We start from the raw sequence: 57,671 nt of genomic DNA, 5'->3' as shown, positions 1-57,671 counted from the left end.
CTGGAAATGCTATCCCTGGCAGCGGCTGACAGTATGGCGAGTGCCAGCGTGATTTTTAGCCTGGCAGGGGTATATGCGCGACAGGAAAACTACCGGGAAAGCATACACTATTACGAACGAGGCATGGCGCAAAATGCCGTAGTGGCAGGCCCCGGCAACGCTAAAAATGTCAGTGGCAGCAGGCTGCTGGCACAAATTGGTAACGATACCACAAACGCTAAGGTACTCTACTGCCTGGCCCAGGCTGCGCAACGCAATGGCTACCACCAGGCGGCGGCAGGCATCTGGCAGTCGCTGCTCCGCTTGCAGCCCGCCAACGGCTTCGCTATGTTTATGCTCGGAAAAGCGTATATGGATATGGGTGAGGTAGCGCTCGGAGAGCAGCTGTGCAACCAGGCTACCGCCATGAAAAATCAAAACAACTAACGTAAAAGGTTACACGAAATATTCAACCACAGGATGAAGTAGTAAAAGCGGTGTCCGGGAAAGGCAAGCTCCCTGCATTGTGCTAAGGACTGTGGTATTTTCTTCAACAGCTGCAAGCTGTTAACGCTGCGAACCAAACCGGTTCGCAGCGTTTTTTATGAGATTACATACGCTCCGGTACACGGATACCGAGCAGCTGCATGCTTTTGGCAATTGTATTGGCAGTGAGCTGGATGATCTGCAGGCGGAGTTTCTTCTTGTCCTCGTCCGTAGCCCGGAGGATGGAATAGGTAGGCACGCCGTCCACTTTCTCCGCATAGAAGGAGTTGAACGTCTGCGCCAGCAGGAACGCATAGTTCGCAATCACCGCAGGGCTCATCTCTTTATGCGCATCAGCCAGGATGCCCGGGAATTGCTCGTTGAGGGAAATCAGCTCTTTTTCCAGCGGCAGCAACGCGCCCTGGTAGCTATAGTTCTCAAGGCCTTCCACAGGGCCTACTTCGCGGAGGATGGATTTGATACGCGCATGCGCATATTGGATAAACGGACCGGTAAAGCCATGCAGGTCAATGGACTCCTCGGGGTTAAAGATCATTTTCTTCTTAGGATCCACCCGCAGCAGGAAGAACTTCATCGCGCCGAGGCCGATGGTTTCGTACAATTCAGCAAGTTCGTTTTCAGAGAAATCAGCAAGCTTCTTACCGGCTTCCTGCGTTTTCGCAGCGGCGGTTTTGACCATTTCCTCGATCATGTCGTCCGCGTCAACCACGGTACCTTCACGGCTCTTCATACGCCCGTGCGGTAATTCCACCATGCCATAGCTGAGGTGGAAGATGCCCGGCGCGGCAGGCTCGCCCAGCTTTTCGAGGATGAGCTGCAATACCTTGAAGTGGTAGTTTTGTTCGTCCGCCACCACGTAGATGCTTTGATCCATGTGATAGTCGTCGTACTTCAGGCGGGCAGTGCCCAGGTCCTGCGTCATATATACGGAGGTGCCATCGCCGCGGAGCAGGAGTTTTTCATCCAGCCCGTCCGCAGTGAGGTCGATCCATACGGAGTTATCTTCTTTTTTGAACAGCACGCCTTTGCGCAGGCCGTCTTCCACCAGGTCCTTTCCAAGCAGGTAGGTCTGGCTTTCGTAGTACATCTTGTCGAAGTCGATACCCAGTTTTTTATACGTAATATCAAATCCTTCGTACACCCAGCCGTTCATCATGTTCCAGAGTTCGCGTACTTCCGGGTTGCCGGCTTCCCATTGCTGCAGCATGATCTTAGCCTGCAGCATGATCTCTGTTTTATTACGGGCAGCCTCTTTAATGTCGCCCATGATTTTGGCCACCTTGTCCTCATTCTCCTTCACTTCCGGCTTGTGCAGGGCGGTTACCAGCTTCTCCAGCTTCTCAGCTTCCGTTGCGTTAAAGTCGCGGAAGTCGCGCTCCAGGATGCGGTCAATAATCGGCTCGGCCTGTTCTTTCACCACGCTTTCAAATTTCACGTAGTAGTCGCCCACGAGGTGGTCGCCCTTGATGCCGGTAGAGGCGGGCGTATCGCCGTGCGCAAATTCCTGCCATGCCAGCATGGATTTACAGATATGAATACCGCGGTCGTTTACCAGGTTGGCTTTGATCACTTCGTAACCATTAGCTTTCAGGATCTCCGCAATCGAGTAACCGAGGAAGTTATTGCGGAGGTGACCAAGGTGAAGCGGCTTATTGGTGTTGGGGGAGGAGTACTCCACCATAATTTTTTTGCCATTGGCAGGCTGGATGCCAAAATTCCTGTTGGTGAAGGCCGTTTTCAGGAAATTGGACCAGTATTGTGCGTTGATGGTAAGGTTTAGGAAACCTTTCACCACATTGAATGCAGTAAAAAGCTCCGGGTTATTGGCTACCAGGTATTCCCCGATGCGTTGACCGGTTTCTTCTGGTTTTTGTCGGCTGAATTTCGTGAAAGGGAAGGTAACAATGGTGTATTCACCTTCGAACTCAGGTTTTGTAATATTTACAGAGATCTCCGTTTCTCCTACCTGCTGGTCGTAAAGTGATTTGATGGCGGCCACTGCGGCCGTTCTGATGGATTGTACAACACTCATGCTGAAAATGGTTAATGCGAACAGCAAAGATAATCGTTTCTGACTAAGTGCGCTATTCGCATTTTGGCGGGGTTTTTTAAGGGGTGGGGGGAAAGATTTAAGGTTACTCCGGTCGTGGCATCGTCGCTGCCGGCGCGCAAGCCCGGGCACTGCCAGCGCTAACCTGGCGCAAATAAGCAACAGGGTTGCTTTACCATTCCACGCCCAAATGCCGCGAAGCAGCTCAAACGGCCGCTGATCAAAAAGGCGGACCCTTGAATGGATCCGCCTTTTCAATAAATAATGCAATATTTTAGAAAGCGTAGAACAGGCCGATCTGCGCTACGGAGTTCTTGGAATCGATGTTCACGTCATCGTTATAAACATTCGTTAAGCCGAAGTTGTACCGGCCGGAGAGTCCGAGGCCGTTATCCAGTTTGAAACCGAATCCAACGCCCAGGCCGAAATCTGCGGTTGACATGATATCCTTGTAATCCTTATTGGTATTGGATCCCGCTTTTGTTTTAGCTGCCAGCAGGAAACCTACCTGCGGACCTGCTTCTACGTAAAAGCTCGGAGCGATCGAATATTGGAGCATCAGCGGGATGTTCAGGTAGTCCGTGGCAATGGTAACATCTTTCAACGGAATGCCGAAGAAGGTGCCGGATTCCAGTTTAGTACCCTGGCCGGAGTACAGCAATTCCGGTTGAAATGCCAGTTCTTTGGAGAAAGGGATGTTCCCAAATACACCTGCATTAAAGGAGGCACGTACTTTATTATTATCCCATTGTGTCATTTTTGCAAGGTTAAGACCACCTTTAACACCGAAGTTAACATGTTGTGCCTGCGCTGTCAGGAACGAGCCTAAGGCAATGATGCCGGACAGAATAAGTTTTTTCATGATATGTTTATTTTGAGGCAGGGAAGATGCAATAACTATGCCGGGTACACGAAAATATGAAAAAAAATTTTACTGTATTTGAAAGTGCCGGGAGTAAAGGCCGGGCTTCCCGGCCATAAAGGCAACTGAATAAAAAAGCGTTGGTGTCTCCGCATACAGGAAACACCAACGCTCTTTGTACAGGGAGGATTCGCCGGCATCGCTGCCATTGCAGCGGCGCCCCGCGCCGTCCCTTTATCTGCCAGGGTTTTAGTAGATATAGAACTCAACGCGCCTGTTACGCTGGCGGCCTTCTGCTGTTTTGTTGGAAGCAATCGGCTGGGACGGGCCATAGCCAAGGGCTTCAATTTTATTCGGCAGCACGCCTTTGGACACGAGGTAGTTTTTCACGGCCTCGGCTCTTTCGCGGGAGAGTTCCATGTTGCGTTTGAGGCTGCCCACGTTGTCAGTATGACCGGAGAGCTTCAGGTTGAGGTTTTTACGTTTCAGGAGATCTGCCACGCGGTCCAGTGCAGGATAGGATTTTTCCTTGATGGTCGCTTTAGCGAAATCAAATTCCAGGTTACGGATCGCCTCTTTGACGATGGTTTGGTCTTCTTCCGTGATCACCACCTTTTCTTCCACCACTTTCGGCGGTTCAGGCAGCGGGCAACCGGAACCGTCTACCTTTGTTTTGGCCGGCGTGTTCGGGCATTTATCGAAGTAGTCGGACACACCGTCGCCGTCGGAGTCGGCTGTCAGTTTATTCACGTCGTCAGCCAGCTTGGCATTGGCCGTGGTGGCAGCTGCCAGGGTTTTCTGCAGGTTCTTCTTTTCCTGCAGCAGCTCGTCATAACCTTGTTTGGCCGGGTTATGGAACTGCAGGTCAGGCTTGCCGGCCTTGCCCAGGGCAAACTCCAGGCCTACGCGGCCGTAGGAGAACTTATCCTTGTTCGGGCCGTACACATATCCGTCCAGGTTATCCCCGTCTGTATAATACATGATGTAAGCCAGGTCCAGGTTAACCCCTTCGGATAATTTGAATTTAATACCCGCGCCAACTGGAATAATAAGCTCCTTAATATCCCCGCTGGGCTTGTACTTGTACTCTGATCCCAACCTGTCGGTCAGTTTGGGGCTGTAGCCTGCCAAACCTCCACCTACAGTGGCATACAGGGTTGCTATGTTCTGTTTGGTAATCCAGTTAACGGTAGTGATGTTAAACACTGCGCTGAGGGTTCCCGCATATTTCAGCGTGGTTTTGTATTCCAGGTAGGGCCTGCCGGCAGCCATCGGATCCACCCCGTTGCCGAGGTTCTTCTTGTTGTCCGCCTTCAGGAAACCGCCCAGGTAATCCGCCCGGAGGCCGAAGAAGTGCAGGATCTGGTACTGGACATAGGCGCCGTAGCCTATGTTGGGCCTCCACCGGGTAAAGTCGTTGCTACCGCCGGTAGCTGCTACAGGGGCCAGGGCGCCCACGTTAAACCCTGCAAACCAGTGGTTGTAATGCTTACCGCCTTTAAACATAGGGGCTGTGGTTTGTTCAGGATCGCCTTCAACGGTTACATAGGCTTCTTGTGGGGGCGCCTGTTGCGCCTTACTTACCAATGGCATGAATGCCAAAGTGCCAAGGGCTGCGTTCAATAGCATGGTTTTTTTCATGGACGTCACGTTAATTGCTGATGAATTAATTGAAATAATAAAAAATGGTTGACGGGTCGGGGATAATAGAAACTGAACCAGGCGGGCAGAGGTTATGAACAATAAGGCCGGTGTATTTGTCTTCTAAAGACATCTTGGTTGAGGGGCCACCAGGCCGTTTGAGTAAAAATAATGATTTCTAATATAAATAATCATTTATCTCATAAATATCTTATAAAAAAAAACAGACTGACATATTTTCAGATTCATCCCGCTTGGCATAATCATTGACAAAATTCCGACAAACACGCATTTAACTTACAACTAAAGGAGAATCTTAATACTATGGGAAAAATAATAGGCATTGACTTAGGAACTACCAACTCATGCGTTGCCGTTATGGAAGGTAACGAACCGGTAGTTATTGCCAATGATGAGGGTAGAAGAACCACCCCATCTGTTGTGGCATTTTTGAAAAATGGAGAAAGAAAAGTGGGTGACCCTGCAAAACGCCAGGCTATTACCAACCCTGTGAACACTATTATGTCAGTAAAACGTTTCATGGGCCGTCATTTTGACGAAGTATCCAACGAACTGACACACGTTAGCTATAAAGTAGTAAGGGGAGATAATAATACCACCCGTATAGATATCGACGGCAGATTATATACACCGCAGGAAATCTCCGCGATGATCCTGCAGAAAATGAAAAAAACCGCAGAAGATTACCTGGGCCAGGAAGTATCCGAAGCCGTAATCACCGTTCCTGCATACTTTAACGATGCGCAGCGTCAGGCAACCAAAGAAGCAGGCGAAATCGCCGGTCTGACTGTTCGCCGTATCATCAACGAACCTACCGCAGCCGCACTGGCCTACGGTCTCGATAAAAAACACCAGGATAGCAAAATCGCTGTATTCGACCTCGGTGGCGGTACCTTCGATATCTCCATCCTCGAACTGGGCGATGGCGTATTTGAAGTGAAATCTACCAACGGTGATACCCACCTCGGTGGCGACGACTTCGATAAAGTGATCATGGACTGGCTGGCAGACGAATTCAAGAAAGATGAAGCGGTAGACCTGCACAAAGATCCAATGAGCTGGCAACGTCTGAAAGAAGCTGCCGAAAAAGCTAAAATCGAGCTGTCTTCTTCTGCTGAAACTGAAATCAACCTCCCTTATATCACCGCGGTGGACGGCGTGCCTAAACACCTGGTGAAAAAACTGACCCGCGCTAAATTCGAACAGCTGAGCGACAGCCTGGTGGAAAGAACACTGGAACCTTGCCGCGCTGCTCTGAAAGACGCCGGTATGACCGCTGCCGATATCGATGAAGTAATCCTCGTAGGTGGTTCTACCCGTATTCCTAAAATCCAGGAAGTGGTAGAAAAATTCTTCGGTAAAAAACCTAACCGTGGCGTTAACCCTGACGAAGTAGTAGCTATCGGTGCCGCTATCCAGGGTGGCGTACTCACCGGTGAAGTGAAAGACGTACTCCTGCTGGACGTTACGCCGCTTTCTCTCGGTATCGAAACAATGGGCGGTGTAATGACCAAACTGATCGAGTCTAACACCACCATCCCGACTAAAAAATCTGAAACCTTCTCTACCGCCGCTGATAACCAGCCAAGCGTAGAAATCCATGTACTGCAGGGTGAACGCCCGATGGCTAACCAGAACAGAACCCTGGGCCGCTTCATCCTCGGTGATATTCCTCCTGCGCCACGCGGCGTTCCGCAGATCGAAGTAACTTTCGATATCGACGCCAACGGTATCCTGCACGTAACCGCTAAAGATAAAGGTACTGGTAAAACCCAGAACATTAAGATCGAAGCTGGTAGCGGCTTGAGCAAAGAGGAAATCGAAAAAATGAAGGCAGAAGCCAAGGCAAACGAAGCGAGCGACAAAGAAGCCCGCGAAAAAATCGAGAAGCTGAACAAAGCAGACAGCCTCATCTTCCAGACTGAAAAACAACTGAAAGAGTACGGCGAAAAACTGTCTGCTGACAAGAAATCTGCGATCGAATCAGCCCTGAACAAACTGAAAGAAGCACACAAATCCCAGAACATCGCATCCCTGGATTCAGCTGAAGCTGAACTCACCGCTGCATGGACTGCCGCTTCCGAAGAAATGTACAAGGATACGCAGGGTCAGCCTGGCGCAGGTCCGCAGGACAACGGCGGCCAGCAAAGCCAGAACAACGCAGGCGACGGTGTAACCGACGCTGAGTTTGAAGAAGTAAAGTAAGTACAAAGCAAACATAATGCACCATAAAGGGTACCTCCTTCCAGAGGTACCCTTTATTTTTTTACCGTAAATCGGAAAACATTTTCCTAATTTGTACCGGTTTAGCAGGGTCGCCATGTATTACAGACTTAGGTTCTATCTTCACTATCATACCAGGTTCGGGCAGCACGTGTACCTGCTCGGCAACATCCCCCTACTGGGAAGCAACATCCCTTCCCGGGCCATCCCCATGCAATGGCGCGGCGATGGCTGGTGGTATGCTGAAGTCATGATACCGCAGGACGATATGCCGGAATTCCAGTACGCCTACTTTGTGCGGGAGCTGGAAGAAACTATAACGGAAGGGGCTGTACGAAAAGTTACCCTCCGCGCCGGCGCCCCGCTGGAACAACTCTTTGCCGATACCTGGAACAACGCTGCCGCTTACGAAAACAACTGGTCCACCGCGCCGTTTACCCGCGTGTTCTTCCCCCGGCAGCCGGTAAGCATCCCCGGTAGCCTGACGGCCACCCACCTGTTTAAAGTAAAAGCGCCCCTGCTGCCTCCCCACCATACCATCTGCCTGCTGGGCAGCTGCCCGCAGCTTGGCAATTGGGACAAGGAGCAGCCGCTGCTCCTGCAATACACTGCCGATGGCTGCTTTACGGCAGGCGCAAACCTCCGCGACGCTGCCTTTCCCGTCTATTACAAATACGGGGTGTACGACCTGGAACAACAACAATTGCTGCACTACGAAACCGGCGATAACAGGCAACTCCTCTTCGAAGCCCATCCCGGCGCGCAGGTAACCCTGCACGATGGTTTCGTCCGGAAAGAATATCATCTTTGGAAAGGTACAGGCGTTTCCATCCCCGTTTTCAGCCTGCGCTCTGCAAATGGCCTCGGCACGGGAGAATTTGCCGACATCCCCCTGCTGGCCGGATGGGCCGCGCAGAACGGCCTGCAGCTCATTCAGCTGCTGCCGGTAAACGATACTACCATCACCGGTAGCTGGACGGATTCCTATCCCTACGCCGCCATTTCCTCGTTTGCGCTGCATCCGCTATACATCCGGCTGGAAGCGGTAGGAACGCTGCCTCCCGCACACCCTCTGCAACAGCAATTGCCGGAATTACGGCAACGGCTAAACGAAAATGATACGGTCGACTACGAAGCAGTCATGCAGTTTAAACTGGCCTACCTGCGCGCCCTGTACGAACAGCAGGACGGTAAGCTGGAAAGCCGCCGGTACTGGCAGTGGTTTGCCGCCAACGAACATTGGCTGCTGCCATATGCCGCCTTCAGCTACCTGCGCGATCATTATAAAACAGCAGATTTTACACGCTGGGAGCATTATGCTGCCTTCCACCTCCAGGCAGTGAGCCAGCTGATAAGAGAGCAGCCACGGGCAGCCGAAGCGGTGAGGTTTTATTTCTTTCTCCAATATCACCTGCATTTGCAATTGACAGCCGCCGTGCAGGAATGCCGGCGTGCCGGCGTAGCGCTGAAAGGCGATATACCTATTGGGGTAGCCAGGCACAGCGTGGAAACATGGATGCATCCGGAACTCTTTCATATGGACATGCAGGCGGGCGCCCCGCCGGATGGCTTTACTGCAGCCGGGCAAAACTGGGGCTTCCCCACGTACAACTGGCCCCGCATGGCCGCCGATGGCTATGAATGGTGGCGGCAACGGCTGCAGCATATGTCCGCCTACTTCGATGCATTCCGCATTGATCACATCCTCGGGTTCTTCCGCATCTGGCAGATTCCCTGCTCCGCTGTACAGGGCATCCTGGGCTATTTTCATCCAGCCGTTCCCGTTAGCCGGGAAGAACTCCTGTTCCTGAACATCGGCTTCAATGAAGCGCGCTTCTGCGAACCCTATATCACGGACCAGCTGCTGGATGAACGTTTTGGCGTTTATGCGGACGTTATAAAGGATACCTACCTCGTAAAGCTGACAAACGGAAGGTATGCCATGCAATCCGCGTTTGACACGCAGCGGAAAGTGCAGCAGCAATTGCTGCCGGCAGGCATGAAAGCCGCGCTGTACCAGCTGCTGTCGGACGTGCTGTTCCTCCGCGAACAGAAAAACGGGACGACGGTGTACCATCCCCGGTTCGACCTTATGGCCACCGAATCCTTTGCGGCGCTGGACCCGGACGTGCAGGAAAAACTGCGCGCACTGTATCACCATTATTTCTACGTGAGGCAGGAAAACATCTGGCGTAAGGAAGCGCTGCGCAAATTGCCCGCTATCTGCAACGCCACGGACATGCTCATTTGCGGGGAGGACCTCGGCATGGTGCCGGCCTGCGTGCCAGGCGTCATGCAGCAACTGGGCATCCTCAGCCTGGAAATCCAGCGCATGCCCAAGCAAGCGGATAAACTGTTCCAGCCTTTGCATGCATTGCCTTACCAGGCCGTGCTTACGCCTTCCACGCACGATATGCCTACGTTGAGGGAATGGTGGGAAGAGGACGCAGCCACCACCCAACGGTATTGGGAACAGGTGCTGCACCGCCAGGGCAAAGCGCCGGCCAGTTGCAGCCCTGCCATCTTACAACAAATCATACAACAACATTTGCAATCTCCGGCAATGTGGCGTATATTTCAATTACAGGAATTACTGGCTATGAAAAGCCTGCAGCCCGCGATAGCGCCGGAAAAGGAACGAATCAACATTCCCGCGGTGGCCTCGCACTACTGGCGATATCGTATCGGCATCAACCTGGAAGATATACCTGTAAAAACCAAGGAAGCCAATGGAACTGCATCTATATCCATATGAGCTGAAGTTCAGACATACATTCACTATTTCCCGGAAATCCAAGGACGTGCAACCCATACTCGTAGCGGAGCTGATTGAAAACGGCATCAGCGGCCTGGGCGAAACGGTGGATAATTCCTACTACAACATGACGGTGCCCGCTTTAATGGATGCCATCAACGCGCACCGTAGTTTCATTGAAGAATACCAGTTTACAACGCCGGAGCAGTTCTGGTCCGACTGCTATCCACGCTTTGCCGGCAACATGTTTGCGCTCTGCGCGCTGGACATTGCCGCCTGGGATCTCTACGGCAAGCAGCGCGGATTGCCACTGTACCGGTTGTGGGGGCTGGACCCGTCTAAAAATCCTATGACGGATTATACCATCGGCATCGACACTGTCGAAAATATGGTGCGCAAACTGAAAGAATTTCCATGGCCTATCTATAAAATCAAACTGGGTACTAAAGAAGATATTGCCATCATCACCGAGCTGCGCAAGCATACGGATGCCGTTTTCCGGGTGGATGCCAATTGCGCCTGGGGAGTGGAGGAAACGATCCGCAACGCCACCGCGCTGAAAGCGCTGGGCGTGGAGTTCATCGAACAGCCTATGGCTGCTGCCGATACAGCGGGAATGAAGCAGGTGTATGAAAAATCTGCACTGCCGTTAATCGCTGATGAAAGCTGTATTGAAGCAACCGATGTAATCCGCTGCCATGGCTTGTTTCATGGTATCAACATCAAGCTGGTAAAATGCGGTGGCATTACGCCGGCACTGAATATGATCCGCGAAGCGCGTAGCCTGGGTATGAAGGTAATGACGGGCAGTATGAACGAAGATACCGTGGGCGCCTCTGCAGTGGCTCACCTGCTGCCATTGCTGGATTATGTGGATATGGATGGGCCGCTGTTACTCGCAGAGGATACGGCCACGGGCGTACGAATGGAGAATGGTAAAATCATTTATGCAGACCGGCCGGGGACGGGAGCGTTGTTGAAGCGTTAAGCGCCTTACGGCCGTACAAATCCCGGCCATAGTATCTCCTGGTAATTCCCCAGGGCTTTTAAAACAGCCGGTAATATTTTAGGGTGCCGGAGCCTGGCGCTGTCCCGCGTAACAATGATGCGATCGGCGTAGGCGGCCAGCAGTGCCGGATGCTGCCAGATGGCGTCAGGTATATAGGTGGTGGGTATTTTTATACCGGTAGAAGAAAAAGGCCATAGCGCCGCAGTTTCCCGTAACTGCGTTATTAATATATCCTCCGCGGCATTTCCTTTGCTCAAGCCCGTCAGATCGGGGAGGTATCGCAGGCACAAGTCTGCGCTATAGATGGTTTCCGCGTTTATATTACCAGGGTACGGCGTCAGCAGGCGGTGTACATCCGCTGCAGGCGGCGTGGCAATCGCACTTAGCTGCGCAGCGCGGTAGATATAGCAGGCGCTCCACAGCGCCGCATCCGGATGGAAGGCAGGCGCTTTTCCCGGCATTTCCTGCGCGTCGTTGTAATAATACGATTGAAGAATATGAGCTGTTTCCTGCAATACTCCGCCAGGAAACGGGGATAGGTCAGTGTCCACGGTTACTTTACCGTCCTGCAGGAGGGTGGTAATGAAAATAGCTAGATTCATAGGTAACAAAGCATGTTTGCTTACGCACAAATTAGTAAAATATGCGTAAGCTAAACAGAATCGTTCACTTCTTTCCAGGAGGTGACGAGGAAAACATAGTCCACGATGGTGCCTGTGGCGGTGATCACTTTACCGGCCATGGGCATGAGCGGGTTTTCCATGAAAGGGTTGCCGGCTGCCGGCCTGATGAGGTAGTCGCCATCATCCGTCACCAGGTACACGGCCAGGTGTTCGCTTTTGGAATGCATCCCGAAAATGCGCAGGGCAAGGCGGCCGCGCATGGTAACGTTACCCGGCTGTTTGTCTTTGTTGTTATCTGCTGACATATTCACGATAACCTAGGATTTGATTGTTTTTTTCTTTTACCACCAACACTTTAACTATTGGCGCTTCAGTAGCAGTCTCGGAAGTAGATTCCGAAAATACATGAAATTTTACAGATGGACCGTTTGTTTCACTATTCTTTTCATGTCGTTTATGATGCCGGTTGATGAATAGCTTTTTACCCGGCCTGGTAGTGAATTTGCGTTGTTGCAGGAGCGATTCCAGGGTTTCCTGCAGCTGGCCGTCCGCTTCCCCTTCCTCGTCCGTAGGCTCCGGCGGCGCGATGAAGTAGTCGAGCATTTTGCCCCGCGCTTCCAGGTTTTCCCGCCTGTTTTGAACGGAGTTGATAAAAGACTGGGAATCGTCCACGGAAGAATCTTTTTCGTTGATGACGGGCTGTATGGACGGATCGCCCAGGAGGTTGAACTGCGCTGCGGTTTTCAGTTCAAAGGGGTCCAGCGTGGGGCCCATTTCGTTGAGGAACTTCTGGCGCGCTTCCAGTAAAGCTCTGCCGGTGCTGGCGCCATGGAGTACGTTGATGACGAAGAACTGTGTGAGCAGGTCCGCCAGTCCCTGCCCGGTGGATGGGCCGTAAGCGATGTTGGTACTGCCCAAAAATGCGATGGCGTTATTTTTCAGGTAGCTGCTTGCCATGCTGATTTGCCGGAATACGTTTTTGGCGGGGTCGAAGAGTTGCGCGCCATAGCAGCATTCCGCGGCTACCACCGTGCCTTTGTTGATAAGGCCGTTGATGGTATCCGATTTCATGGCCAGCGGAAATTCGGTTTTCTTTTGGCCGTAGTAGCGCGGGTTGTTGATAGCGCCGTGGCAGTTGATGAAATGCGTTTTGGGCAGCAGCTGTTCCGCTGTCCAAAGTCCGTCCGTGGTAACGCTTTCGCTGGGTATGATGCGAAGCGCGCTGTTGTTGCCGAATATATTCAGGAGTGAACGTTGGGTGGAGTCCTGCCAGTCGAAGGTACTGAGCGAAAAATAGTTCTCATAGGCCTGCCTGGCTTCCGGCGTGTATTCCAGCACATTTTCGATCAACTGCAGGATGTACTGCGGATCTTTCCCGCCGGGGAGGTCCGGCAGGCGGCCCACTACGCGGGTGGGCGCAATGAAGCGGCCTGGATCCTTGTCGTACGGCGCGTCGCAGGCGTAGGGCAGATCGCTGGGTATCAGCGAGTCCGGATCGTTGCCGCCGGATACCAGGTTGGTGAGCCTTTGGAAAGGGATCACATCCTGTGCGCCGAGCAACATGATATAACCGGGTGTAAAGTGGTTATAGAGGGCATCTATCGCTGCTTTGTTCTGCTCATCGTCCGTTGGGATGGTCACTGCCGGCGCGTTGAAGCCGGCCATTTGTTCCGCATCGTCCAGGCAAATAATGATGGATTCGAGTCGCCGTGCCTTATCGGACACTACTAATTTATCGAGGGCCTGCAGTACAGTAAGGTGAGCGTCGCCATATTTCGATATCAGGGCGCTCTTGTTGGTAATAATGAGTTTTGTTGATTGCATATTGATAACCGGGGTTCCCATTGACATACGCGTTAATTCATCAAAAATATGTAATTAAAAATAATGCGCATGCATTCCCGTCCCGGTAAATTTAATGCAGGGTTGCGCAATGTACTTGCGTAGCGGGCAACTATCTATTATCTTGGCTGCACAATCGACGTTATGAGAAACATTTTATATTCCGTACTGCTGCTATCATCGATGGGGGCGCATGCCCAGGAATTGCGTTTAACGGTGAAGGCCGGCGAATATGACCGCAACAATACTCTGGTGAGTTACAAGCCGGATAAGGCGTTGCCAGCAGGCAAAGGCTGGCAGCTGGAAGAGGTGACCGGCGGCCAAAAGAAGCCGGTAGCGGTACAGCAGGACGATGCGGGGGTGCTAACCTGGGTTTTGGGAGGAACCACCGCTTCAGGAGAACAACGTCAATATCGGCTGTACGCGGGGAAAGTATTTGCCCGGGGACGTATGCATGCGGCCGTAAGCGGCACTGAAATTTCCCTAAAACAAAATCAAACACCTGTCTTACAATACAATACGGCCATTGTGGAGCCTCCGGCCGGCATTGACACCGTATATCGCCGGAGTGGCTTTATCCACCCTTTATGGGCGCCAAATGGAGCGGTGTTGACGGCAATTTTTCCAAAATCCGGCCATGCGCATCATATGGGCATTTGGAGCCCGTGGACGCACACGCGGTTTGAGGGGAAAGTGACGGATTTTTGGAACGTCCATAAAAAAGAGGGAAAAGTATTTTATGCCGGCACAAAGTCCGTTACCAGCGGGGATGTGTGGTGCGGTTTCAGCGTGAAGCAGCAGCAGGTGGCGTATCCTGCGCCGGGCAAGGCAACCGTGGCGATTGAGGAAACGTACACTGTGAAGGCTTATGCTGCTACGGACAATGGTACGCGCCGGTTATGGGAGATGCGGAATGATTTCAGTACTCCGGCAGACAGTGGTATTACTTTATTGCAATATCGCTATGGCGGTGGCTTTGCGTTGCGTGCTACACCGTATTTCACCAGCAAAACCAGCCAGGTGCTGACTTCGGAAGGTAAAACCCGCAAAGACGCAGACAGTACAAGGGCCAGATGGGTTATGATCACGGGAACCACGCCCCAGGGCGAGGCGGGGATGCTGATTATGAATGCGCCGGATAATTTTGACAGTCCGCAGGCTTTGCGGGTATGGCCGGAAGATATGGATGGCGGGGAGCTAATGTTAAATTATTCGCCCACAAAAATGAAAACCTGGCAGCTGGTTCACGGGAACGTATATACGCTGAAGTATCGTGTAATGGTGTACAGCGGGCGTTTGACGGCAGAGGAGGCGGAGGCGGCCTGGAGGGATTACGCCTTTCCGCCGGAAGTAGCCGTTTCCGGTCAATGAACAAAAAAAGGCTAAATTTTATTATTTTAGTATGCTGTTAGCCGCCTGTCGTCCCTGTATCATATTGTGAACGTTATCCTTAACCACAAAACTGCAATATGAACAGTCGTGTTAATTCCGATCCGGAGAAGCCCGAGAACCGCACTGAAGACGACCCTTCCTGGGGAGGAGTGATAGTCGGGTTAATGCTTGCAACAGCAGGAGGGGGGCTGATTTACAGCCGTTATCAACAGTTTCACGATTCAGATAGCGACCCCATCAGTCTTACCCGTATCGAAACGCTTATTTACAAAGTTTCAGGCGGTAACGAGTGGGTATTACTGGCGGTTTACGGCATTGTAGCGATAGTGGGTTTATATCTGACGATCAGTAATATTATCCGGTTAAGAATCAAACAGTAACTGTTATTTAATCAGGGATACATGCGCAATATCCAGGAATTAAAGGTGATGCTCCTGGCGATGCATCAAAAGGATGTAAAGCAGACGACCTTAGCCTTTTTTATGGCCGAGTTCATCATGGTATTGGCGGTGTTTCTGGTCACCATGCTGGTGTACGGCGAGGGTACTTTGCCGTCGGTTTGGGGCTGGCTGCTGATCGGGGGGCTGATTATTCTGCCATCTGTGCCGTACCTGGTGAAGCTGTATGGCAGTGTGATGCGTCCTGCGCAGATCATTCATTTCACGGATTTGCTGGAGAGGGGCGCGGTGGTGGACGGTTATATCATTTTTACGAAATATAAATTAAGGCTGCCGGGGATCAGGTTGTTTCCGGCGCTTTTTACCAATATAACCATTGGCAACGGAAGCCAAATATTTACGTTCCCGCTATCGGCGGTGTACTTGTCATCATTTAAAAATTTAATCAGCGAAGAGGTTAGCACGGTCAATGGGTTTTCAGGCATAAGCTGGTCATCCAACTGAGTTAGTGTATGAAGTCGGCGAACAGTTTCAATGAATTTGCGGAAGTCTATCTTCAGCAGGATTTGCGGCGCATGGAAAAAGTGCGGGTGAGTTTACGCAAAACCTGGTGGTGGTGGCTGCTATTGGCTGGTTTTGTCCTGCTGTTTTACCTTTTTGTGGTGCGGCCTGTGGAGCTGGACCAGCAGGAGGGGGAGGCGTGGTACACCCGGGCGGCTTATATTGGCATTGCGCTGTTGCTGGCGTTGGGGGGCGGTATGCTGATCCGCAATCTGCTGATCCGGCAGTTTATTGAGCGGCCGAAGGCGGAGCTGGAAACGGATTATAAGGAGCGGGTGATATTGCCGTTGTTGCAATTCTGGGAGCCTGGGATCCGGTATGTGCCGGAGCAGTATTTTTCGCATGAGGAGCTGGCTGCGAGCGGTTTTTTTCATGCGGATTTATCGTACATCCGGGGCAATGATATGATTTCCGGGAAGCGGAATAACCTCACTTTTCGTATATGCGACCTGGTGGTGACGAGCCGGCCGCAGGAGATGATGTTTGCAGGCAGTTGCGGGGTGTTGGAGTCGCCCCGTTTTTTTGATGTGCCGGTGTATGTGTTTACGAAGGGCGTGATTCCGCGGGGCGCTTTGCGGCTGGGGCATCATATTCAACTGCAGGATGCGGCGTTTAACGCGCAGTTTACCGTGTTTTCGCCGGATGTGACGGAGGCTTCCTATTTGTTGAAACCTAATTTACTGAAGCATATTGTGGCGTTGCGGAGTAATGGCGCGGCGCAGGTGTTTGTTACGTTTTATCAGCAGTTTATTTATATCGGTATTAATTCGGGGATTGATTTTTTCGAATTGAATTTCAGCCGTCCGTTGACGGACAGGAGTTGGTTGTATAATGAGTTGTTGTCGTTTAACCAACAGTTGGAGCTGATGGGGAATGTGCAAAAAAATGTGAGCATTTGGACAGTTGCAGCCTTCTCCAGGTCGTAGTTTCCGTGGAATTTTCAATCGGGGGATAAAAAGTTTAAAATGGTGAGTATTGCATGATCAGGATGCATAATTTTGTAGTGTAATAAGATTGTTTGCTTAACCATACCAACCATGTTGAAAAGCTCAGGGATTGGCGGCACTGAGGTCAGGCCGGACACCCAGGAATCCATCGCGGAGATTTCTCCAAACAGAACATTATTTACAGAAAGGTTCACCCAGCATCCGCCGTTGCGGCCGGAGGTGGTAAAGGGATTGACGGGTATTGCCGCGGTATTTGCGCATTACCGGCCGTCGGTGAAGGTTACGTTTAGGGATGCCCGTGGGGCGCCGGTAACGGAGGAGTTATGTTTTAGGGGGGTGGCTGATTTTGGGCCATCGGGGATCACTGCGCAGAGTGTATTCCTGAAGGATATGTCGACCACGCGGGCGTTGTATTTGCAGATACTGAAGCATTTGCATACGAATAAGTTGTTGAGGGCGGCTTTGGAGGATGATGCGGCGAAGGCGGGGTTGTTGGAGGTGGTGGAGCGGTTGGCGGAGGAGTTGTGAGGGGGTAGATTTTTTAATGAGGCTGGTGGTGACTGGGGCAGGGAGGACCGGGTTAAACAACCTGGTAGGGTCAGCAGAAAAATGGCCGAAATGGTGTTGAAGGAAATTGAATCCGGTGAGCTGTTGTGTTCCGGAATTAGATGGCTGTGCCTGTTGTAATCTTGGGAGAGGTGTGTGGGCTTTGGGTATGCTTTTGATGCCACTGCAATCAACGCCATTAAAATTTTTGTATTCATAAACTACTTATTGAAATAAAACCATTGTTATGTTAACCACAGAAGTTCAGCTGGTCCAGCCACTGCAGGCGCTGGGCAGCTTTGGCGGCTTCGAACTCTTGGAATCCGCCATTGAGGGAACCCAAAATTTAAACCCGGACCGCAAAGCGAGGCGACAGTTGTTCCTCACTGAAGCCTCAAAGGAGTCGGACCGCCTTCGCCTCAAAAAATTACTGCAAATATGGGCCGGGTTACTGAGAAGCCACGAGGGTATTGCAACCATGCAGGCGGCGTGTAATGAAGCGATATTGGAGTCGGAAACACTGCTGAAGGAGAACCTGCTGCTGGCATTGGAGGAATCGAAGGAGTTGGAGCGGTCCTACCGTAATGTGGCCCTGTTCTTTAGTAACACCACGCAGGACAAAATAAAGAATGTCAGCTTCCTGAACGCCGCGCCGGAACAGCTGCGTGATGCAGATAATACTCGTTTTTTAGATGCGGTTAAAGCCGAACTCCAACAGCATTATGACCGGTTGGACCTGCGTGATAACTACAGCCTGTTGATCATCCCGGGTTATGCTGGCTCTAATATGATACTGGAACGCTGGGCAAGAATTGCATATGACAACAAGTGCATGCTCCTTACCGACTTCTGTCAGCTGGATGCGCCGGACGATGTAATGGAGGTGTTTGAAATGGCCCAGCTCACCGGCGCGGACGCTTATCGTTCCAATGTGATCATGACCTGCAACTGGCTGATCGGCCGGGTGAAAGCGGACCTCGTGGGCGAAGCGTCTCACTTATTCGTTCCCGCTTCCGGCGCCCTGGCCGGCAGGATTTACCAGACTATTATGTCACAGGTGACAGCCGGTAAAAAATTCGGTAGCCTGATTGACGTTGAAGGTGTGAACTTTCCCCTGAAGAAAAGTGAAATCGCTTCTCTGGAAAAGTTAGGGCTGGTGCCGATTGTGCAGGAATACGGAAAAGTGATGGCCTTCAGTGCAAGGACTTTATTTAACGGGGAAAACCTGGGGCTGCAAACCTATTCTGTCGTACGCGTCTTTGACTACGTCACCAAAGTGTTGATAGATTTTCTGAACCGCAGGGCGTTCGAGAACTTCAGCGCCAATACCAGGAAGGATTTGCAGCGGCAGATAATTCAATTCCTGGATGGCATTACAGGCCCTGAGCGACTAATAGAAGATTTTGAAATCCGCAGGTTTGAGCAGGATACCCGGGATAAAGACACGATTCACCTCGATATTTTCCTGAAGCCATATTTCCCCGCAAGGAACTTCCTGATTCGTATGGATGGACATAAAGGAGAGCAAAACAATGAATGGGAAACTAATTATGAACAAACGCATTAAATGGCTGCTGTTATTATGCCTGCTGCAGTTACGCCTAAGCGCGTGGGCACAGGCGGATACCATACTTGTTACGGGGAAAGCGGCTACATTGATCACTTGCAGGTCGCCGGTGAAGGTGATGCAAATAGAAAGCGAACATCCCTGGTATAATACCCAACTACTGGGAAAGGTTGTCATGATTCGTGCTATCGGCATACCGCCTATTGCCACAAGTGCCGTGATCATTACTGCAAAGCGTGTGTACCCCGTGGTCGTTATCTACGATCCGGCAATGGCACAGAACACTTTACAGTACCGCATTCCTGCAAAACGAAAATCAAATCATGGCAATAGTACATCCAACAGCTGGCAGCAGTTGCTCGCTATTGCTGACAAGTCCGCAGAAAATGCGTTTGACAGGCCGGATACCCTGGGAGTGGCCCGCATTGCCGGAAATTTCCTGAGCGATCCCGGAAAGCTGCATGCCAAAGTGAGGCATTATAAAGTCGTTGCGGGATTCGTCCGGGGGATGAAATTGAAAAACTTGTTTTATCTGCATCTTGGCCTTAGCGGGAAATCTGTTGTTCCTGCGGAAGTGGAAGCCGTCAGGGTGTTGAAGCAGAACATACGATCCAAAGCGCTGGAAGGAATGCCTTTATTGTATCAAACCGGAAGTACGGTGGTACAGCAACGCCGTAAAGCGTCCATAGGGGTAGTAATACCAGCCACTATGCTCCATGAGGAAGCGATATGGGTAGCCATCAAGCTGCGAAATATTCCGCCTCCGCTGATAGTGAAAATTCGGCGGCGAAATTTACCGGCGTATATGCTGGAACCGGATTTTGTGTGATACAGGCAGTTGTGTGGAGAAATTCAAATAGGAGAATTCGCCTCAGGTGATGTTTCATAGATTGAAATGGTTTTAACAAAATCGGCATGTTTCTACATGCTGTTCATTTGGGTTAATGATGAGCGGGAAGGCCCTGTATGGAGTTGTTACCGCAGGGCCGCCTGCTTAGTTTCATGATAATGTATGGATGTATAGTACTGTTTCGGGATAAGGAATTCCTGATTTGTACTAGTAATGCAAGCAGAGAGGGTTTAATTTAGCGGCAGAATCATTTTATTGAATGGGGGTAGTTTTGCGAACTTTAGTATGGATAATAATGGCTGCTTTTTTCCTGACAGGAGGATGGAGGAAAGCGGGTTGCTATCTGTATAATGGTAATGCGGCACTTAATAGGCAGGTTCAAACATTGGATGGACTTAGCGGACCAGGGGATGCGAAAAATGATTTTTGCAGTGGGCTGGTTACTAATGCCAGAGAAGAACAAGGCTTTGTTGCTGAATCTTGTACTAATCCCATCAAGGCCATAGCATTTACTGATTTCGTCCGGCGCTACCTTGCCCCGCCGCGATGCGGTGGATACCCGCATTGTGAAACAGGTGATCACCGGCAAAATCGAGTGGGACCCGAAGGTGACGCCGCCGGAGACCCAGTTGATACCCGGTATATTGTTTCGGTGGGTGAACAGGCCCTCGCTTTTGAATCTTGTATTGACCCCTGTATTGATCCCTGTATTGCCCCTCTCAAGGGCTTAGAGTTCCAAGCCCCAATCATTACAAACAAACCTACTGACACACAAGGACAAGCCTTTGCTTTTCATACTGCTTCCGAGCCCCTTCAGGACGTCGAATTCATTTCAGAAGAAAATGAAGAAAATAAAACCGAACAAGGCCAACTTCCTATCCTGTTTCTGAAATTATGGCGTCATATCACCGCTAAATTGAATGTTGATTATCATATCCACTTTACGCCCAGTCGGCGTAATGAAAGGCTGCTGGCTGCCAGCACTCCTCAACCCCGCTATATCCTGTACAGCCAGTTACAGATACCTTATGATAATAACTGATTTTATATAAAGCTATTCAAACAGTGAGCAATTATGCCTGCGTGTGGCTGCATATGGCAGCCATACAGTAGGCCATATTTCTATTTCAAGTCAACAGTTATTATGAAAATAAACAACGAGCTGTCTTTTCCATTTATAAAATTTTTTCCACTGGTTATATTCTTTTCTCTTTTTACGGTGGCAGCTTCAGCACAAATTAGTCCACCGGGCCTTGGAAAAGCAAATACCGCCTTCTGGATGGCCCTGGGATGGCGGCAGCCGCTTGATACAGCCGGGAAAGTTACATCGCTTTCATATATTGGTGTTGGACGAACCAGTGATCCTGCAGGTGATGCCAACCCGTTCCATCATCAGGCCATATTGGTACTGAACCAGGAATTTTACCAACATTACAGCAAGAATAAAGAGTTTTCCTACGCCCTAAGCTACCGGCGGCAAAACAGTTACGAGGAAACTTATCCTTATCATAGTGCAGATCCTGCTATAGAACAGGAATTCCGGATTTATGGCAGGTATGCACTATCCACGGACGTTGGCCGGCTAAAGTGGAAAAATACCCTGCGCCAGGAATTCAGAAAGTTCTTTACACCTGATTTTAAAACCGGCGAAGAAAATTTTCAGTTTCGAACCCGTATCAAATCTCAGTTGAGCATGCCGTTGCCTGGCCCTAACCATAACAAGTTAAGCGGAAGCGCTGAAGTGCTATTCTCCATCAGCAAGGAACACTTGCCCGTGCAATGGACTTCCTATGGTTACCGTGAAACCCGGTTTACTGTTTATTATACCACTCATCCTTTGCATCTACCCTGGACGATTGATATCGGATATATGAACGATCTGTTAGGCGCCGGCCATAACATTACAGATGTGCATTACCTCGCGCTGGATATCATTTGGGAGGGTAAAAGGCATTAATGTTTAATCGGGTTATGGTGGGATGAGAAATACCCGGTAGCCGGCCAGCCCTACACTATTTTCGTCAAGCTGCTGCAGGATAACTCTCCGGTAATAGGATAACAGATCTTTATGACAGTGCGAGGCTGACTGATCCAGGGTGATATGAACGTCTATCGTCCTTATATACCCTTGATCGGGTAAGGGTGATAGCGCGACACCTTGTTCGATTCGTACGGAGGAGAAGTAGGGGCCTAAAACAGTCCGGCAGCACTGTTCTACATCCGCTCCATTGACAATTCTCTGCTGTGCATATAACTGTGCACGGAATAATTGGACCTGCTTTTCCGGGGAAGGGGCCGGTATCCCGTTAATCACCGGCGTTAGGTTGACAATACTATTTGGCAGGAAGACCGTGTTACCCTGCTCCTGCCATTTGCTAAACGTGGGTATTGTAGATAGCCTGGCGCCTTTGGTCGTATAATATTGCACCGTCATTCGGGTGGATCCCGAATGTGGCTGGAATGCAATCGTTGGCCAGGCTGGCCGGCGCTGATCCGGATATACCACTTCTTCCAGGTAATTTATCTTTTGGGTAAGCTCTTCTAATATTTGCAGTAGATGATTGTGACCCAGCTGGCCGATAAGTTGAACTTCTTCCCTTAATCCCCTAATGCACGCTTCCAATAGCCGTACGACGCCACGCTTATCCATCCGCTGTTTTTCTGCATGCAGCAGGTTCAATTCACCCGGCTGGAGTTCTGCGGATGTCTTGTCGGTCATTTGGATAAATGGAGTTCCATCCTGGTCAGTGACTGCGCCAAGGCATAAAAAGTCATCATCGCATTTCAACTGGAATACTTTGTGTAGCGGATGTATCTCATGAATAATTTCACTGGAGGATATATTAACGGCAGGGAAGCAGTTAATATAACACTTAATCTCGGTTATCCATTCATGTGAGATACCAGGAAGCTCAAGCTCCATCCAGATATTGCACTCCGGTAAAGCGATTAATTGTTGTTGCAGGAAAGGTTGCAATATAATAGGCGGCTCCGCTGCTACGTGTTGATCAGCCAGCTCACAGGACGTAATCGTAATAACCTGTGACCTGTAAGTATTTAAAGCCTGCTGTGTATAGGCATGGGGAACGGGGGAGGGCATACCGGCTATTTCGTGGTAGAATAACCGTTCCACCGTTGCCTTACAGCCGTTAACCTTGCATGAAAGCAGCGGCAGGAGCGGTGTAATGCTTTCCTGCAAATGTTCGGGGATGTCTAAAAATATAGAAAATCCACAAAGGTCTGATGGAACTGTATCTGTCTGTGCCATTAGGATTATCCTGGGGGATGTATCGTGCATAATGGGCTCCCGGATTACAATCTCCTGCTGCAGACCTTCATTGAGCTGGACAATTCTATCCGGATAAAAAATATGGCGTAAGGTCACTGGAAACAGTTTATGAGTTCCCACCGGGATAAAAACAGCGCCTTCTCCCTGATCCTTGAAGACATGTTGTTGGTCAATAATCGTTACGTCACATGGCGTTCCATGTAGCAAAGTATGACCCGGCAAACTACAGGTAATAGTATCGTTGAGCAATACCGACGCCAGGTGTTGTAAAATACCCGATTGCATTTGATCCTGGAATTCGTGCAGTCTGGACAGTTCGCCGGCCAGCGCCTCCATGAGTAAAGTAACAATAGGGTCATGAGGGATTGCTCCCGAATGAGCGTCATTATGCTGCGCTGCTGCAAGCTGTAGTAACCTTGATTTAATAGTTTCTTTAATCATTACTTGTACAGTAAGGGGTGAACCAATAGCTGGTAATCAATATTAAATTCCTGGTTGCAATACACCGTGCAGCCTTTCAGGCTGATAGTGATATGGTTCTCGTTCTCAAAGGATACGGCAATGTTGAATTGATGCATGCGCGTTTCAAATTGAGTGAGGTATTGCTGTAACGACAATTCGATATGTGATTTCAGGAGTTGCGAATTGGGATTGATCCGCAAAGTTTGTTCCCATAAAGGGAACCCATATGCTGGCTTGTGGCTATGCTCCCCCTGGTACGTATTTACAAGCAGCCATATATGTTGTTTGATGGAGTCTTTAACATGTATTCTGCTCAGCCGGCCGCCATTAAGCAGCTCATTAAGCTGCAAAGGCAGCTGCAGGTATTTGTTTTGCATGGTTGGTTATTTAAAGAGTCCTATAAATTTTTTCCGGTCGAGCCGGATATTGATAGCTTCTATGCAGCCGTTGTCGTTTCGTGCGAGCGACATAGACAGCAGGCGGATGTTCCTTTTATTTTGCAGCTGATGACAGCATTGCAGGAAGGTGACGGCTTGCTTATCATTCAGTACAACCATCGTTTCCGTCTGATTACAGAGGTATTGTAATATTTCGGCTACGTCTTTTTTTCCCTCCACCAGTTGCAGGAACAATTGCTGAAATGCCGGATCGCTGACCGTTGGAGCAACAGGTTTTGCGGCAGCGGGAATGGCAGGAATTGGAGTAGGAATGGCCAACTGGGGCACAGGCTTTTTTTCATCAGGAGCCAATACCTGAATTAGTTTAATGACCGTGGTAGTTGGGTCATTATTCAACGTAAGTGTGAGATGTTGCTCGCCCGGGTAACGAAAGGTAACACGGAAGCTGTTGGCTGTTTGCAGACTATTGCTGTCGCTCATTAAACGCCATTGATAACTCCTGGCGGAATCATTTCTGCAATAGTAGATACAAGGCTGGCCCGCAAAGACCTGCGCCGGTCCGATAATAACAGCCCTGGGTGTAGGTGCAGTGGGTAACGCTGTATTCGCAGGAGACATAAATACTTTAGCAGTAGCAACTTTATTATTTAAGACAGCTGATAAGAAAATATTTCCTGCGCGCGTGCCCGAAAACTGAATACTGTTCCCAGCCCGGTAACGATGCGGAGAAAGAATCCAGAAGGGAGCAGTCCCTAAGGTGTTGCCACTGAGGGACAAGATGATGCTGGAATTAACCGTGTATTCGTTACCGTTAGCAGTAGTAATTTTTAAATGATCCTGCTTTGTATGCTTGTTCAACATTAAGTGAATAATTCCGCTGATAGCAAGGCTTACCGGTATCAGGAGGAGAAATAAATCGTGAGGGTTCGATGGGCTGAAATGCTTCATCGTTAAGGTTTTAGGTTATCAAACAATGTTTTATTTCCTGCTGGAGGATATGGTTGGTTGTAATGCAAATATGAATAAAAATATTCGAAAAAAAATTTTGAATCAAAAGATTTTTTTTGTTGTTAATTTCAATTTCCTATACTTTTGTGTTGTACTCAATCTGGTACATTTCTTTACTCCATTCCCTTCAGGCTTTTTATTAATTAGTTAACCTTTCTGTATGCCTGATCATATTTCTTTTCATGCTATTGCAGCTGAAACACTTTTGTCCGTCAATAAGGAAATTTCGTTTCCTGTATTTAACCAAGGTGCTGCTATACGTAGGCTACTACCTGAGTTGGACTTCACTTCGGATGGTAGTTTATGGTTACGTCGCAGCAGCTTGTACGACTTGTTACCGGAGTTGCTTTTTCATGAAAATATTCATCCTGAAGTATTGCAGGATGTAACGCAAATGGCCACAACCAGCAGAAGAAGCAGACAGGAAGAGGTTGCAGCCCGGCGGTTTTTCCTGCCATTTGACCGGTTGCTGTTTGAGCACTCCTGCAAGTTGACCGCCTATTCCTTACGCACCGCCAGGGCCGGTTTGGTGCTGCCCGGGCAGGTTTTTTTACACGACCGATCCCTACAGGCATTTGCACAGCAATTATCAGGTATGTTTAAGGAGAGAATTAATATCTCCTGCGAACGGGAGGTAAAGGTAACAACTACCAGTTTCGGTGGAGAACTCGGTAACATAAGCCTGGCGCAAACTTTTGTTGCGGGTAATCGCTGCTATATGCACAGGCCGACTGTTATGGTTACTATTGGGCCGCTGATGAATACTATTTCAAAAGATTTTATGCCATATGCTGAAAAGGGTGGGGCCTTGCGCCGGATATGTATAAACCAGCTTCCCGTAGAATCAATTATAGAGTGGAAGGTGTTACCGCATCCATCAGAGCTTTGTGGTACTTTTCAGCTCGGCCATACCAGTTTCTGCTAAACTTACTTCATATGAAAAATCTGTTTTGGTTATCCCTTTTGTCAGGCGCTACGCTCACCCTGGCTATGATATGTTGGCATAACTGGCCTGCCTCAGCGAAGAAGAAACCTATCCTCCTGGTGATGTTGTTGGTGGGATTTAGCCTGGGATGCCTGCTCACCGTCCTTGTTCCTAAATTGCTGGCCTCATCCTGGTGGATATTTATAGCTGTGGAGATTATAGCGGTATTAATGGGCGTGTACTTTGCTGTGGTAGTCAGTTATCTGAATCTCAGCCGGAATCAGAGTATTTGCCTCCTGGTATTGCTAACCTTATGCTACGTGTTGTTTGTATGTACGGCAATATGGGCATTCAGTTATTGGACACTGATAACATCCCTGTCGGCAGCATTACTGTGGCGGGCGCAGGTGATGCTTTTTCTGACCGTGACTATCATAGAAATGAGCAAGGCTTTTTACAATATTCCGCCTCCTGCGTATCCCCCGTGGAGTTATCCTGCAAGCTCAATCGTGCAGGATATAGTCGAAGAAGATATGAATGAACTTTTGGTAGTAGGGCTTCGCATCCGTAAGACTTTCGAGGATGACAGGCTCACGTATTTCAGGGCCCGTGCGCCTTTACATATCAGTTGGGGAGATTTCTTTTATCACTTCCTGAATGACTATAACGAGAAGCATCCGGAGAGCACCATTGAGGTGGCAGATGCCAACGGGGACGCATTCAATTGGCAGTTCTACCGCCTTCGGAAGTTTTCGCCTCCGTCCGTGGTGGATTTTACAAGGCCGGTACAGTTTACCGGTATTAAAGAAAATAGCGTCATTGTTTGTATGCGTGTATAAAAGCTAATTTAAACACTATGGATATGCCTACTTATCTTCCCCTGGTCAACTGGCTGGATGGTATGAAAATAAATAGCCGTCACTTTATTGATCTGGAAAACAGCCTCATATCCCGTGGGTACCAGTTGTTTCGCGCTGTTAACCCAGGCAGACTGTATGGCCTTTTGCCGGATGCTGGCCATGGGACGGATTTCCACATGGCAGTGATCCCGGCAGCAGGTGCTTCCTATACCATCGTTGTTCAGGCCTGCCGGGCGATTACCGCCGGTGGAGCGCTGATAATAGTACCCGTTCGTGTGGAAAACGAGGAGCTACGGCCGGGCCTGGAACTTGTCTGCCAACTTCCCATTGAGGAGGGAGAAAGATATGTAATGCTCCAGGTGCATCCTTATCACCGGTTGCCTGCTGGCCAGGTGAATACAGCAGCGCTGCCATATAAAACGGATTATGTGATGGAGGAAGTAGCATTAACAGTTTCCGACAGGTTGCCGGACGAGGAGAATAGGAGTTCCTTGTGGGAAGTACCATTGGCAAGGCTTGTACTTCAGCAAGGTATCTGGAGGCAGGATGTGAGTTACATTCCTCCATGCGTACGCCTGGGAGCTTATTCGCAACTGCTGGAAACAGCCCTTCATACGACCATGCAGTTGGGTTATATCCATTCCTGTTGTAAGCTTATTATCCAGAAGGTATATTCCCGTCAACAATCACAGGAGCTGGGGCTGGCGATGCTTTATATAGCGGAACATTTGTCCGCTATACTTGTCCAATATAACGGGTGGCAAGCTAATATATTGGATACTATCCATCCTTTCGAATGGTACGTGAGCCTGTACCGGTTGGCCGCTGCATGGTGTGCAGCTATTGATCAGCGGGCCGGGCACATGAAGGAAGAGCTTATTCAATATTTTTCTGAGTGGTCAGATGTTTCGCCAGGGGAAATAGAGCAGACTTTTGCCGCTGCCACGCTGGCAAAGTACCGGCATAGTGATATGATGGCAGCGCTGAAGCCACTCCTCACATTTGTGGAGCTGGTGCATAAGATCATACAGACCATCAGTCAGTTGGAATATATAGGGAAACGCCCGGATGCCAATATTTTTGTTAAGGAAGAAAGAAGCGCTGGTATCGTTTACGAAAAGCAATCGAAGAAATCCAGGTGGTCATTCTCCGAATAGCCGCCTGTTGCAATCATAAAGAGATTAATTTATCATCGCGCGTCATATGAAGCCATTAAATCGTTCGGAACGTAAAAAGTCGCTTTTACTATTCCTGTTGCTGTATGTAATTTCAGTCGTGTTGCTTTTTACAGGTATATTTTTTCATTATGAGGCGCCCGTACTGGAAAACAGGATACTCAGGGATGAATTGCTATATCAGGAGTCGCAACAGCAGTTGAGGGATTCCTTCATGTCCAGGTTGTCATCCGTTAAAAAGGAACTCATGGCAGTGAATGAGCCTGGCAATAATGCCGTTTATACGGACCAGGTAATTGCGGCCACACTGGCAGGTATGCGTACTATGGCGCCTGCTTCGAATCCTAACTTTATATTTTATGATGATATCATTCAATGCTGTTTGCAATTACAACAATGCAAGCAGCAACTCAGGGAAAGCAGTCAGTCCCAACAGATCATGCTCACCTTAAAAGCAGAGAATGCGACATTGCTACAGCAGCTCGAGTCAAGGACGAGAGATCTCGATAACTGCAGGATGCTGTTGGTAAATAGTCGGGCTCAATAATAAATTACTTGTTTGTTAACCTTTAAACTCCTTAACCATGTCTTTTAAATCAGTATTAACAATTAATGGAGAAAATTACAATGTACAAAGGGTCGCTTATGCGCTAAGCCAGGAAACCGATGCCACCGGCCGGCCTTCTGCTATAACAAGGGGTGGGAGAATTACCCTGACCGTTGAGTCAACCGGTAAAACGGACTTGTTTGAATGGATGGTGAATAACTTCGAGCGTAAAGATGGTACCGTCACGTTCTATAAAAGAGATACGGATGCCAAACTTAAATGCCTGGAGTTCAAGGAAGGGTACCTTGTTAAATTCGAAGAAATATTCCATTATGCAGATGAGCATCCTATGACGATCACCTTTACTATTTCCGCAAGGGAGATGAGTATGGGTAATGCCAGCCATATTAACGAATGGGTATAATAAGCGCTTTTTTGCAATGATTGTATTTCCGTTTTGCGTAAATGAATTTCCCGCTTTGAAAAATCAAATAAAGTAGAGGGCTCTACTTTCGCGGTACAATTCATACTCAGAAATGCTGAAATATATCGTCCTGCTAGGCTGCCTGTGGTGGCCCTGGATCCTATTTGCCCAAACAGATACTGTAGCTGATAATAAAATATTGCAGGAAGTGGTGGTAACCGCTACCCGCAATGAGCAGCTCCGTCAAAAAGTACCAATAGCCGTCACTGTTATAAATAAGGAACAGATTCGAAGCATGGGCGCCATGCATCTGGACCAGGTGCTGGCTGAGCAAACCGGTTTGTTTATTACCAGCAATCATGGTACAGGAGTGCAAATGCAGGGACTGGAGGCGGAATACACATTAATCCTGCTCGACGGGGAACCGTTAATAGGCAGAACAGCCGGAACGCTGGACTTGTCAAGGATAGTGGTTAGTAATATTGAAAGGATAGAGATAATCAAAGGGCCGGTTTCTTCCTTATATGGTAGTGATGCCCTGGCGGGGGTGATTAACATTATTACCAGTAATAAAGCCACGCGAGGGCGAACAAATGCCACTGTCAGATACGGTAGCAATAACACCTGGCAGCTGGATGCGGGTACGCAAGCGACCTATGAAGAAGGTTCCTTTTCTGTGAACGGAAACTACTTTAGCACAAAGGGTTACAGCATAGGGGATGCTACTACTCCAAGCGTATTTCCCTACCATGCTGTTACAGGGCAAACGCGCTGGGAACACAATTGGAATGGAAAGTGGCAAAGCATCCTGTCTGGTAGGTATTTTGACCAGCGCGCAGCCGCCTATTTTGATAATGGAGGTAAACGCGTGTTGGACAATACTAAAGAATCAGATGCAAACGCTGCGCTCGTCCTGAGATATAAGCCCGTGGAAGCATGGACGCATCAGCTGCGACTCTATTACTCCAGGTATGCCACGGATGAAAAGATGGAATACCAGGATGATAAGCAGCTGTATGATGCATCGTTCTTTACGCAGTATTATCTCAAGCCGGAATACCAGTTTGACTGGATGATGAATAAGACCAATACCCTGACTGCCGGTGTTGGATACATACGCGAGTCGCTGGAAGCAACGCGCTACGATGAAAAAATGGCGTTTAACAGCGGGTATGTCTTTGTACAGGAAAACTGGCATCCCGGGGAGGCCTGGAGCATATTGGTCGGAGCGAGGTTTGATACGCACAATCAGTATCCCGGCCAGGTAAGCCCCAAAGCCTCGGTGTCCTATAAGATCAATGATTATCTGAAAGTCCTGGGTTCAGTGGGAAGGGGATACCGTGCTCCGGATTTCAGACAGCTGTATCTGCACTTTAATAATGCTGCCGTAGGTTATAGTGTGGTAGGGACAAGGCTGGCAGCTGATGTTATCCGGCAGATGCAGGCAGCAGGAGAGATCAAAAATATAGGTTATGACCTGGATAAGCTATCCACGCTGAATGCGGAAAGCTCCTGGTCTTATAATGCCGGGCTGCAATCCACGCCATGGAAGAAAGGTCAGGCAAATGTGAATTTCTTCCTGAACAAGGTGAGCAATCTTATAGATACCAGGGCGATCGCACAAAAAACAAATGACTTCAGTGTTTATAGTTATGTAAACGTAAACCGTATTACTACCTATGGCGCTGAGGTGGAAATAAATCAAGCCATACAAAAAAATTGGCAGGTGGCGGGCGGATATCAATACCTGATGGCTATTGATGATGAACTGCTCAAAAAGGTAAAGCGTGATGAAGTATTTACCGTCGATGAGGATACACACCAAACGCGTGTGTTGACGCGCCGTGAATATTTCGGGCTGTTCAACCGCTCCCATCATGCCGCTAATTTAAAAATCAGGTACACGAACGCATTATGGGGGCTGGATGCTAACCTGCGGGTAATTTATCGGAGTAAGTATGGATTTGTAGACGAAAACGGGAATAATGTGCCGGACCGGAAAAGTGAATTTGCGGCTGGCTATGCAACCGTCAATTTCGCGGTGGCTAAGCGCTTCCTGGACAATCGGATTCGATTGCAGGTGACAGCTGATAACCTCTTTAACTATACGGATGCCGCACATATCCCCACGCTACCAGGCAGGGTTTTTACGGCAGCCGTAACCTATTCATTTGCACACGCTAAATAATAGGAGAATTTGCTCCGCTGCTGTTGCCTTCAGTATGGAAATGCACTACGGAACTTTTAATATCAACATACAAATAAACGCAAAAACACTCTATGAAACTTCTCAACAACCTAACGGGTTTTTCTGCCGTTGCATTACTAATGCTTGCGGCAAGCTGTAGCAAAAATGATGATAACAATACCACTGAGCCAACTGTGGAACTGAAAACTGTCACGGTTACCAATCTGCAGGCTGATACTGCTAACAGAGGTAATTATACCCTTTATAGTCTGGCTGAAAATAAAGTGATTCCCAACTCCGACTCCGCATCGTCAAAATGGGATATCGGATTTAAGGCTACGTCTATTATCATCAATGGCGGTGTAAGCGGCCCGGGTAAAGCGACCGGACAAGTAGTGAATGGTGTGTTCAGCAGTCTGACGGAAGCGCCGGCGTCCGGCTATGTCAGTGACTCCACGGGTAGCCTGACCTTTAAAGGATGGTATAGTTATAATGCTACCACGCATATTATTTCAACCGTTCCGGGTAAAATATTGATTCTTAAAACGCCTGGTGGTAAATACGCGAAGCTGGAAATCCTGAGTTACTATAAAGACGCTCCTGCGAATCCTGATTTGACGGCGGTTTCAAGGATGTATAAGTTTCAGTATGTCCTTCAGACCAATGGTACCGCTAAGTTCTGAGGTGGTTTGTTAGAGGACAGCGAGGTTTGATTCATGCGGTAAGTATTTCGCTTAGATGCCGTAATAAAATGGAAGTATTGCTTTTAAATAACCAGATTTCAAGTTCTTACCGCCAATAGCGCTATGCCGTAGTTTAGAACTTGAAATCGTCAGTAGCACTATTCTATGACGGACTTTCGAATTCAAATGGTGATTACCACTATACCATAGCAAACTGTCAAATCCAAGCCGTACATAAATCACCGCTGTCTATTGCAAACCCAAAAATCAAAACGTCTAAATCTTTATCATAAAATCACCGGATTATTTTCCCATTTAACCTGCTACATATAACATGGACAAAATTTCAACGCTTGCGCTGGCAAGCATAATATGCCCGCTTGCGCTCTTTGCGCAGAAAGATGCCGGCAAACTGAAAGAAGATAAAGCAGCCATTAAGAATATGTGCGGCTGCATGGAAGTAACGTTTGAATACACGGAAACCTTTCCGGGTGATACTTCCTACAAGCCTAAGGGCTACCATAAAATCACCGATGCGGTAGAATACGTAACCGTCGCAGATGAAAAAGGCGATCGTATTATTCTTCAACACTTGCTGGTTGCGGGAGGAGAAGTGATCAAGCATTGGACGGAAGATTGGATGTACCAGAATCAGCAACTGCTGGCTTACGACAAAAACGATCGCTGGGAAAAGAAAATTCTGCCGGCAGCAGCTGTAAAAGGACAATGGACCCAAAAGGTTTACGGCGTGGATGACGAACCACGTTACGAAGGATCTGCAACCTGGATACATGCGGATGGCCGCCATTACTGGGAAAGCACAGCCGATGCCCCGCTGCCACGGAGGGAGTACACTACCCGAAGCGATTACAACGTTCTGCAACGCACCAACCGTCATGAAGTGACGAGCTTTGGCTCCCTGCACCTCCAGGATAACAAAAAAATCAGGCGTGAAAACGGTAAAGAAGTCTTTATCGTTGGAGAGAAGGGGGTGAATACTTACAAGCGTATCGACGAAAGCAAGTGCCTGCAGGCCAAAGAGTTTTGGGAGCAAAATAAAGCCTTTTGGGCTGTGGTTCGCGCGCAATGGGAAAAACTGTACGCAGCAGGGAATGTCATTGAACTGAAAAAGAAAGTGAATGACCAACCTTTCTATAAAGTGATGATGGACCTTGAAGCTAAATCCAGAACGAAGGAAGTCAGCGGCGCAGCACTGGAAACAGCGATCAGCGGGGTGTTACAACAGTTTGTTCCGGAAAACCACCAATTGGGAAAGCTGTAAGAGCGCTCCCAATTGGTGTTGGAGTTGGTGGCCGGAACCAGGTGTGTTGCCAGTCCTCGACAACTAACTCTCAAAGTGCAACCAGTTAAATGTTATCCGGAGGCTGGAACCATCTTTGTTGCCAGCCTTCCAACCACGCACACTATTATCGGGTGGCTGGAAGTAGCCATGATGCCAGCCTCCCGGCCACGGACATACTAAGTGTAACCGGTTAAGTGTTATCCTGAAGCTGGAACCAGCTGTTTTGCCAGCCTTCCGTCATCCAGCCCTCCAGCTGTAATCGATCAATTAATAATTAATTGCCGGAGCCAGTGAGATTACAAACCACCTCCCGCCGTATTTAATTAAGTATTATCCAATCGCCGGGATCAGGAATATTACACTCCTTCCCGGCTACTGCTACCGCCACTGCAAGGTCTTCCCGGGTCAGCGGACAATGATTGATCGCTTCCATATGAACCGCAATCACATTGGTTTTAGCAGGGTGATTTATCACTTCCAGCACATCGCTGGCGGTCATGGTGATAGGATCGCCTTGCAGAAACCTCGCTGCGCCGGAGTTAACTACAGTATGATCCGGTTTGTAAGTATCCAGCGCCTCTTTTACTTCCTGGCACCAAATGGTGTCGCCGGCTATGTATAAACGCTGTTTGCCGTCTGCAATAACAAAACCGGAAACAGGCGCCATCAGCTTCCCGATTTCGCCGGTGCCATGCTGGCCGCCGGTACGGTAAATAGTGAAGTGTTCCCATTTCATACTGTCTGCTACCGGCAATACGTTGGTAAAGCCTGCCGCGGCGATCTTCTCCTGGTCTTCCGGCTGGCAGATAATGGTAGTGCCTTTGGGGATCATTTCCTGTGCGGCGGCATCCCAATGGTCCCGGTGGGTATGGGTGACGATCACTGCATCCAGGTCCTGCAGCATGGTTTGCAGCGCGATGTCACTCAGGGTGATATCGGCGGTGGGGTTACGAACAGGGTTGGCCGTGTTGGGAATCGGGTCCATACATCCTTTAGGCCCCAGCATAGGGTCTACAAGGATTTTCTTGTTGTCCCATTCCAACAGGAACGTGGCATTTCTTAAGAATAGTAATTGCATGTGAATCAGGTTTTCCTGAGTTTGATGGATTGAACAAAATGGTTGCTGCCTTTCTCCAGTATCAGCCCTGCACGGTAGCGCGTAGGTGCAATGTTCTGCTCCAGGTTGGGTTTGTTGATATCCTCCCATATCTGGGTGGCCAGTTCCACTGTAGCGCCGTCGGACAAGCTTGCATACCGGTGAAAGAATGAGTCCGGATTCTGGAATGCTGTCTGCCGCAGGGACTCAAAGCGGGCGATATACCATTTACGGATATCTTTTTCAGCAGCATCTACATAAATAGAGAAATCAAAGAAATCGGATACGAAAACGGCAGGATCTTTTTGCTGTTGGCGGGGGCGTACCTGTAACACGTTCACTCCTTCCACGATTACAATATCCGGCTGTTCTATCCACTGTAACTGTCCCGGCAGTACGTCGTATTCCAGATGGGAGTACAGCGGCGCTGCCACCCGCTCCTTGCCGGATTTTACATCCGCCAGGAAGTGGATGAGCCGCTTGATATCATAACTTTCCGGAAAGCCTTTCCGGTTCATCAGGTTGTTTTGTTCCAGGATTTTGTTGGGATAAAGGAATCCGTCCGTGGTAACGAGGTCGACCCGCGGATGTTCAGGCCATGCCTGCAACAACCTTTGCAATACCCTTGCTGTGGTGCTTTTGCCTACGGCCACACTCCCCGCGATGCCGATGATATAGGGAACCTTGTGCTGCTGGCTACCGAGGAAATTATTGGTAGCCTGGTGTAAGCTTTGTGAGGCGCTTACAAATAAATTGAGCAGGTGCGCCAACGGGAGGTACACCTGGGTGATCTCCTCCTGGGTCAGCGGCTCATTCATACCATGCAATTGTTCCAGGTCGTAATCAGCCAGCTGCAGTTTAGCATCGTTGCTTCTTTCTGCCCACTCCTTGCGGGAGAAAGTGATATAGGGAGTATAGCGGTCGCGTTTAAGAGATGTGGTCATGTGCTTAAGCCTAGTGTATATAAACGGTTTTGACGTTTAAGAATTCGTGTGTGCCTTCCAGTGATAATTCCCGGCCGTAACCGGATTGTTTTACGCCGCCGAATGGTAACCTTGCATCGGAGCGCATCATGGCGTTGATAAATACATTGCCGCTTTCGATTCGTGTTGCCAGCCTGGCTGCTTTTTCCAGGTCCCTGGTCCAGAGGGCGGAACCCAGCCCGAATTCCGTTTCATTTGCCAGCGCAATGGCGGCATCTTCGTTTTCAGCGGCGATGATGGTGGCCAGCGGTCCAAATGTTTCCTCCCTGAAGGCAGTGGCGTCTGCGGTGACCCCTGTCAGCAGTGTAGGAGCAAAGTTACATCCTTCATAGGCGCCACCCAATACCAGCTTCGATCCCTGCTGCACGCTCTCTTGGAGCTGCCGCGCCAGGTCTTCCGCCAGGTCGGGCCGGGCCATAGGGCCCATATTGGTGCTTTCCAGCATCGGATCACCCTGTTTCAGCCCTTTGATGATATCGGTTACCGCTGCGGTAAATGCGTCCAGTACCGGCTGCTCCACAATCCAGCGTTTGGCGGCGATGCAGGATTGTCCGGCGTTTTGCATACGGCCCTGGACCGCGGTTTTTGCCGCCTCCAGGATATCGGCATCTTTCAGGACAATAAACGGATCGCTGCCGCCCAGTTCCAGCACCGTCTTCTTGATATATTTGCCCGCCAGCGCAGCCACGCTTTTACCTGCAGGGGTACTGCCGGTAAGCGTAACGCCCTGTATGCGCGGATCGGCAATGATGGGCTCTATATTTTTGGACGATAGCAGGACTGATTGGAAGGCGCCCATCGGAAAGCCTGATTCTGCAAAAAGTTTTTCTATCGCCAGCGCGCAGCCGCTTACATTGCTGGCATGCTTCAGTATGCCGGCATTTCCCGCCAGGATGTTGGGAATAGCAAAACGGAAAACCTGCCAGTAAGGGAAATTCCATGGCATGATGGCCAGGATAATACCCTTTGGTTCATAAGATACATAACTTTTTTGTGCATCTGAACGAATCATCCGTGGCTGTAATATGGAGGCAATATTTTCTACGTAATAATCAATGGTAGTCGCGCATTTGAGCACTTCTGCGGTCGCTTCCTTCAGCGTTTTGCCCATCTCCCGGGTGATGAGGGTGGCATGTTCGGTCACATTGTCGCGCATGGATTTGGCGATGCCGGCCATCCATTCCCTGCGTTTGTCCAGTGGGATCTTCAACATTTCCCGGTATGCCTTTTCGCCCGTAAGCAGTTTGGTGGCAATCTCTTTCTCCGTGTGTTCCTCGTATTCTGCAATTAATTCCTGCGTGTAAGGATAGATGCTTTTGAACATAACTATCTGCTTTTAAGGATGAACAATCTTTACAAATTTACCGTTTCCAGACTTATGAAAAGCACCTGCCTGGTTGGGTCCTTATGGTTATCTTTGCACCTCGAAAACTGGAATTTATGGCCTTAAGCAAGTGGAATATCGCCATCATGGCGCTCTGCACGGGATTGATAGTAGCAAATATTTATTATAGTCAGCCCCTGATGGTGCTGATGAGCGAAGAATTTAAAGTTTCTGAATCCAACGCGGGCCAGGTGACCTTTTTCACGCAGGTAGGGTATGCCCTGGGCCTCCTCTTCTGCGTGCCCCTGGGGGACATGCTGGAGAAGCGGAAGCAGATTGTGATCATGACCCTGGCTTCCGCCGGAGCGCTCATCGTGTCCGCCTTATCGCAGTCTATTGACATGTTGAAAGCTGCGGGGCTCCTCATTGGTTTTACCTCTGTGGTACCGCAGCTGATCCTGCCGCTGGCGGCTACGCTCAGCACCAACGAAAACAGGGGAAAGGTGATCGGGATTGTGACGAGCGGCCTGCTGATAGGCATCCTGCTGTCGCGCACGCTGAGCGGGATTGTCGGCCACCACTTCGGCTGGCGGGCCATGTTCTGGATTGCGGCGGGCATCAGTATTTTCCTGGCCATCCTCATGTTTTTCTCCTTTCCGAAGAGCGAGCCTGCGTTTAAAGGGCATTACGGGGATTTAATGCGCTCCCTGCTGACGCTCATCAAGGAGCAGCCGGTGCTGCGGGAGGCCGCGGCCATCAATGCCTGCTGCTTCGGGGTGTTCGGGCTTTTCTGGACCACGGTGGTTTTCCTGTTGTCGGAAGCGCCTTTTCACTATGGGAGCGACAAAATAGGGATGATGGGGCTGGCGGCAGCGGCCGGGGCGCTGGGAGCGCCGCTGGTAGGGCGGATTGCAGACAAAAAGAACCCCCGTATTGCCATTGGTTACGGCATCGGGTTCCTGTTCCTGGGATATTTCCTGTTTTATGTGTTCAGCGCAAACATCATCGGTATTATTGCCGGTATTATAGCGATTGACCTGGGCGTGCAGGCGATACACGTTTCCAACCAAACGCGGGTATATGCCCTGATACCTTCCGCGCGTAACCGGCTCAACACGGTCTATATGACGGCCAGCTTCATCGGTACTTCCCTCGGATCTGGTATTGGTTTGTGGGTTTGGGCCGTTGGCAGGTGGACGGGTGTATGTATAGCGGGGACGATACTGATTTCCATAGCGGCAGTAATTTATCTCCTTACCTACAAAAAGAACTAAAGCCCTGCAGCACAATAGCTTATTGAAAATAAAAAGTCCCGGCCTGTAACAGACCGGGACTTTCTTTATGCAGTTGAATAAGCCTATTCTACTCTTGTAATTTTCAGCGTATTGGTAGCCAGGTGCAGTTTCACCGGTGTGGAACCAGTATTTACCACTACGTCGCCGGCTTTGATGAAGCCTCTTTCTTTCAGGATGTTGATCTGATCGAAAACGATATCATCGAGGGACTCTTCCTCTTCGTAGAAGAAGGCGCGTACGCCCCAGCTCAGGCTCAGCTGATTTACCAGGGTTCTTTCCTTGGTGAATACATACAGCGGAGAGCGTGGACGGTAGGAGCTGAGCATGAAGCCGGTGTAACCGCTCTGGGTCATACCGATCAGGGCGTCAGCATCCAGGTCTTCCGCGATTTTACAAGCGTTGTAGCAGAGCGCATCGCTGAGGAAGGTAGGAGAGTGGCGGTGAGGGATCAGGTTACGGTTGTAGATGATCGCTTCTTTTTCCACTTCCTGGATGATTTTGTTCATGGTCTGGATCACCAGCACAGGGAACTGACCTGTAGCGGTTTCACCGGACAGCATTACCGCGTCGGCGCCTTCCAGTACGGCGTTTGCCACGTCGGTAATTTCAGAACGGTTAGGACGGGTGCGGTCCATCATGGATTCCATCATTTGCGTAGCCACGATTACAGGCTTCGCGCGGTGGATACATTTACGGATAATATCTTTCTGGATCATCGGGATCTGCTCTACCGGCAGTTCCACGCCGAGGTCGCCACGGGCGATCATTACGCCATCACTTTCCCAGATGATTTCTTTCAGGTTCTGGATCGCTTCCGGTTTCTCGATTTTGGAGATCACTTTGATTTTGGAATTGCGCGCTTCCAGTCGTTTGCGCAGGTCGATCAGGTCTTTCACGCTTCTTACGAAGGAGAGGGCCACCCAGTCGCACTCCTGGTCGATGATGAATTCCAGGTCAATAATATCTTTTTCTGTCAGGGCAGGGAGAGATACTTTGGTATCGGGCAGGTTAAAGCCTTTTTTACTGGACAGTACACCCGGCAGTGTAACTTCTGCTTTAATTTCTCCTTTAGGAGTAATTTCTTTTACTACAGTCTCGATTTTACCGTCATCCAGCAGGATTTTCTGGCCTGGACGCAGGTCTTTATACAGATCCGGGTAGGATACATAGATTTTTTCCATGTTACCCACCACTTTCTCATTAATAAAAGTGAGGATATCGCCTGCTTTCAGCGGGAGGGCATTATTCTCGATTTCACCAACGCGCAGTTTAGGACCCTGCAAGTCGGCAAGAATTGCTACGTTATAAGGTTCAGTTTTGTTGATCTGGCGGATGTATTCGATGATCCGCAGTTTGTCCTCATGCGAGCCATGAGAGAAGTTCAAACGAAAAACGTTCACACCTGCTCTAACTAACTCCAACAATTTGTCATAGGTATCGCAAGCTGGTCCTACGGTAGCCACAATTTTAGTTTTGTGGGAAGAGTGTTCTCTACCGGCAGCATTGTCCATCTGCTTGTGATAATATTTGGAAAGATCCTTTGTACTCATAAGTCTTATTTTTTAACTCGCAAGAATTTTAACTATCTTAAACCATTCAGGGTCAATCTCCTGTTTTGCTTTCACCGCCTTGTCCAGAGGAGTATAATGAATTTTATCATTTACCACGCCGATCATAACATTGTGAATGCCTTCACGGAGGGCGTCTACGGCTGCATAACCCAGTCTGCTGGCGAGGATACGATCCTGGCAGGTAGGGGAGCCACCACGCTGGATATGACCGAGGATGGTCACGCGTGTATCCAGCTGCGGGCAACTTTCTTTAATTCTGCGGGCTACTTCGTTGGCGCCTCCGGTTTCGTCACCTTCCGCTACCACAATAAGATTAACGAGCTTTTTACGACGTTCGTTGGCCTGCAGTTCTTCAATAATTTCGTTTACTTCTGTCTTACGCTCGGGCATCAGTACGTGCTCGGCGCCAGTGGAGATCCCGCTGTGTAATGCGATGTAACCGGCGTCGCGGCCCATTACTTCAATTACGAACAAGCGATCGTGTGCATCCGCAGTATCCCTGATCTTGTCGATGGCTTCTACTGCAGTGTTTACAGCTGTGTCAAATCCGATCGTAAAATCCGTTCCTGCTATGTCCTTGTCAATAGTACCAGGCAAGCCTATACAAGGAATGTCAAATTCCTGGCTGAACTTCTGCGCTCCATTGAAGGAACCATCGCCGCCTATTACGACAATGCCGTCAATGTTGTGCTTCTTCAGATTCTCATAAGCTTTTTTTCGCCCTTCATATTCATAGAACTCTTTGCACCGGGCGGTCTTCAATATGGTGCCTCCGCGCTGAATAATATTGGCAACGGATTTTGACTCCATCTGGAAAATGTCGTTCGTCAACATCCCCCGGTAGCCATACATGACGCCAAATACATTCAGCTGATGATAAATGCCCGTTCTTACGACAGCACGAACGGCGGCGTTCATGCCAGGAGCATCTCCTCCTGAGGTAAGGACTGCAATGTTGTTCATTTTTTTCATATAAATTGCTAAAAAAATATCTTAAGGGCGCACAAAAATAACATTTTGGAATTGTTTTTCTAACTGTTATCTCATTAAATAACCTAAATTTTTAATTTTTATCAAACAAAGTAGAATTTTTTTTTAAAAATTATAGGCATGTTGAAAAAAACTAATAGGAGTTTGTTAATTATGAGTATGACCATTTTGACGGGACAGGCCATGGCACAACATTCCGGCGGGATAAAATATCCTGAATCGAAGAAAGTCGATGTAATTGATGATTACCACGGCACAAAGATTTCCGATCCCTATCGTTGGCTCGAAGACGACAATTCTCCCGAAACCAAAGCCTGGGTACAGGCTCAAAACAAGGTAACCCAGGATTATCTTGCCACTATCCCTTTCCGAAAAGATGTTAAAAAAAGATTAGAAGAGCTCTGGAACTATCCAAAGGCTTCTGCACCTTTTAAAAAGGGCAAGTATTACTATTTCTACAAAAATGACGGTTTGCAGAACCAGTCCGTACTGTACCGCGCTACCACCCCGGATGGCCCGGGTGAGGTGTTTATCGATCCGAATAAGCTTTCCGATAACGGCACCGCCGCCCTCGGTAACCTTTCCTTCTCCAAGGACGGGAAATATGTAGCTTACCTGATCGCGAAAGCAGGGTCCGACTGGCAGGATGGATTTGTAATGGACGTAGAAACGAAGCAACTGCTCTCCGACAGGCTGGAATGGATCAAATTCAGCGGTCTTTCCTGGAGAGGGGACGGCTTTTACTACAGCCGCTACGATAAGCCGGACGAGTCCTCCAAACTTTCCCGTAAAAATGAGTTCCAGAAAGTGTATTACCACAAGGTGGGTGATCCGCAGGAAAAGGATGTGCTGATCTATGAAGATAAGCAGCATCCGCTCCGCAACGCCGGCGTAGGCGTAACGGAAGACGAACGCTTCCTCGTCCTTTCCACCACGGAAGGTACATCCGGCGCGGAAATCAGCGTGTGGGACCTGAAAAACCCTGCTCAAAAAGGTTTCAGCCTGCTCATCCCGGGATTTAAATATGAGCCGGACGTGATTGATAACAACGGGGATAAACTGCTGGTGCGTACCAACCACAACGCGCCGAACTACAAAATCGTAGAAATTGACCCGGCCCACCCGGAAGAAAGCAACTGGAAAACTATCGTGCCTGAAAAGCCGGAAGCGCTCCAAAGCGTTGGTACCGGCGGTGGAAAACTGTTCCTCAACTACCTGAAAGACGCTTCTTCCTACGTTTATCAATATGATTATAACGGGAAGAACGGTAAGCAGGTGAAGCTCCCCGGCATCGGCTCCGCCGGCGGATTCGGCGCTGAAAAGGACGAGAAAGAATTCTACTATACTTATTCATCCTTCGTTACGCCGGCCACTATTTATAAATATGACATCCGTACGGGTAAATCCACCCTTTTCAGTAAGGCGCAGGTGAAATTCAACCCGGATGAGTATGAAACCAAACAGGTCTTTTTCCCGAGTAAAGATGGTACCAAGGTGCCGATGTTCATTTCCGGTAAAAAAGGTTTCAAGCTGGATGGCAACAACCCTGTGCTGATTTACGGTTACGGTGGTTTCAACATCCCGCAGACACCTGGCTTCAGCGTTTCCAACCTCTACTTCATGGAGCAGGGCGGCCTTTACGCGGTAGTATGCCTCCGCGGCGGCAGCGAGTACGGCGAAGCATGGCACAAGGCCGGTATGATGGAAAAGAAGCAGAACGTGTTTGATGACTTCATCGGCGCGGCAGAATACCTGGTAAAACAAAAATATACCAACCCATCCCGCATTGCTATCCGTGGCGGTTCCAACGGGGGCCTGCTCGTGGGCGCCTGCATGACCCAGCGGCCGGACCTCTATAAAGTGGCCCTGCCGGCAGTAGGCGTGATGGATATGCTGCGCTTCCAGAAGTTCACCATTGGCTGGGCGTGGGTAACAGAATACGGCAGTAGCGATAACGCGGAGCAATTTAAATACCTGATCAAATACTCCCCGCTGCATAACCTGAAACCAGGCGTATCTTACCCGGCTACCATGGTTACCACTGCTGATCATGATGACCGCGTAGTGCCTGCGCACTCCTTTAAGTTTGCAGCCACCCTGCAGGAAGACAATGCCGGCCCTAACCCGGTACTGATCCGCATTGAAACGCAGGCCGGCCATGGCGCAGGTAAACCTACCTCCAAGCTGATTGACGAAGCAACGGACATCTGGTCATTTACCATGTACAACCTGGGAATGAAAAAATAAGTACGGTGTTGGATACTTTTTAAAAAGGATATTATACAATTAAAAGGGAAGGCTGCACCGCCTTCCCTTTTGATTTTAACCACACTGCGATGCTAAATTTATCCACCTCACGGAGAGGCGGAAAATTGAAATATCCCCAGCGGAAAAATTTCCTTATCTTTAGAGATAGCGTAAGAACTTGGCTTATGAACGTACTTATAACAGGCAGTAACGGATTGCTGGGTCAGCATTTGATTCCACTCTTTCTGAAAGACAGTAGGTATAATGTTATCGCCACCGGGAGGGGCCCCAACCGCATCCCGCAACGGGACAATTACATCTATGAGCCCTCGAACCTCCGTACTCCCGGAGCTGCTGCGTCGCTCATAGAAAAATACAAACCTGAAATCATTATTCACGCTGCTGCCATGACGCAGGTAGATGAATGTGAGAAAAATAAAGACGCCTGCTGGGATATGAACGTAGGCGTTACCCGCTACCTGGTGCAGGCAGCAGAAAAAACAAAAGCATTCTTTTTGTTTATCTCCACGGATTTCATCTTCGATGGGCTCAGCGGTCCTTATTCAGAAGAAGCGCTTCCCAACCCGATCAATTATTACGGTACCAGCAAAGTGGCCGCAGAGCGGATTGTGCAAAACAGCAGCCTGCCATGGGCCATTGCGCGTACCGTGCTGGTTTACGGCATTGTGGCCGATGCACAGCGCAGTAACATGATCACCTGGGTGAAAAATAATCTCCAACAGAACAAGAAAATAAAAGTAGTGGACGATCAGCTGCGTACGCCTACCCTCTGCCAGGACCTGGCGCTGGGCTGCAAGCTGATTGTGGATAAGAAAGCTACCGGCATTTTCAATATCTCCGGCAACGAAACCCTCACGCCGTATGATATGGCCCTGAAAACCGCCAATTATTTCAACCTGGATGCCTCCCTGATCGAAAAGATCAGCTCCAGGAGCCTTTCCCAGCCTGCGGCACGCCCGGCCAAAACGGGCCTGATCACGGAAAAGGCTGAAAAAGAACTCGGCTACAACCCCCGTACCTTCGCTGAAGGATTGGAAATTGTAGCCGAAGAACTGAAAGGGAAATAATATTTTTTAGTGTTTTTCCAGGAAGGCCTGGTTACCAAAGTCTTTTCTAACCTTTTGAATAGCGGTAGCGGTATCGGTATTGTCCACCTCTACGGCGAGGCGATAAGTATCATCTTTCAGGTACATGATGACTTTGCGGCCCCAGTTCAACTGGCGCTGTAACTTCCTGCCCGCGTCCGCACTGTCTTTAGTGGTATAATACACGGCTACGTATTTGGAAGTATCCAAAGCAGGGGCTGCGGCAGCCGTATCTGCGGGAGCTGCCGCGAGGCTATCCGCTGCGGCGGCCTGTACGGCAGGCGTATCCTGCACGATGGAATCCATCGGGATGTCCGTCCCGGTATTGCGGTGCGCGTTTTGCTGGCTTACATACCACCAGGCGCCGGCGGCGCCGGCAACTACTACCAGTGCGGCTACGGCCCACCACCATTTGAAACTGCTTTCTTCTTCAATGGCTTCGAGTACATTTTCCACCTCTTCCGTCATTACCGGTTCCATAGGTTCGGGAGGCGCAGGTGCCGCAACAGCGGGTTCCTCCTCTGCCCTGATGGGAAAAAGGTCCAGGGACTCCTGGGTGGCGGGTAGTTTTTCTGCAAAAAAGTGAATATTTCCTGCAAAATCCCCCTGTAAAGTCCCGATTCCGGGCAATTCCATCGGTTTGCCGGTACGTAGCTCCGCCTTCATTTCCTCCAGGTACTTCTCCAGCTTACGCTGGGCAACAGAAGGTACCAGGTTTTCCTTGAGCGCAATCCATTCCACGCAGGAACCGTCGTCCTGGTAGGTTTGACTGAATAACACCTGATCCCATGGCGGCGTCAGCGTTTGTGTATTGACGTTATATTGGGCAGGGAAATGCTGTAAGGTAAAGGTGCCTAACTGCGGGATCACACAAACTCTCTGTCTAAAGAGTACTTCCTGTATATATTGCTGCAAGATCATAGAGATAGATACTAGTTACTATTGACAGAAATGGGGAGATATTCTGCAATATCTCCCCACAATCTCCTAATTACCAATATGTAATTTAGAATTTAAATAGCAACCCACCAACTATATTAAAGCCATAGGATGGGTATAGGTAATAGCGTTGATAATGGGAATTGAAGACGTTATTGGCATTTACCCACAGGCCAAAGTTTTTGGTAATATCATAAGATGCGCCGAGGTTCATATCCCATGCGCCGTCGGTTTTACCAAAATCAGATTTGTCCGGCAGGCGGTAATAAGCGCCGCTCATGCTAAACAGGTCAGCATTCAGGTGCAGCTTTTTACCAAGCAGGTAGGTCACATTCAGGTTACCCTGGAAAGCAGGCAGGGCCCATGGCTTCAGCTGGGTTTCCTGTTTGTTGTAGTTAAACCAGTCAAACGATACGCGCGCCTGGAATTTTTCCTCCTGGATATATCCTACTTCCGCATGCAGCTGGAAGGCGCGCATCTCCGCTTCGTTAAGGGTGATGAAGCGTTTGGCGTCCAGGGTGTCGTTGATAAACAACGGCAGGTTGTACCAGGTGACGGAAGCAAACTTGGTATTGTAGTTAAAGTGGCTGCCCAGCGTTCCTTTGATACCGGTGTACTTCTCTTCCACGCGGGTGTTTTGCATGTCCGCGAGGCTACCGAGGAAATACGGGTTGCGGTTGGTCAGGTTGCGGTAGGAGTTCTTTTCGATATAGCTGATCCATCCGCTGCTCAGGATGAGCTTTTTGCGGATCAGGTGCGTTTCGTTCACGATGTCCGGCAGGAGGTAGAACTTGCTCACGCCCGGGGTATTGCTCCAGGTAGGATTTACGCCGGCATGTAATACAAAGCCAGGGTAAATCAGGTCTACCGCCGGGTGGATGGCCACTACGTTGTTATTGATGGTTTTATTGTCGCCCTCTTTGTAGTTGGAGAGGTCCAGCACGCCTTCCGCCTGCAGGTAGATGTTTTCGAATATCTGTTTGCGAACGGGCAGGTTCACCTGGAAGGCGCCTTCATTGCGTTTATAGTTATCGCTGAAATAAATAAACTTCACTTTCGGCTTGATGGAAAAGGCCCAGTCGTTATTGGGCAGGTTGGAGCCGGATACGGAGGCGGTAACCTGGTTGAATACCTGTTTGATATCGTTCTTCTCCATCGGGATCGTATGGTCGTAACCGTAGTAATGCAGCGTGTTACGATCGTATGCCAGGCTGCCGTTCAGCTGGAATTTATCCATCAGGTAGGTGCCGGCTGCCAGGGTGTTCAGCGTGCTGTAGTCCTGGTTTTCAATATCCTTTCCTTTTGAGCCGGTATAATTGACGAAGAGACCATAGTTGTACTGCTCATGGCGGCCGCTTCCAAAGCCGGCCTGCACGTATGGGGTACTCAGGTTGCCGTAGCCCAGCTTGACAAAATTGTTTTGCAGCAGGTCCAGCGAATCCTTGCCCAGCGCCAGCGGTTTCAGCGGGGCGGCCTGGTACATGAAGTTGAGGTTTAAGGAAGGCACCTCGTACTTCAGCGCAGGGCGGGCCGTATCCACACCCGGCAGGGAAGCCGTGAGATTCAGTTTGGCTGCATCCCGGAGGCGGGGCTGGTAAGTGGAAATAATATCGATGGTTTCCTGCTTCAGGGAATCCTTCTGCGCAAAAGCTTGTTGATGCACCAGCCCGGTGAGGCCGAATGCGGCTATAAAGAAAAATCGTTTACCGTATATGTGATGAATGTTCATGCTGTCTTTATCTTAAATCCGGATACCGGACGCTGATGAAAAATTATTTCTTCTTTTTGCCGGCTGCTTTTTCATCAGCTTCGGCTTTAGCCAGTTTTTCTTTCGCTTCCTGTTTCAGCTCCGGAATGGTGGAGTTGGCGGCAATACTCTGGAAGGTGGCTTTGGCATTGAAGTAGTCCTGCTGCTTCGCATACACATCACCCAGCAGGATATACGCTTTTGCTACCCAGTATTCGTAGGAAGCGGTATTCTTGATCACATCGAAGCCTGCTTTTTCCGCGGCATCCAGTTCATTTTGCTGGAAGTAGCTGTCTGCAATGTCGTACCGGGCTTCCGCGCCGATTTCCGATTTGGTTAAACCGGTTACGGTTTTGAACTCCGTGATAGCGGCGGCATATTGTCCGTTTTGTTTCAGGGCTTTCGCGTGGTAGAAGTGGCCGAGGATCTGATCGTCCGTACTGTTGTTGCTACCAGCCAGCAGCATTTCGGAGTAGTTGGTGACTTCGTCCCAGCGCTTCAGCATGTAGTTGCTGCGCAGCAGGCCACGGGTGGCGGCGAGGCTGTTTTCCTTGCTGCTGCTCAGGTCCTGCAGTTGCAGGTAGTAGCTGCGGGCTTTATCGTAATTTTTAACCTGGTAGTAGTTGATATTGGCGGCCTGCAGGGCGGAGCGTTCCGCATACAGGCTGTTGTTGCGGGACAACACGAACTCGTACGCCGGCAGGGCGGCCGCATAGTCCTTATTGTTATAGCTGCACTCTGCCTTGTAGAAGTTAGCCGGCAGGATAAACTGCCCTTCAGGGAATTTGCGGATGTAGTTGTTGAACGCAGTGATGGCGCCATCGCAGTCGTTGCTGGTGAAGCGCGCTTCAGCGGCTGCATAGGCCAGCGAGTCTTCCGCGGAAGCGGTAACGGTGCGGCCGGTGGACTTCAGGAATGCGAGATAGTCATCTGTTTTACCCTGACCCACGTAGATGGCTTTGATGCTTTGTAAAGCCTCATTGCTTTCCGGCGCGCCGGGGAATTTTTCCACCACCTGGCGGTAATAGCTCAGGGCTTTGGTTTCGTTGTCTTTGTTATAGTAGGAGAGTCCTAATTTCAGCAGGGCGCGTGGCGCGTTCGGGCCGTTAGGTTGTTTTTGCAATACATTTTCCAGGTAAGGAATGGCCTCGTTGAATTTTTCGGAAGCGAGGTAAGTATTGGCAATTTCCATATCAGTTTCGTTGCCGAAGTTACTGTTCGGGAACTTGTTGGCCAGTTGTTTCAGCAGCGCCAGTTTTTCAGATTGTTTGCCTTGCAGGCCGAGAATTATACTCTTCTGGTAGGTCGCGTAATCGGATCCGGGTTCATTGTTGCTGATGACGCGATCGTAGAGCGACAATGCTTTCGGAAATTGGCGGAGCATATAGTAGCAATCGGCTGCACGGAGCATGGCATCGTTACTGATGCGCTGCGCGTTGGGGCCGCTGGCTTTTTGTGCAGATTCGAACCAGGGCAGCGCTTCGCTGTAGCGGTCCTGTTTGAGGAGGCTGTAGCCGAGGTTGTAGCTGGCGGTTTGCGCGTTGGCTTCGCCGGAGAGCACCGCGGTGCTGCCGAGGTAGGCGTTCAGGTTAGAGATGGCCGCTTCCGTTTTATTCTGACGGAGGGCGATTTCCCCTTTCCAGAAGTACGCGAGTTGTTTGATCTGCGCGTCGTAAGGATTTTTGATAGCGATATCCAGGAGGCGGTCCGCTTCTGCGAGCTGGCCATCGTTGATCAGCTGGGTGGCGCGGCCGTAGGCTACTTTCTGGTAGGCTTTCAGGACGGTCTGGTTTTTATCGGGGATCATCTCGATGGTGGCCAGGCCTTCCTTATAGTTATTGGAATTCATGAAGAGGTTCACCATGATTTCACGGGCCTCTTTATTGTAGGGTGAATTCGGGTATTTCTGTACGAATTGGGTCAGTTCTGTGAGCGCGGCGTCCGGGTAGCCCAGCTCGTAGGATAATTTGCCGTAGTTGAAGCGGCTGATTTCCTGTTGCTGAGCGTTGGAGCTGTTGTTGGCGCAATAGGCGAATGCGTTGCGGGCGTTGGCCTTCTGACCGGTGCGCAGGTAGCAGTCGCCCAGCAGGTACATGGAGTTTTGCCCCAGGGAATCCTTAGCGCCGCTCAGCTGTTTAAAGCCGGCAATGGCTTTTTGCAGGTTACCGGTTTGGTAGTAGGAGTAGGAGAGCTGGTAGATATCTTCGTTGCGTACTTCGTCGGAATTATCCTGGAACTCCTGCAGGTAGGGGAGTGCCTTCTGGTAATTTTTCTTTTCGAAGTAGGCTTTCCCGAGGAGTTGTTTCAGCTCGGCCTCGTAGTACTGGCCGCCTTGCTGGATCAGCGGTTCGCCATAGGCGATGAGCTGGTCCGTTTTCCCCTGGAAGTAATAGATTTCCGCGATGTAGTACGGTACAATGTTGCTGTACTTCGGCTCTTTTACCACCCGTTGGAAGCTGGTGAGGGCTTCGTTGTACTGGCGGTTGTTATAAGCGATAAAACCGTAGTAGTAATTGGCCGGGAGGTAATATTTTCCTTCAATTTCCTTGATGGAGGCAAACAGCGGCTGGGCTTTTTTGAACTCCTTCACATTGAAGTAGCAGTAGGCCAGTTCAAACTTCGCATCGGCAATCTCGTCGTTGGAGAGGTTGTCGATATTGGCTTTTTCGTAGTACGGAATAGCCTCTTTCAGTTTGTTGGCGTGGAAATAATATTTGGCCAGCTGGTAGCTTACCAGTTGTTCGCGGGCGTTGTTGTTGAAATATTTCAGATAATCCAGCGCAATCTGTTCGGCGTTGGCCTGCTGCAGTTTAAGCGCGCAGATGGTATAGTAGTAATACGCATCCGACCTGACGAGGTCACGATTGGTTTCGTGCCAGTAGGTAATGTTATCGATTGTTTGCTTGAAAAGCTGCATGGACACGGCATATTTTCCATGCTGGAAATATTGTTGCGCATCCTTGAAGGTTTTTTCCGGATCAGTGTAAATGCGTGTCTGCTGGGCATGGGCGGCAGGCAAAGCCGCCAGCGTGGCGCCGGCAAAGGCAAAAAGGGATAAATACAGATGTCCCGGAACAATGATTTTTCTTATGACCTGCATGTTTTGCTGTTATCTTGAATATGCGATTAAAACGAATACCGGGCAGAAATATTTTCCGTCCGGGCGATTACCTCCTGTTACATGAGCCTCCAATCCGCTGTTTTGCCAGTACCAGTAAGAGGTATAGTGCCGACAGAACAGATGAAGCAAATATATATGTTATCTGCGTTCTTTTCGGATTGTATTCTACACAATGTGGATAACTCCGTATAGGCGGCAAAGGCATATACGCTATCTTGTGCGAAAGTACTTTTCTTAGCAAAAACCTTACCTACTATGAGAAAACTGTTTTCGGCGGGGCATACCAATGGCGCCATATCCTTCGCAATGCTGTTGATGCGACTGGTTTTCGGCGGGTTGATCTTATTACACGGCTGGCCAAAATTGATTGGATTTGCGTCAAAAAAGAATACCTTTCCTGATCCTTTTCACGTAGGCCATGCCGTTTCGCTTGGCATGGTTGTATTTGCGGAGGTGGCCTGCGCCATCTTCCTGATGCTGGGTTTATTAACCCGGCTGGCCAGCGTGCCGCTCATTATTTGCATGTCAGTCGTTATTTTTGTGATACATGCGCATGAGCCGGTGGATAGGATAGAATTGCCGCTCATGTACCTGGCGGCCTACCTGACCATCCTCTTTGTGGGGCCAGGCAAGGTTTCCATCGACAATATGATTGCGTAATCAAAAACAGCACGGAAGATGTTTATTAGTACGACTACAATACGGGTGAGATACGGAGAAACGGACCAGATGGGGTATCTCTATTACGGCAACTATGCGCTCTACTACGAAGTGGGCAGGGCGGAAGCCATCCGGGAGCTGGGTTTTACCTACCGGGAGCTGGAAGAGCAGGGGGTGATGATGCCGGTGGCAGAGCTGAATGCGAAATATTTCCGCCCGGCAACCTACGATAACCTTATAACGGTGAAGACTATATTAAAAGAGCTGCCCAAAAGCTCCAAGATCCAGTTTCACAGTGAATTGTATAACGAGAAGGGAGAGTTGCTGAATGTGGGGGTTACCACGCTGGTGTTTGTAGATGTGAAAACCCGGCAGAAGTCCGGCCTCCCGGAAGTGCTGAGAGAGCGCCTGGCGCCATTCTTTAATTAAAAAACCTGCGACGTGGATAAAATTACGGTCAGTATCGTTACCATTGGCGACGAGCTGCTCATCGGACAGACGATCGACACCAACTCCGCCTGGATGGCCCAGCAGCTGAATGCCATGGGCATATGGGTGCACCGGCGTATAGCCATTGGGGATATCAGGGAAGATATCCTGGCAACGCTGGCAGCCGAGGCGGCCTTGTCGGACGTAGTACTGATAACAGGAGGCCTGGGCCCTACCGCTGACGACATTACCAAGCCTACCCTTTGCGAATATTTCAATACCCGCCTGGTGCAGGACCGTGATACCCTGCAGCGGGTGCTGCATCTATTCGAAAGCAGGGGACTGCCTATCCTGCAAAGGAATGTGGATCAGGCCCTGGTGCCGGAGGCAGCCACCGTTATCCCGAACCACCGCGGCACTGCGCCGGGGATGTGGTTCGAAAAGGAAGGCAAGATTTATGTGTCGATGCCGGGAGTGCCGCATGAGATGAAAGGCATCATGGAAAGTTTTGTACTGCCGCGGCTGGAAGCGCATTTCCACACGCCGGCGGTGGTGCATCATACATTGATCACTTCCGGCATGGGCGAGTCGTTTGTGGCGGAGCGGCTGGTGGATTTTGAGGCGAAATTGCCGCCGCACATCAAGCTGGCCTATCTGCCGAGCTATAGTTTGCTCAAGCTGCGGCTGACCGCCCAGGGGAAGGACAAGGTGAGTACTGCTACGGAGCTGAGCCTGTATTTCACGGAGCTCAAGGAAAGATTGCAGGATATTTACGTGACTGACCAGGATATTTCCATCGGGGAGGTGCTGGGGCAGGTATTGCTGAAGCGCAAAAAAACGATGGGCGCGGCGGAAAGCTGTACCGGCGGCCTGATTGGCAGCTGGATTACCGCAGTTTCCGGCAGCAGCGCTTATTACAAGGGAGGCGCCATCACTTACTCAAACGAGATGAAAATGAAGATGCTGGGGGTGAAAAAAGAAACCCTGGCAGCGCATGGAGCGGTGAGTGAGGCCACGGTGAAGGAAATGCTGACCGGCGCGCTGGATTTGCTGGAAGTGGACTATGCGATTGCCGTCAGCGGCATCATGGGCCCCACGGGCGGTACGGAGGAAAAGCCGGTAGGCACCGTATGGATGGCTGTTGGCAGCCGGGAGAAAATGGTGACTGTAAAATACCACCTTCGCTATGACCGCGAACGAAATACACAAATGGCCGCTGTTTATGCGATCAACGAATTAAGGAAGCTGATATTGGAACTGGAGCCGGAAGAATTGAATTGATACAATTCCCTTATTTTTGTTGCGCACTAAACAAAGCTAAAATTCAAGCTAAAATCAATCTTATGGCTATTGTAGAACTGGTAATGCCGAAAATGGGAGAAAGCATCATGGAAGCTACCATCCTGCGCTGGCATAAAAAGCCGGGGGATTCCGTTAAAGTGGATGAAACCGTGCTGGAAATTGCTACCGACAAGGTGGATAGCGAGGTTCCTTCTACAGCGGAAGGGGTCATTGCCGAAGTCCTGTTTTCCGAGAATGACGTGGTACCGGTAGGTACCGTCATTGCACGCATTAATACCAATGCCGACGCAGCAGCGGACACCACGCCTGCTGCCCCTGTAACTACTGAACCCAAATTTACTGCCGCCGCTGCTCCTGTAGTGGCAGAGCAGGTGGCTGAGCCTACCCCTGCGGCTGCGCAGGTAGGTAGTGGCGCACGATTCTATTCTCCGCTGGTACTGACTATTGCGCAGCAGGAAGGCGTGAGCTTTGCCGAGCTGGAAAAGCTCCCCGGCAGCGGTACGGAAGGTCGTGTAACGAAGAAGGATATACTCCAATACGTAGCTGACCGCAAGGAAGGTAAGGTAGTGGCGGACGCAGTGCCTGCCAACACCCCCGGTAGCGCTGCCGCAGCGGCCGCTCCGCGCCAGGCGCAGGCGGTAACGGTGCCATCAGCGACCTACAATGGCAATGTGGAAATCGTGGAAATGGACCGCATGCGTAAGCTGATTGCCAATCACATGGTGATGAGCAAGCAGGTGAGCCCGCATGTGACCAGCTTTGCGGAAGCCGACGTGACCAATATGGTAAAATGGCGCGACCGCGTAAAAGGCGAATTCGAGAAGAGGGAAGGCGAAAAGCTGACTTTCACGCCGCTGTTTGTAGAGGCGATCGTAAAATGCCTGAAGCGCTTCCCGCTGATCAATTGCTCACTGGACGGCGATAAGATCATTATCAAGAAAGACATCAACGTGGGTATGGCTACGGCGCTGCCTACCGGCAACCTGATTGTGCCAGTTATCCGGAACGCTGATCAGCTGAACCTGGTGGGACTGACCAAACAGGTTAACGGCCTTGCCAATGCCGCACGTAACAATAAACTGAAGCCGGAAGATACGCAGGGAGGCACTTTCACCCTCACCAACGTAGGTACTTTCGGTAGCCTGATGGGCACGCCTATCATCAACCAGCCGCAGGTGGCCATCCTGGCGGTGGGCGCCATCAAGAAGCGCCCGGTGGTGATAGAAACGGAGCAGGGGGACAGCATTGCCATCCGGCATATGATGTACCTGTCCATGTCGTACGACCACCGTATTGTGGACGGTTCCCTGGGGTCTACGTTCCTTTCGGCCGTGGCTACAGAACTGGAAAATTTCGATCCGAAAAGAGGTATTTAATTTCGGACCTTAAGATAGGAGGGGTGTATCAGCGTATGATACACCCTTTTTTTATTTGGCGCCAAATGGAGCGCATTTGAGGGATGTGGAAGGGATTACCCTCCATTTTGGGCAAAAAAGGGCAAAAAAAAGGCAGTTTCCGAAGAAACCGCCTTTTGAATTTTTTTAACAGCTTTACCGATAAAAAATAACTTAGTAGCGTCCGCCACGGTCGCCGCGAGGACCACCATATCCTCCGCCACCACGGTTATTACCACCACCTCTGAAATTATTGTTCGGTTGTTTTGGTCTTGCTTCGTTAACCATCAGTTGTTTGCCTTCAATTTCGCTACCGTTTAAGCTTTCCATAGCCTTGGTTCCTTCTTCTTGATTAGGCATTTCCACAAAACCGAAACCGCGTGAGCGACCAGTTTCATGGTCCTTGATGATTTTTGCGGAGGTAACCTCTCCATAGTCGCTGAAAATCTGATGCAGATCCTCATCGTTCAACCTATAATGCAGGTTGGCTACGTAAATGTTCATGATAACTGAAATTAAAAAAATGAAAAATAATGTACTGAAGTTAGGAAATTAAAGCCAATAAAATAAGAGCCCCTGAAAAATATTTGAGAATTCACCATGTTTTTCTCCGCCCTAACCCGGTAGACCCTTTCCCAGCTTAACTATGGGTAGAAAAAATATTTTTTCGTGAAACCTGTTTTTGCATTTTTTGAACACTTTTTGCAGGAATATTTTCGTAAATTAATAGTGTAATCCATTAAATTAATTTATCATGGGAGCCTTGAGCGAAACCTGGTTTGCGGACGGCTACATCGATTTCGAATTAAAGAAGTACACGTTACTCGCATACCTTCAGGACATTAACCGATACTTTGGGGAACACAAATTGTATCCGCAGCTGGCGGACATTATTTTCCACTACAACAACCTGGTTTCATTCCGGGAGAACAAGCAGTTCCTGCAGCAGCGTTTTCCCAAGCAGCTGAGTAAGGTAAACCTGGAAAAACTGGAATTACTTTACGAGCAGATCATTGCGGACGATGAGCTGATGCAGGAGCTGGAAAGCATTATTGAATATGCGATGAAAAAAATGGACAGCACTATCCGGGAGGGAACGGAGCTGTACGAGTTTGTGGAAGATCAGCTGCACATTGCCCCGGTGGGGCTGGTGCCGCTGGAAAGTTCGGAAGGGTATATGTTGCTGAGCGACGGGCGGCTGCGGGAAGTGCTGGTGTACACCTACCGGCTTACCATTTTTGAGCGGGCGGACGAAAAGTTCAGGGGCATTCACATGAGCTTCCTGGACAGTTATAAGAAGGACCTCCTGCATACGTTCGAGTACATCAAATCGCAATTGATCCGGCATCGCAAGCAATTGCCCAATCCGGCGGTGTACAGTGTGGAAACCAAGCTGGTATTACCGATCAATGAAACGCTGCTGCCGGTGGCTAAACGAACGCTGGTGAAGTATATAGCTGCGTAAGGCAGCGTCGCGAATGAACGGAATGCCGTTGGGGATTGCCGGCTGAAGAACCAACGGCAGTGTCATACCGCCTGAGAAGCGGTTATTGCAGCGTTGCGCCGCTCAGCCGGGCAGTATCGCCCTCGAAGCGCACATCCAGCACATGGTCCTTCAGGAAGGGCGCATAGTATTGCTGCATGATTTTGACGATTTTTCCTTTGGATTGTTCGATATAAGCAGGATTGTTTTCCAGTTGTGCCCTGGAAGTCTGGTAAAGTTTTTTCTGTACATCCGTATAGGTCTCATCGTCCTGGGTGAGGAAGAGCCCTTTCCTGTTGGCCGTTTCCATGCGGTCCACCTTTAGCTCATAGCTGAGCAGCTTTGGCGACGGCAGTTGCACGGTGATGCGCTTTTCGCTAATATCTACCTTGAAATTTTTATCATTGATATCCACGCCAAATTTGGCCTGGTAGGGGATGGTCACCCAGATGGTGTTTTCCAGGAAGGTTTTTTTCAGGTTGTCCGTCCAGCCGGTGGCGCCTTCCTCGAGGTTGCTGCGCTTGATGCTGGCCGTGCCCTGCACATCGAGGCTGGACAGCTCTGCGATTTCCTTTACGATAAGGCCATTGGAGATAACCTGCTGGCTCACGTGCTTGCCGCCGAAGTAGCGGCCCAGCCAGAACATGAGGATGGCTATCACAATAAATACCAGTAGGTAGATAATTTTCTTCATGATTGAAATTTACAAAAAAACAGGGAACCTGGTTTTCGTACGGCTGTTCCCGTTAGTGGCGAAACCGTTCTGCCTTTCGCGGGATTAGCTTTCAGGCGTTTAATGGGAACACGGGGCCGGAGGAGGCCACGTGTCAACCGGCCTGTGCCGCGCCGGAAAAGGTTGTTTTACGGGCAGTGGTTGCTGATTCCGCTTAGACATCTCCCCCAAAAAATAAACAAAAAACTTTTATCCTTACCGGGTCAGCGTGGCAATCAGCTCCGCATGTTGCGGATAAGCCGCCTGCAACGGCGCTCTTTCCGCGAGTTCGAAATCCGCGAAGTCGAAGCCCGGCGCTACGGTACAACCGGTGAGGGCATAGCCGCCTTCCACCTCGGTGCGACTGGCAAACCAGTTGCCGGCCGTAATGATCACCTGCAGGCGTTCGCCTTTGTCGAAATCCCGCCCCAGCTTATGGGTAATGAGGTTGCCGCCCGGTTCAATTTCATAGATCGTGAGCGTATGGCCGTCGTAAAAATGCCAGATTTCATCCGCAGCGATGCGGTGAAAGGCTGAAAACTCGCCATATTCAAGCAGGAAATAAATGCACGTAGAGGCGTTGCGGTTGCCGGACATACCGGCCGGCAGCGTGCGCATATCCAACATCCACTCGGAGCGATAGGTTTCCCGGAAGGCGCCCCCTTCCACGTGGGACTGTAATTGCAGCTTTTCCCGCCACCAGCTTGCTGAATATTGCATAGGTAGTTATTTGAGGACGGAAAGGTAGGGAAAAACCGGCATTTAGGATTGCTTTTTCGTATATAGGTCAGGTTTACCCACCGCCATGTAGCGCTGCGGCTCTTCCAGCGGCTTAAAGCCAAACTGGGCATAGAGTCCGTGTGCATCCTGGGTGGCGAGTAAGATCCTGCGCAGTTGCTGCGATTCAAAGTAATCCATAATCACCCGCATGAGGAATTTGGAGAGGCCCTGGCCGCGGTATTCCGGCAGGATAAACACATCGCAGAGGTAAGCGAAGGTGGCTTTATCCGTCACCAACCTGGCGAAGCCGGCCTGGGCATCGCCTTTATACACGCCAAAGCAGAGGGAGCCGGCGATCATCCTTTCCACCACATCGATGGGGATATCCTTTGCCCAATAGCTGTCCTGGCTGAGGAAGCGCTGGATCAGCGGGATATCCAGTTTACTGTTATCGGTGGAAATACTAAATGGGCCTTCGAAAATTGCTGTAGTCATACCGGGTTAATTTGCGAAGGCCCAAGGTAATTTATTCGTCGTTAACTCGCAACTGCTACCATCTGGCGGTTGCCGGTAGGCATGTGCGCGATGGTGGTAGCCACGGGTTCAAAATAATCAGGTAATTCGCCGTTGAACAGCAGGTAATCCTTTACAAACATGGCCTGGTTGTAATAGATATTGCGGCTCATGCTCACCTGCCATTGAGGGAAATTTAACTGCTGTAAAGATTTTAGGGCAGTCTTAAATCTTGTCATGCGGGTGAAGAGCTGTGGCGGGATGCCGGTAACGGAGGTGAATACACGCTCCATGGTCGGGCGGGAGAGGTGGAAAATATGCGCCAGCTCATCCAGGGAAACGTTGCCTTTACGGGCTACGAGGTAATCCACCATTTCATCCACCTGGCGGAGGGAGCGGCTACCGGCTTCGAGGCAGTTGCGGAAGGCGTTGTTCAGGATCGGGATGATGCCGTCCGCGGTTCTTACCCTGGCGAGGCGGGCAGCGATGTTGGTCCACATGGCGCCGCAAACTACGTCCAGGTTACGGTAATAATTGGTGAAAGCCGGCGTATCCAGTCCCAGCAATTTGTAACAACCATAGACATTCAGCTGGACGATCACCATTTTCACCGGTCCTTTGACCTGCAGCTGGCAGGCGCAGGTAAAGTGGCCAATGATCGCGTTGGCAGGCAACGTATAGGCAGGATGGTTAGCCGGCTTAACGGTGGCTTCGCCCTCCTGGATAAATACCATGTACTGGTCGCCCAGCGCAAATAAACTCTGCGGCAATTGGATCACGCCACGGGTATTGTCTTCCCAATAGTAATACTGCTTAACATAGGGACGCAATGCGTCTTCCGGGTGATAAATATGGAAGTTCATAGGCACAATGTTGCTGGTTTATAGGATATTATGGCTGCATAGGATCATCATACGGATATGATGGTATTGTAAATATATGTTAATTATTCATATAAATAATTTTTTTTATTATTCGGGAAGCGAATAAAAAAAGGGTGTTCC

General features: G+C 49.8%; 51 protein-coding genes (1 of these 51 only partly in view). 29 read left to right on the top strand and 22 right to left on the bottom strand.

From position 1 onward, the window contains the following. On the top strand, positions 1–426 hold the 3' portion of the coding sequence (locus tag BOC67_RS22170; RefSeq protein ID WP_291913755.1) for a tetratricopeptide repeat protein. Its footprint begins 357 nt before the window's first position; the window shows 426 of its 783 coding nt (coding positions 358–783); the start codon falls outside the window, past its left edge; the stop codon is at positions 424–426. Between the two features lie 163 nt (positions 427–589). Here BOC67_RS22170 and argS read toward each other — a convergent pair whose 3' ends face one another. The 3 genes from argS to BOC67_RS22155 all read right to left on the bottom strand — a co-directional run bounded on the left by argS (position 590) and on the right by BOC67_RS22155 (position 5,039). Beyond that, on the bottom strand, positions 590–2,518 hold the full coding sequence (gene argS / locus BOC67_RS22165; RefSeq protein ID WP_291913751.1) for an arginine--tRNA ligase: 1,929 nt from the start codon (positions 2,516–2,518) through the stop codon (positions 590–592). A gap of 292 nt (positions 2,519–2,810) precedes the next feature. After that, positions 2,811–3,398, bottom strand: coding sequence for a porin family protein (locus BOC67_RS22160; RefSeq protein ID WP_291913749.1), 588 nt, complete (start codon positions 3,396–3,398; stop codon positions 2,811–2,813). 249 nt (positions 3,399–3,647) lie between these two features. Further along, a complete protein-coding gene (locus tag BOC67_RS22155) occupies positions 3,648–5,039 on the bottom strand; it encodes an OmpA family protein (RefSeq protein WP_291913747.1) in 1,392 nt (463 codons plus the stop codon). 324 nt (positions 5,040–5,363) lie between these two features. Between BOC67_RS22155 and dnaK the strand changes: the two genes are divergently transcribed. The 3 genes from dnaK (at position 5,364) to BOC67_RS22140 (ending at position 11,026) form a co-directional block, all read left to right on the top strand. Beyond that, positions 5,364–7,265, top strand: a complete 1,902-nt coding sequence (gene dnaK, locus BOC67_RS22150; RefSeq protein WP_291913745.1) for a molecular chaperone DnaK — start codon at positions 5,364–5,366, stop codon at positions 7,263–7,265. Between the two features lie 115 nt (positions 7,266–7,380). After that, positions 7,381–10,038 carry a 4-alpha-glucanotransferase gene (locus BOC67_RS22145; RefSeq protein WP_291913743.1) on the top strand — a complete coding sequence of 886 codons (2,658 nt, stop codon included), beginning with the start codon at positions 7,381–7,383 and terminating at the stop codon, positions 10,036–10,038. Further along, on the top strand, positions 10,013–11,026 hold the full coding sequence (locus BOC67_RS22140; protein ID WP_291913741.1) for a dipeptide epimerase: 1,014 nt from the start codon (positions 10,013–10,015) through the stop codon (positions 11,024–11,026). The genes BOC67_RS22145 and BOC67_RS22140 overlap by 26 nt, the downstream gene beginning before the upstream one ends. Before the next feature lie 5 nt (positions 11,027–11,031). Here BOC67_RS22140 and BOC67_RS22135 read toward each other — a convergent pair whose 3' ends face one another. The 3 genes from BOC67_RS22135 to BOC67_RS22125 are packed head-to-tail and all read right to left on the bottom strand — an operon-like array spanning position 11,032 to position 13,494. Next, positions 11,032–11,649 carry a hypothetical protein gene (locus tag BOC67_RS22135; RefSeq protein ID WP_291913739.1) on the bottom strand — a complete coding sequence of 206 codons (618 nt, stop codon included), beginning with the start codon at positions 11,647–11,649 and terminating at the stop codon, positions 11,032–11,034. A 50-nt stretch (positions 11,650–11,699) separates the two neighbouring features. After that, positions 11,700–11,981 carry a hypothetical protein gene (locus BOC67_RS22130; RefSeq protein ID WP_291913737.1) on the bottom strand — a complete coding sequence of 94 codons (282 nt, stop codon included), beginning with the start codon at positions 11,979–11,981 and terminating at the stop codon, positions 11,700–11,702. After that, the gene (locus BOC67_RS22125) at positions 11,962–13,494 is read right to left on the bottom strand and encodes a C25 family cysteine peptidase (protein WP_291913735.1); all 1,533 of its coding nucleotides are present in this window, start codon (positions 13,492–13,494) and stop codon (positions 11,962–11,964) included. The genes BOC67_RS22130 and BOC67_RS22125 overlap by 20 nt, the downstream gene beginning before the upstream one ends. Before the next feature lie 162 nt (positions 13,495–13,656). Here BOC67_RS22125 and BOC67_RS22120 point away from each other — a divergent pair, with 162 nt between their 5' ends. The 9 genes from BOC67_RS22120 (at position 13,657) to BOC67_RS22080 (ending at position 21,730) form a co-directional block, all read left to right on the top strand. Beyond that, positions 13,657–14,883: a PmoA family protein gene (locus BOC67_RS22120; RefSeq protein ID WP_291913733.1), complete on the top strand. Its 1,227-nt coding sequence runs from the start codon at positions 13,657–13,659 to the stop codon at positions 14,881–14,883. Positions 14,884–14,981: 98 nt separating this feature from the next. Next, positions 14,982–15,284, top strand: a complete 303-nt coding sequence (locus BOC67_RS22115) for a hypothetical protein (protein ID WP_291913731.1) — start codon at positions 14,982–14,984, stop codon at positions 15,282–15,284. A 21-nt stretch (positions 15,285–15,305) separates the two neighbouring features. After that, the gene (locus tag BOC67_RS22110; protein ID WP_291913730.1) at positions 15,306–15,806 is read left to right on the top strand and encodes a hypothetical protein; all 501 of its coding nucleotides are present in this window, start codon (positions 15,306–15,308) and stop codon (positions 15,804–15,806) included. An 8-nt stretch (positions 15,807–15,814) separates the two neighbouring features. After that, positions 15,815–16,789, top strand: a complete 975-nt coding sequence (locus BOC67_RS22105) for a DUF3137 domain-containing protein (protein WP_291913729.1) — start codon at positions 15,815–15,817, stop codon at positions 16,787–16,789. Positions 16,790–16,900: 111 nt separating this feature from the next. After that, positions 16,901–17,338 (top strand): hypothetical protein, encoded by a 438-nt coding sequence (locus BOC67_RS22100; RefSeq protein ID WP_291913726.1) that lies wholly within the window; start codon positions 16,901–16,903, stop codon positions 17,336–17,338. 265 nt (positions 17,339–17,603) lie between these two features. Continuing rightward, the gene (locus tag BOC67_RS22095) at positions 17,604–18,923 is read left to right on the top strand and encodes a type VI secretion system contractile sheath protein TssC (protein ID WP_291913724.1); all 1,320 of its coding nucleotides are present in this window, start codon (positions 17,604–17,606) and stop codon (positions 18,921–18,923) included. Further along, positions 18,907–19,752: a hypothetical protein gene (locus tag BOC67_RS22090; RefSeq protein ID WP_291913722.1), complete on the top strand. Its 846-nt coding sequence runs from the start codon at positions 18,907–18,909 to the stop codon at positions 19,750–19,752. The genes BOC67_RS22095 and BOC67_RS22090 overlap by 17 nt, the downstream gene beginning before the upstream one ends. Before the next feature lie 316 nt (positions 19,753–20,068). Continuing rightward, a complete protein-coding gene (locus BOC67_RS22085; RefSeq protein WP_291913719.1) occupies positions 20,069–20,815 on the top strand; it encodes a hypothetical protein in 747 nt (248 codons plus the stop codon). A 102-nt stretch (positions 20,816–20,917) separates the two neighbouring features. Continuing rightward, positions 20,918–21,730: a DUF2490 domain-containing protein gene (locus BOC67_RS22080; RefSeq protein ID WP_291913716.1), complete on the top strand. Its 813-nt coding sequence runs from the start codon at positions 20,918–20,920 to the stop codon at positions 21,728–21,730. Positions 21,731–21,742: 12 nt separating this feature from the next. Here BOC67_RS22080 and BOC67_RS22075 read toward each other — a convergent pair whose 3' ends face one another. Genes BOC67_RS22075 through BOC67_RS22065 form a run of 3 tightly spaced genes read right to left on the bottom strand, consistent with a single transcriptional unit; the run spans position 21,743 to position 24,870 of the window. Beyond that, a complete protein-coding gene (locus tag BOC67_RS22075) occupies positions 21,743–23,503 on the bottom strand; it encodes a hypothetical protein (RefSeq protein WP_291913712.1) in 1,761 nt (586 codons plus the stop codon). Then, positions 23,503–23,901: a GPW/gp25 family protein gene (locus BOC67_RS22070; protein ID WP_291913709.1), complete on the bottom strand. Its 399-nt coding sequence runs from the start codon at positions 23,899–23,901 to the stop codon at positions 23,503–23,505. Before BOC67_RS22070 ends, BOC67_RS22075 begins: the two co-directional genes overlap by 1 nt. Positions 23,902–23,907: 6 nt before the next feature. Next, positions 23,908–24,870 carry a hypothetical protein gene (locus BOC67_RS22065; protein ID WP_291913707.1) on the bottom strand — a complete coding sequence of 321 codons (963 nt, stop codon included), beginning with the start codon at positions 24,868–24,870 and terminating at the stop codon, positions 23,908–23,910. Positions 24,871–25,090: 220 nt separating this feature from the next. Between BOC67_RS22065 and BOC67_RS22060 the strand changes: the two genes are divergently transcribed. The 8 genes from BOC67_RS22060 (at position 25,091) to BOC67_RS22025 (ending at position 33,014) form a co-directional block, all read left to right on the top strand. Beyond that, the gene (locus tag BOC67_RS22060; protein WP_291913705.1) at positions 25,091–25,855 is read left to right on the top strand and encodes a hypothetical protein; all 765 of its coding nucleotides are present in this window, start codon (positions 25,091–25,093) and stop codon (positions 25,853–25,855) included. A gap of 11 nt (positions 25,856–25,866) precedes the next feature. Then, complete coding sequence (locus BOC67_RS22055) at positions 25,867–26,694, top strand: TssN family type VI secretion system protein (protein WP_291913703.1); 828 nt, start codon at positions 25,867–25,869, stop codon at positions 26,692–26,694. Positions 26,695–26,717: 23 nt separating this feature from the next. Beyond that, positions 26,718–27,872: a type VI secretion system baseplate subunit TssK gene (gene tssK, locus BOC67_RS22050; RefSeq protein WP_291913701.1), complete on the top strand. Its 1,155-nt coding sequence runs from the start codon at positions 26,718–26,720 to the stop codon at positions 27,870–27,872. A gap of 46 nt (positions 27,873–27,918) precedes the next feature. Then, positions 27,919–28,437, top strand: a complete 519-nt coding sequence (gene tssO / locus BOC67_RS22045) for a type VI secretion system TssO (RefSeq protein WP_291913699.1) — start codon at positions 27,919–27,921, stop codon at positions 28,435–28,437. Positions 28,438–28,474: 37 nt separating this feature from the next. Beyond that, positions 28,475–28,861: a type VI secretion system tube protein TssD gene (tssD, locus tag BOC67_RS22040; protein WP_291913697.1), complete on the top strand. Its 387-nt coding sequence runs from the start codon at positions 28,475–28,477 to the stop codon at positions 28,859–28,861. Positions 28,862–28,973: 112 nt separating this feature from the next. Next, entirely contained in the window at positions 28,974–31,049 is a 2,076-nt protein-coding gene (locus tag BOC67_RS22035) for a TonB-dependent receptor (protein ID WP_291913694.1), read from the top strand. A 92-nt stretch (positions 31,050–31,141) separates the two neighbouring features. Further along, positions 31,142–31,732 (top strand): HmuY family protein, encoded by a 591-nt coding sequence (locus BOC67_RS22030; protein WP_291913692.1) that lies wholly within the window; start codon positions 31,142–31,144, stop codon positions 31,730–31,732. 334 nt (positions 31,733–32,066) lie between these two features. Next, the gene (locus BOC67_RS22025) at positions 32,067–33,014 is read left to right on the top strand and encodes a DUF6607 family protein (RefSeq protein ID WP_291913690.1); all 948 of its coding nucleotides are present in this window, start codon (positions 32,067–32,069) and stop codon (positions 33,012–33,014) included. 340 nt (positions 33,015–33,354) lie between these two features. Here BOC67_RS22025 and BOC67_RS22020 read toward each other — a convergent pair whose 3' ends face one another. From BOC67_RS22020 to BOC67_RS22010, 3 genes are read right to left on the bottom strand one after another with little or no spacing between them, the layout of a single operon-like run. After that, positions 33,355–34,113: an MBL fold metallo-hydrolase gene (locus BOC67_RS22020; protein WP_291913689.1), complete on the bottom strand. Its 759-nt coding sequence runs from the start codon at positions 34,111–34,113 to the stop codon at positions 33,355–33,357. Between the two features lie 5 nt (positions 34,114–34,118). Continuing rightward, entirely contained in the window at positions 34,119–35,075 is a 957-nt protein-coding gene (gene coaA, locus BOC67_RS22015; RefSeq protein WP_291913687.1) for a type I pantothenate kinase, read from the bottom strand. A gap of 10 nt (positions 35,076–35,085) precedes the next feature. Further along, positions 35,086–36,438, bottom strand: a complete 1,353-nt coding sequence (locus tag BOC67_RS22010) for an NAD-dependent succinate-semialdehyde dehydrogenase (RefSeq protein ID WP_291913686.1) — start codon at positions 36,436–36,438, stop codon at positions 35,086–35,088. Positions 36,439–36,554: 116 nt separating this feature from the next. Between BOC67_RS22010 and BOC67_RS22005 the strand changes: the two genes are divergently transcribed. Continuing rightward, positions 36,555–37,712 carry an MFS transporter gene (locus BOC67_RS22005; protein WP_291913685.1) on the top strand — a complete coding sequence of 386 codons (1,158 nt, stop codon included), beginning with the start codon at positions 36,555–36,557 and terminating at the stop codon, positions 37,710–37,712. Between the two features lie 83 nt (positions 37,713–37,795). On the opposite strand, the gene pyk is transcribed toward BOC67_RS22005, so the two are convergent. Then, positions 37,796–39,283, bottom strand: coding sequence for a pyruvate kinase (pyk, locus tag BOC67_RS22000; RefSeq protein WP_291913684.1), 1,488 nt, complete (start codon positions 39,281–39,283; stop codon positions 37,796–37,798). Positions 39,284–39,295: 12 nt separating this feature from the next. Continuing rightward, positions 39,296–40,267, bottom strand: coding sequence for a 6-phosphofructokinase (gene pfkA, locus BOC67_RS21995; RefSeq protein ID WP_291913683.1), 972 nt, complete (start codon positions 40,265–40,267; stop codon positions 39,296–39,298). Positions 40,268–40,453: 186 nt separating this feature from the next. On the opposite strand from pfkA, the gene BOC67_RS21990 reads away from it, so the two are divergent. Beyond that, entirely contained in the window at positions 40,454–42,541 is a 2,088-nt protein-coding gene (locus BOC67_RS21990) for a prolyl oligopeptidase family serine peptidase (protein WP_291913682.1), read from the top strand. A 185-nt stretch (positions 42,542–42,726) separates the two neighbouring features. After that, complete coding sequence (locus BOC67_RS21985) at positions 42,727–43,629, top strand: SDR family oxidoreductase (RefSeq protein WP_291913681.1); 903 nt, start codon at positions 42,727–42,729, stop codon at positions 43,627–43,629. Between the two features lie 6 nt (positions 43,630–43,635). Here BOC67_RS21985 and BOC67_RS21980 read toward each other — a convergent pair whose 3' ends face one another. From BOC67_RS21980 to BOC67_RS21970, 3 genes are all read right to left on the bottom strand, one after another. Next, entirely contained in the window at positions 43,636–44,568 is a 933-nt protein-coding gene (locus BOC67_RS21980) for a hypothetical protein (RefSeq protein ID WP_291913680.1), read from the bottom strand. An 85-nt stretch (positions 44,569–44,653) separates the two neighbouring features. Next, the gene (locus tag BOC67_RS21975; RefSeq protein ID WP_291913679.1) at positions 44,654–46,315 is read right to left on the bottom strand and encodes a TonB-dependent receptor; all 1,662 of its coding nucleotides are present in this window, start codon (positions 46,313–46,315) and stop codon (positions 44,654–44,656) included. A gap of 43 nt (positions 46,316–46,358) precedes the next feature. After that, on the bottom strand, positions 46,359–49,433 hold the full coding sequence (locus BOC67_RS21970) for a tetratricopeptide repeat protein (protein WP_291913678.1): 3,075 nt from the start codon (positions 49,431–49,433) through the stop codon (positions 46,359–46,361). Between the two features lie 276 nt (positions 49,434–49,709). On the opposite strand from BOC67_RS21970, the gene BOC67_RS21965 reads away from it, so the two are divergent. The 4 genes from BOC67_RS21965 (at position 49,710) to BOC67_RS21950 (ending at position 53,221) form a co-directional block, all read left to right on the top strand. Beyond that, positions 49,710–50,114 carry a DoxX family protein gene (locus BOC67_RS21965; protein WP_291913676.1) on the top strand — a complete coding sequence of 135 codons (405 nt, stop codon included), beginning with the start codon at positions 49,710–49,712 and terminating at the stop codon, positions 50,112–50,114. 18 nt (positions 50,115–50,132) lie between these two features. Further along, positions 50,133–50,543, top strand: coding sequence for a thioesterase family protein (locus tag BOC67_RS21960; protein WP_291913675.1), 411 nt, complete (start codon positions 50,133–50,135; stop codon positions 50,541–50,543). A 12-nt stretch (positions 50,544–50,555) separates the two neighbouring features. Further along, complete coding sequence (locus BOC67_RS21955; RefSeq protein WP_291913674.1) at positions 50,556–51,824, top strand: CinA family nicotinamide mononucleotide deamidase-related protein; 1,269 nt, start codon at positions 50,556–50,558, stop codon at positions 51,822–51,824. Positions 51,825–51,886: 62 nt separating this feature from the next. Beyond that, positions 51,887–53,221 carry a dihydrolipoamide acetyltransferase family protein gene (locus BOC67_RS21950; protein ID WP_291913672.1) on the top strand — a complete coding sequence of 445 codons (1,335 nt, stop codon included), beginning with the start codon at positions 51,887–51,889 and terminating at the stop codon, positions 53,219–53,221. A gap of 192 nt (positions 53,222–53,413) precedes the next feature. Here the strand turns inward: BOC67_RS21950 and BOC67_RS21945 are convergent, their stop codons facing one another. Next, positions 53,414–53,743 (bottom strand): RNA-binding protein, encoded by a 330-nt coding sequence (locus BOC67_RS21945; protein ID WP_291913670.1) that lies wholly within the window; start codon positions 53,741–53,743, stop codon positions 53,414–53,416. Between the two features lie 250 nt (positions 53,744–53,993). Between BOC67_RS21945 and BOC67_RS21940 the strand changes: the two genes are divergently transcribed. Further along, positions 53,994–54,704, top strand: a complete 711-nt coding sequence (locus BOC67_RS21940; RefSeq protein ID WP_291913669.1) for a hypothetical protein — start codon at positions 53,994–53,996, stop codon at positions 54,702–54,704. 82 nt (positions 54,705–54,786) lie between these two features. Here the strand turns inward: BOC67_RS21940 and BOC67_RS21935 are convergent, their stop codons facing one another. From BOC67_RS21935 to BOC67_RS21920, 4 genes are all read right to left on the bottom strand, one after another. Next, positions 54,787–55,416: a DUF4230 domain-containing protein gene (locus tag BOC67_RS21935; RefSeq protein ID WP_291913668.1), complete on the bottom strand. Its 630-nt coding sequence runs from the start codon at positions 55,414–55,416 to the stop codon at positions 54,787–54,789. A 234-nt stretch (positions 55,417–55,650) separates the two neighbouring features. Then, positions 55,651–56,154, bottom strand: coding sequence for a cupin domain-containing protein (locus BOC67_RS21930; protein WP_291913667.1), 504 nt, complete (start codon positions 56,152–56,154; stop codon positions 55,651–55,653). 42 nt (positions 56,155–56,196) lie between these two features. Continuing rightward, positions 56,197–56,649, bottom strand: coding sequence for a GNAT family N-acetyltransferase (locus BOC67_RS21925; protein ID WP_291913665.1), 453 nt, complete (start codon positions 56,647–56,649; stop codon positions 56,197–56,199). A gap of 41 nt (positions 56,650–56,690) precedes the next feature. Next, positions 56,691–57,530, bottom strand: coding sequence for a DUF6597 domain-containing transcriptional factor (locus tag BOC67_RS21920; protein WP_291913663.1), 840 nt, complete (start codon positions 57,528–57,530; stop codon positions 56,691–56,693). Positions 57,531–57,671: the final 141 nt, after the last annotated feature.

The organism is Chitinophaga sp. CB10, from assembly GCA_001870995.2.
Taxonomy (GTDB): Bacteria; Bacteroidota; Bacteroidia; order Chitinophagales; family Chitinophagaceae; genus Chitinophaga.
This window is presented reverse-complemented; position numbering and strand designations above follow the sequence as displayed.

What these genes read in the sequence shown, in the direction of transcription:
- BOC67_RS22070 (WP_291913709.1), bottom strand. Translation starts at nt 23,901, where the DNA reads ATGCAAAACAAATACCTGCAGCTGCCTTTGCAGCTTAATGAGCTGCTT.
- BOC67_RS22055 (WP_291913703.1), top strand. Translation starts at nt 25,867, where the DNA reads ATGAAAAATCTGTTTTGGTTATCCCTTTTGTCAGGCGCTACGCTCACC.
- BOC67_RS22075 (WP_291913712.1), bottom strand. Translation starts at nt 23,503, where the DNA reads ATGATTAAAGAAACTATTAAATCAAGGTTACTACAGCTTGCAGCAGCG.
- BOC67_RS22135 (WP_291913739.1), bottom strand. Translation starts at nt 11,649, where the DNA reads ATGAATCTAGCTATTTTCATTACCACCCTCCTGCAGGACGGTAAAGTA.
- BOC67_RS22140 (WP_291913741.1), top strand. Translation starts at nt 10,013, where the DNA reads ATGGAACTGCATCTATATCCATATGAGCTGAAGTTCAGACATACATTC.
- BOC67_RS21975 (WP_291913679.1), bottom strand. Translation starts at nt 46,315, where the DNA reads ATGAACATTCATCACATATACGGTAAACGATTTTTCTTTATAGCCGCA.
- BOC67_RS21990 (WP_291913682.1), top strand. Translation starts at nt 40,454, where the DNA reads ATGACCATTTTGACGGGACAGGCCATGGCACAACATTCCGGCGGGATA.
- BOC67_RS21920 (WP_291913663.1), bottom strand. Translation starts at nt 57,530, where the DNA reads ATGAACTTCCATATTTATCACCCGGAAGACGCATTGCGTCCCTATGTT.
- BOC67_RS22105 (WP_291913729.1), top strand. Translation starts at nt 15,815, where the DNA reads ATGAAGTCGGCGAACAGTTTCAATGAATTTGCGGAAGTCTATCTTCAG.
- BOC67_RS22085 (WP_291913719.1), top strand. Translation starts at nt 20,069, where the DNA reads ATGGCTGCTTTTTTCCTGACAGGAGGATGGAGGAAAGCGGGTTGCTAT.
- pfkA (WP_291913683.1), bottom strand. Translation starts at nt 40,267, where the DNA reads ATGAACAACATTGCAGTCCTTACCTCAGGAGGAGATGCTCCTGGCATG.
- BOC67_RS22110 (WP_291913730.1), top strand. Translation starts at nt 15,306, where the DNA reads ATGCGCAATATCCAGGAATTAAAGGTGATGCTCCTGGCGATGCATCAA.
- BOC67_RS22090 (WP_291913722.1), top strand. Translation starts at nt 18,907, where the DNA reads ATGAACAAACGCATTAAATGGCTGCTGTTATTATGCCTGCTGCAGTTA.
- tssK (WP_291913701.1), top strand. Translation starts at nt 26,718, where the DNA reads ATGCCTACTTATCTTCCCCTGGTCAACTGGCTGGATGGTATGAAAATA.
- tssD (WP_291913697.1), top strand. Translation starts at nt 28,475, where the DNA reads ATGTCTTTTAAATCAGTATTAACAATTAATGGAGAAAATTACAATGTA.
- BOC67_RS21930 (WP_291913667.1), bottom strand. Translation starts at nt 56,154, where the DNA reads ATGCAATATTCAGCAAGCTGGTGGCGGGAAAAGCTGCAATTACAGTCC.
- BOC67_RS22010 (WP_291913686.1), bottom strand. Translation starts at nt 36,438, where the DNA reads ATGTTCAAAAGCATCTATCCTTACACGCAGGAATTAATTGCAGAATAC.
- BOC67_RS21950 (WP_291913672.1), top strand. Translation starts at nt 51,887, where the DNA reads ATGGCTATTGTAGAACTGGTAATGCCGAAAATGGGAGAAAGCATCATG.
- tssO (WP_291913699.1), top strand. Translation starts at nt 27,919, where the DNA reads ATGAAGCCATTAAATCGTTCGGAACGTAAAAAGTCGCTTTTACTATTC.
- BOC67_RS22120 (WP_291913733.1), top strand. Translation starts at nt 13,657, where the DNA reads ATGAGAAACATTTTATATTCCGTACTGCTGCTATCATCGATGGGGGCG.
- BOC67_RS22160 (WP_291913749.1), bottom strand. Translation starts at nt 3,398, where the DNA reads ATGAAAAAACTTATTCTGTCCGGCATCATTGCCTTAGGCTCGTTCCTG.
- BOC67_RS22020 (WP_291913689.1), bottom strand. Translation starts at nt 34,113, where the DNA reads ATGCAATTACTATTCTTAAGAAATGCCACGTTCCTGTTGGAATGGGAC.
- BOC67_RS21940 (WP_291913669.1), top strand. Translation starts at nt 53,994, where the DNA reads ATGGGAGCCTTGAGCGAAACCTGGTTTGCGGACGGCTACATCGATTTC.
- BOC67_RS21985 (WP_291913681.1), top strand. Translation starts at nt 42,727, where the DNA reads ATGAACGTACTTATAACAGGCAGTAACGGATTGCTGGGTCAGCATTTG.
- BOC67_RS21935 (WP_291913668.1), bottom strand. Translation starts at nt 55,416, where the DNA reads ATGAAGAAAATTATCTACCTACTGGTATTTATTGTGATAGCCATCCTC.
- BOC67_RS21965 (WP_291913676.1), top strand. Translation starts at nt 49,710, where the DNA reads ATGAGAAAACTGTTTTCGGCGGGGCATACCAATGGCGCCATATCCTTC.
- BOC67_RS22025 (WP_291913690.1), top strand. Translation starts at nt 32,067, where the DNA reads ATGGACAAAATTTCAACGCTTGCGCTGGCAAGCATAATATGCCCGCTT.
- BOC67_RS22030 (WP_291913692.1), top strand. Translation starts at nt 31,142, where the DNA reads ATGAAACTTCTCAACAACCTAACGGGTTTTTCTGCCGTTGCATTACTA.
- BOC67_RS22065 (WP_291913707.1), bottom strand. Translation starts at nt 24,870, where the DNA reads ATGAAGCATTTCAGCCCATCGAACCCTCACGATTTATTTCTCCTCCTG.
- BOC67_RS21945 (WP_291913670.1), bottom strand. Translation starts at nt 53,743, where the DNA reads ATGAACATTTACGTAGCCAACCTGCATTATAGGTTGAACGATGAGGAT.
- BOC67_RS21960 (WP_291913675.1), top strand. Translation starts at nt 50,133, where the DNA reads ATGTTTATTAGTACGACTACAATACGGGTGAGATACGGAGAAACGGAC.
- BOC67_RS22080 (WP_291913716.1), top strand. Translation starts at nt 20,918, where the DNA reads ATGAAAATAAACAACGAGCTGTCTTTTCCATTTATAAAATTTTTTCCA.
- dnaK (WP_291913745.1), top strand. Translation starts at nt 5,364, where the DNA reads ATGGGAAAAATAATAGGCATTGACTTAGGAACTACCAACTCATGCGTT.
- BOC67_RS22145 (WP_291913743.1), top strand. Translation starts at nt 7,381, where the DNA reads ATGTATTACAGACTTAGGTTCTATCTTCACTATCATACCAGGTTCGGG.
- BOC67_RS21970 (WP_291913678.1), bottom strand. Translation starts at nt 49,433, where the DNA reads ATGCAGGTCATAAGAAAAATCATTGTTCCGGGACATCTGTATTTATCC.
- BOC67_RS22125 (WP_291913735.1), bottom strand. Translation starts at nt 13,494, where the DNA reads ATGCAATCAACAAAACTCATTATTACCAACAAGAGCGCCCTGATATCG.
- BOC67_RS22060 (WP_291913705.1), top strand. Translation starts at nt 25,091, where the DNA reads ATGCCTGATCATATTTCTTTTCATGCTATTGCAGCTGAAACACTTTTG.
- BOC67_RS22100 (WP_291913726.1), top strand. Translation starts at nt 16,901, where the DNA reads ATGTTGAAAAGCTCAGGGATTGGCGGCACTGAGGTCAGGCCGGACACC.
- coaA (WP_291913687.1), bottom strand. Translation starts at nt 35,075, where the DNA reads ATGACCACATCTCTTAAACGCGACCGCTATACTCCCTATATCACTTTC.
- BOC67_RS22155 (WP_291913747.1), bottom strand. Translation starts at nt 5,039, where the DNA reads ATGAAAAAAACCATGCTATTGAACGCAGCCCTTGGCACTTTGGCATTC.
- pyk (WP_291913684.1), bottom strand. Translation starts at nt 39,283, where the DNA reads ATGAGTACAAAGGATCTTTCCAAATATTATCACAAGCAGATGGACAAT.
- BOC67_RS21925 (WP_291913665.1), bottom strand. Translation starts at nt 56,649, where the DNA reads ATGACTACAGCAATTTTCGAAGGCCCATTTAGTATTTCCACCGATAAC.
- BOC67_RS22095 (WP_291913724.1), top strand. Translation starts at nt 17,604, where the DNA reads ATGTTAACCACAGAAGTTCAGCTGGTCCAGCCACTGCAGGCGCTGGGC.
- argS (WP_291913751.1), bottom strand. Translation starts at nt 2,518, where the DNA reads ATGAGTGTTGTACAATCCATCAGAACGGCCGCAGTGGCCGCCATCAAA.
- BOC67_RS22035 (WP_291913694.1), top strand. Translation starts at nt 28,974, where the DNA reads ATGCTGAAATATATCGTCCTGCTAGGCTGCCTGTGGTGGCCCTGGATC.
- BOC67_RS21980 (WP_291913680.1), bottom strand. Translation starts at nt 44,568, where the DNA reads ATGATCTTGCAGCAATATATACAGGAAGTACTCTTTAGACAGAGAGTT.
- BOC67_RS22115 (WP_291913731.1), top strand. Translation starts at nt 14,982, where the DNA reads ATGAACAGTCGTGTTAATTCCGATCCGGAGAAGCCCGAGAACCGCACT.
- BOC67_RS22005 (WP_291913685.1), top strand. Translation starts at nt 36,555, where the DNA reads ATGGCCTTAAGCAAGTGGAATATCGCCATCATGGCGCTCTGCACGGGA.